General features: G+C 57.1%; 57 protein-coding genes (2 of these 57 running past the window's edge). 32 read left to right on the top strand and 25 right to left on the bottom strand.

From position 1 onward, the window contains the following. Window positions 1-730: the 5' portion of an adenosylhomocysteinase gene (gene ahcY, locus ACR0DX_RS14685; RefSeq protein ID WP_170355738.1), read on the bottom strand. It extends 659 nt beyond the left edge of the window; only the first 730 of its 1,389 coding nucleotides appear in the window; its start codon is at window positions 728-730; its stop codon lies beyond the left edge, outside the window. A gap of 101 nt (window positions 731-831) precedes the next feature. Next, window positions 832-1,152 (bottom strand): hypothetical protein, encoded by a 321-nt coding sequence (locus ACR0DX_RS14680; protein ID WP_170355584.1) that lies wholly within the window; start codon window positions 1,150-1,152, stop codon window positions 832-834. 205 nt (window positions 1,153-1,357) lie between these two features. Between ACR0DX_RS14680 and ACR0DX_RS14675 the strand changes: the two genes are divergently transcribed. Continuing rightward, window positions 1,358-1,951 (top strand): HD domain-containing protein, encoded by a 594-nt coding sequence (locus ACR0DX_RS14675; RefSeq protein WP_170355585.1) that lies wholly within the window; start codon window positions 1,358-1,360, stop codon window positions 1,949-1,951. Here the strand turns inward: ACR0DX_RS14675 and ACR0DX_RS14670 are convergent. From ACR0DX_RS14670 to ACR0DX_RS14660, 3 genes are all read right to left on the bottom strand, one after another. Next, window positions 1,948-2,319, bottom strand: coding sequence for a VOC family protein (locus ACR0DX_RS14670; RefSeq protein WP_170355586.1), 372 nt, complete (start codon window positions 2,317-2,319; stop codon window positions 1,948-1,950). The two genes, ACR0DX_RS14675 and ACR0DX_RS14670, sit on opposite strands and share 4 nt — an antisense overlap. A 165-nt stretch (window positions 2,320-2,484) precedes the next feature. Beyond that, on the bottom strand, window positions 2,485-3,039 hold the full coding sequence (locus ACR0DX_RS14665) for an ActR/PrrA/RegA family redox response regulator transcription factor (RefSeq protein WP_142637470.1): 555 nt from the start codon (window positions 3,037-3,039) through the stop codon (window positions 2,485-2,487). A gap of 76 nt (window positions 3,040-3,115) precedes the next feature. Then, the gene (locus tag ACR0DX_RS14660; protein ID WP_480846538.1) at window positions 3,116-3,736 is read right to left on the bottom strand and encodes an SCO family protein; all 621 of its coding nucleotides are present in this window, start codon (window positions 3,734-3,736) and stop codon (window positions 3,116-3,118) included. A gap of 93 nt (window positions 3,737-3,829) precedes the next feature. On the opposite strand from ACR0DX_RS14660, the gene regB reads away from it, so the two are divergent. The 10 genes from regB (at window position 3,830) to ACR0DX_RS14610 (ending at window position 16,428) form a co-directional block, all read left to right on the top strand. Further along, window positions 3,830-5,227 carry a sensor histidine kinase RegB gene (regB, locus tag ACR0DX_RS14655; RefSeq protein WP_170355588.1) on the top strand — a complete coding sequence of 466 codons (1,398 nt, stop codon included), beginning with the start codon at window positions 3,830-3,832 and terminating at the stop codon, window positions 5,225-5,227. A gap of 64 nt (window positions 5,228-5,291) precedes the next feature. Then, window positions 5,292-6,800, top strand: a complete 1,509-nt coding sequence (locus ACR0DX_RS14650; protein ID WP_170355589.1) for a PAS-domain containing protein — start codon at window positions 5,292-5,294, stop codon at window positions 6,798-6,800. 41 nt (window positions 6,801-6,841) lie between these two features. Then, window positions 6,842-7,315, top strand: coding sequence for a tRNA (adenosine(37)-N6)-threonylcarbamoyltransferase complex ATPase subunit type 1 TsaE (gene tsaE, locus ACR0DX_RS14645; RefSeq protein WP_170355590.1), 474 nt, complete (start codon window positions 6,842-6,844; stop codon window positions 7,313-7,315). Further along, a complete protein-coding gene (locus ACR0DX_RS14640; RefSeq protein ID WP_170355591.1) occupies window positions 7,312-8,316 on the top strand; it encodes a phosphotransferase in 1,005 nt (334 codons plus the stop codon). Before tsaE ends, ACR0DX_RS14640 begins: the two co-directional genes overlap by 4 nt. Further along, the gene (locus ACR0DX_RS14635; protein WP_480846534.1) at window positions 8,313-8,999 is read left to right on the top strand and encodes a nucleotidyltransferase family protein; all 687 of its coding nucleotides are present in this window, start codon (window positions 8,313-8,315) and stop codon (window positions 8,997-8,999) included. Before ACR0DX_RS14640 ends, ACR0DX_RS14635 begins: the two co-directional genes overlap by 4 nt. Continuing rightward, window positions 8,992-11,919, top strand: coding sequence for a double-strand break repair protein AddB (addB, locus tag ACR0DX_RS14630; protein WP_170355593.1), 2,928 nt, complete (start codon window positions 8,992-8,994; stop codon window positions 11,917-11,919). The genes ACR0DX_RS14635 and addB overlap by 8 nt, the downstream gene beginning before the upstream one ends. Then, window positions 11,916-15,275, top strand: coding sequence for a double-strand break repair helicase AddA (gene addA / locus ACR0DX_RS14625; protein WP_480846532.1), 3,360 nt, complete (start codon window positions 11,916-11,918; stop codon window positions 15,273-15,275). The genes addB and addA overlap by 4 nt, the downstream gene beginning before the upstream one ends. 60 nt (window positions 15,276-15,335) lie before the next feature. After that, the gene (trxA, locus tag ACR0DX_RS14620; RefSeq protein ID WP_170355595.1) at window positions 15,336-15,656 is read left to right on the top strand and encodes a thioredoxin; all 321 of its coding nucleotides are present in this window, start codon (window positions 15,336-15,338) and stop codon (window positions 15,654-15,656) included. Between the two features lie 65 nt (window positions 15,657-15,721). Beyond that, window positions 15,722-16,069 (top strand): Lin0512 family protein, encoded by a 348-nt coding sequence (locus ACR0DX_RS14615; protein WP_170355596.1) that lies wholly within the window; start codon window positions 15,722-15,724, stop codon window positions 16,067-16,069. Next, complete coding sequence (locus ACR0DX_RS14610; protein ID WP_170355597.1) at window positions 16,069-16,428, top strand: Lin0512 family protein; 360 nt, start codon at window positions 16,069-16,071, stop codon at window positions 16,426-16,428. The genes ACR0DX_RS14615 and ACR0DX_RS14610 overlap by 1 nt, the downstream gene beginning before the upstream one ends. A 58-nt stretch (window positions 16,429-16,486) precedes the next feature. Here the strand turns inward: ACR0DX_RS14610 and ACR0DX_RS14605 are convergent, their stop codons facing one another. Then, complete coding sequence (locus ACR0DX_RS14605) at window positions 16,487-16,735, bottom strand: DUF1127 domain-containing protein (RefSeq protein ID WP_331251831.1); 249 nt, start codon at window positions 16,733-16,735, stop codon at window positions 16,487-16,489. Between the two features lie 143 nt (window positions 16,736-16,878). Between ACR0DX_RS14605 and hslV the strand changes: the two genes are divergently transcribed. Continuing rightward, window positions 16,879-17,439, top strand: a complete 561-nt coding sequence (gene hslV, locus ACR0DX_RS14600; RefSeq protein WP_170355598.1) for an ATP-dependent protease subunit HslV — start codon at window positions 16,879-16,881, stop codon at window positions 17,437-17,439. Here hslV and ACR0DX_RS14595 read toward each other — a convergent pair. Then, window positions 17,428-18,669, bottom strand: a complete 1,242-nt coding sequence (locus ACR0DX_RS14595; RefSeq protein WP_480846529.1) for an MFS transporter — start codon at window positions 18,667-18,669, stop codon at window positions 17,428-17,430. The genes hslV and ACR0DX_RS14595 overlap by 12 nt on opposite strands. A 163-nt stretch (window positions 18,670-18,832) precedes the next feature. On the opposite strand from ACR0DX_RS14595, the gene hslU reads away from it, so the two are divergent. The 3 genes from hslU (at window position 18,833) to ACR0DX_RS14580 (ending at window position 22,548) form a co-directional block, all read left to right on the top strand. Further along, window positions 18,833-20,140, top strand: coding sequence for an ATP-dependent protease ATPase subunit HslU (hslU, locus tag ACR0DX_RS14590; protein ID WP_170355600.1), 1,308 nt, complete (start codon window positions 18,833-18,835; stop codon window positions 20,138-20,140). Window positions 20,141-20,239: 99 nt separating this feature from the next. Next, a complete protein-coding gene (locus ACR0DX_RS14585) occupies window positions 20,240-21,337 on the top strand; it encodes an alpha/beta hydrolase (protein WP_170355601.1) in 1,098 nt (365 codons plus the stop codon). Beyond that, entirely contained in the window at window positions 21,334-22,548 is a 1,215-nt protein-coding gene (locus ACR0DX_RS14580; RefSeq protein WP_170355602.1) for an MFS transporter, read from the top strand. The genes ACR0DX_RS14585 and ACR0DX_RS14580 overlap by 4 nt, the downstream gene beginning before the upstream one ends. A 2-nt stretch (window positions 22,549-22,550) precedes the next feature. On the opposite strand, the gene ACR0DX_RS14575 is transcribed toward ACR0DX_RS14580, so the two are convergent. From ACR0DX_RS14575 to ACR0DX_RS14565, 3 genes are read right to left on the bottom strand one after another with little or no spacing between them, the layout of a single operon-like run. Further along, the gene (locus ACR0DX_RS14575; protein WP_170355603.1) at window positions 22,551-23,138 is read right to left on the bottom strand and encodes a Smr/MutS family protein; all 588 of its coding nucleotides are present in this window, start codon (window positions 23,136-23,138) and stop codon (window positions 22,551-22,553) included. Continuing rightward, a complete protein-coding gene (mltA, locus tag ACR0DX_RS14570; protein ID WP_170355604.1) occupies window positions 23,138-24,172 on the bottom strand; it encodes a murein transglycosylase A in 1,035 nt (344 codons plus the stop codon). Before mltA ends, ACR0DX_RS14575 begins: the two co-directional genes overlap by 1 nt. Beyond that, on the bottom strand, window positions 24,169-24,828 hold the full coding sequence (locus ACR0DX_RS14565; RefSeq protein WP_170355605.1) for a Tim44/TimA family putative adaptor protein: 660 nt from the start codon (window positions 24,826-24,828) through the stop codon (window positions 24,169-24,171). The genes mltA and ACR0DX_RS14565 overlap by 4 nt, the downstream gene beginning before the upstream one ends. 108 nt (window positions 24,829-24,936) lie before the next feature. Between ACR0DX_RS14565 and ACR0DX_RS14560 the strand changes: the two genes are divergently transcribed. Further along, window positions 24,937-25,425, top strand: a complete 489-nt coding sequence (locus tag ACR0DX_RS14560; RefSeq protein ID WP_170355606.1) for an FxsA family protein — start codon at window positions 24,937-24,939, stop codon at window positions 25,423-25,425. Between the two features lie 64 nt (window positions 25,426-25,489). After that, the gene (gene secB, locus ACR0DX_RS14555; protein WP_170355607.1) at window positions 25,490-25,990 is read left to right on the top strand and encodes a protein-export chaperone SecB; all 501 of its coding nucleotides are present in this window, start codon (window positions 25,490-25,492) and stop codon (window positions 25,988-25,990) included. Between the two features lie 27 nt (window positions 25,991-26,017). On the opposite strand, the gene dnaQ is transcribed toward secB, so the two are convergent. The 4 genes from dnaQ to ACR0DX_RS14535 are packed head-to-tail and all read right to left on the bottom strand — an operon-like array spanning window position 26,018 to window position 28,752. Further along, a complete protein-coding gene (gene dnaQ, locus ACR0DX_RS14550; protein ID WP_170355608.1) occupies window positions 26,018-26,740 on the bottom strand; it encodes a DNA polymerase III subunit epsilon in 723 nt (240 codons plus the stop codon). Next, window positions 26,733-27,326, bottom strand: coding sequence for a dephospho-CoA kinase (gene coaE / locus ACR0DX_RS14545; RefSeq protein WP_170355609.1), 594 nt, complete (start codon window positions 27,324-27,326; stop codon window positions 26,733-26,735). Before coaE ends, dnaQ begins: the two co-directional genes overlap by 8 nt. Beyond that, window positions 27,323-28,156 carry a shikimate dehydrogenase gene (locus ACR0DX_RS14540; protein ID WP_170355610.1) on the bottom strand — a complete coding sequence of 278 codons (834 nt, stop codon included), beginning with the start codon at window positions 28,154-28,156 and terminating at the stop codon, window positions 27,323-27,325. The genes coaE and ACR0DX_RS14540 overlap by 4 nt, the downstream gene beginning before the upstream one ends. Further along, complete coding sequence (locus ACR0DX_RS14535) at window positions 28,153-28,752, bottom strand: Maf family protein (RefSeq protein ID WP_170355611.1); 600 nt, start codon at window positions 28,750-28,752, stop codon at window positions 28,153-28,155. The genes ACR0DX_RS14540 and ACR0DX_RS14535 overlap by 4 nt, the downstream gene beginning before the upstream one ends. 405 nt (window positions 28,753-29,157) lie before the next feature. Between ACR0DX_RS14535 and ACR0DX_RS14530 the strand changes: the two genes are divergently transcribed. The 7 genes from ACR0DX_RS14530 to ACR0DX_RS14500 all read left to right on the top strand — a co-directional run bounded on the left by ACR0DX_RS14530 (window position 29,158) and on the right by ACR0DX_RS14500 (window position 36,522). Beyond that, entirely contained in the window at window positions 29,158-29,607 is a 450-nt protein-coding gene (locus ACR0DX_RS14530; RefSeq protein ID WP_170355612.1) for a CopD family protein, read from the top strand. Window positions 29,608-29,729: 122 nt separating this feature from the next. Then, a complete protein-coding gene (gene rho, locus ACR0DX_RS14525) occupies window positions 29,730-31,001 on the top strand; it encodes a transcription termination factor Rho (RefSeq protein WP_170355613.1) in 1,272 nt (423 codons plus the stop codon). 30 nt (window positions 31,002-31,031) lie between these two features. Continuing rightward, the gene (mnmE, locus tag ACR0DX_RS14520; RefSeq protein ID WP_170355614.1) at window positions 31,032-32,318 is read left to right on the top strand and encodes a tRNA uridine-5-carboxymethylaminomethyl(34) synthesis GTPase MnmE; all 1,287 of its coding nucleotides are present in this window, start codon (window positions 31,032-31,034) and stop codon (window positions 32,316-32,318) included. A 12-nt stretch (window positions 32,319-32,330) separates the two neighbouring features. Next, window positions 32,331-34,199: a tRNA uridine-5-carboxymethylaminomethyl(34) synthesis enzyme MnmG gene (gene mnmG, locus ACR0DX_RS14515; protein ID WP_170355615.1), complete on the top strand. Its 1,869-nt coding sequence runs from the start codon at window positions 32,331-32,333 to the stop codon at window positions 34,197-34,199. Next, window positions 34,196-34,810 carry a 16S rRNA (guanine(527)-N(7))-methyltransferase RsmG gene (gene rsmG / locus ACR0DX_RS14510; protein ID WP_170355616.1) on the top strand — a complete coding sequence of 205 codons (615 nt, stop codon included), beginning with the start codon at window positions 34,196-34,198 and terminating at the stop codon, window positions 34,808-34,810. The genes mnmG and rsmG overlap by 4 nt, the downstream gene beginning before the upstream one ends. Next, on the top strand, window positions 34,803-35,606 hold the full coding sequence (locus ACR0DX_RS14505) for a ParA family protein (protein ID WP_170355617.1): 804 nt from the start codon (window positions 34,803-34,805) through the stop codon (window positions 35,604-35,606). The genes rsmG and ACR0DX_RS14505 overlap by 8 nt, the downstream gene beginning before the upstream one ends. A gap of 19 nt (window positions 35,607-35,625) precedes the next feature. Next, a complete protein-coding gene (locus ACR0DX_RS14500) occupies window positions 35,626-36,522 on the top strand; it encodes a ParB/RepB/Spo0J family partition protein (protein ID WP_170355618.1) in 897 nt (298 codons plus the stop codon). On the opposite strand, the gene ACR0DX_RS14495 is transcribed toward ACR0DX_RS14500, so the two are convergent. From ACR0DX_RS14495 to rph, 4 genes are read right to left on the bottom strand one after another with little or no spacing between them, the layout of a single operon-like run. Then, the gene (locus tag ACR0DX_RS14495) at window positions 36,512-36,865 is read right to left on the bottom strand and encodes a YbaN family protein (protein WP_170355619.1); all 354 of its coding nucleotides are present in this window, start codon (window positions 36,863-36,865) and stop codon (window positions 36,512-36,514) included. The genes ACR0DX_RS14500 and ACR0DX_RS14495 overlap by 11 nt on opposite strands. Window position 36,866: 1 nt before the next feature. Further along, entirely contained in the window at window positions 36,867-38,021 is a 1,155-nt protein-coding gene (gene hemW, locus ACR0DX_RS14490) for a radical SAM family heme chaperone HemW (protein ID WP_480846522.1), read from the bottom strand. Continuing rightward, window positions 38,011-38,625 carry an RdgB/HAM1 family non-canonical purine NTP pyrophosphatase gene (rdgB, locus tag ACR0DX_RS14485; protein ID WP_170355621.1) on the bottom strand — a complete coding sequence of 205 codons (615 nt, stop codon included), beginning with the start codon at window positions 38,623-38,625 and terminating at the stop codon, window positions 38,011-38,013. Before rdgB ends, hemW begins: the two co-directional genes overlap by 11 nt. Continuing rightward, window positions 38,622-39,335 (bottom strand): ribonuclease PH, encoded by a 714-nt coding sequence (gene rph / locus ACR0DX_RS14480; RefSeq protein ID WP_170355622.1) that lies wholly within the window; start codon window positions 39,333-39,335, stop codon window positions 38,622-38,624. Before rph ends, rdgB begins: the two co-directional genes overlap by 4 nt. 112 nt (window positions 39,336-39,447) lie before the next feature. Here rph and hrcA point away from each other — a divergent pair, with 112 nt between their 5' ends. Both hrcA and ACR0DX_RS14470 read left to right on the top strand, forming a co-directional pair. Next, window positions 39,448-40,512 carry a heat-inducible transcriptional repressor HrcA gene (gene hrcA / locus ACR0DX_RS14475; protein WP_170355623.1) on the top strand — a complete coding sequence of 355 codons (1,065 nt, stop codon included), beginning with the start codon at window positions 39,448-39,450 and terminating at the stop codon, window positions 40,510-40,512. 10 nt (window positions 40,513-40,522) lie between these two features. Beyond that, window positions 40,523-41,086 (top strand): nucleotide exchange factor GrpE, encoded by a 564-nt coding sequence (locus ACR0DX_RS14470; RefSeq protein WP_170355624.1) that lies wholly within the window; start codon window positions 40,523-40,525, stop codon window positions 41,084-41,086. A gap of 28 nt (window positions 41,087-41,114) precedes the next feature. Here ACR0DX_RS14470 and mutS read toward each other — a convergent pair whose 3' ends face one another. Further along, complete coding sequence (mutS, locus tag ACR0DX_RS14465) at window positions 41,115-43,730, bottom strand: DNA mismatch repair protein MutS (protein ID WP_170355740.1); 2,616 nt, start codon at window positions 43,728-43,730, stop codon at window positions 41,115-41,117. A 161-nt stretch (window positions 43,731-43,891) separates the two neighbouring features. Here mutS and ACR0DX_RS14460 point away from each other — a divergent pair, with 161 nt between their 5' ends. Continuing rightward, window positions 43,892-46,156, top strand: coding sequence for an NADP-dependent malic enzyme (locus ACR0DX_RS14460; RefSeq protein WP_170355741.1), 2,265 nt, complete (start codon window positions 43,892-43,894; stop codon window positions 46,154-46,156). Continuing rightward, a complete protein-coding gene (locus ACR0DX_RS14455; protein WP_170355625.1) occupies window positions 46,153-47,022 on the top strand; it encodes a ribokinase in 870 nt (289 codons plus the stop codon). The genes ACR0DX_RS14460 and ACR0DX_RS14455 overlap by 4 nt, the downstream gene beginning before the upstream one ends. On the opposite strand, the gene msrA is transcribed toward ACR0DX_RS14455, so the two are convergent. From msrA to ACR0DX_RS14430, 5 genes are all read right to left on the bottom strand, one after another. Further along, window positions 47,019-47,690 carry a peptide-methionine (S)-S-oxide reductase MsrA gene (msrA, locus tag ACR0DX_RS14450; protein WP_170355626.1) on the bottom strand — a complete coding sequence of 224 codons (672 nt, stop codon included), beginning with the start codon at window positions 47,688-47,690 and terminating at the stop codon, window positions 47,019-47,021. The two genes, ACR0DX_RS14455 and msrA, sit on opposite strands and share 4 nt — an antisense overlap. An 88-nt stretch (window positions 47,691-47,778) precedes the next feature. Beyond that, complete coding sequence (locus ACR0DX_RS14445; protein ID WP_170355627.1) at window positions 47,779-48,060, bottom strand: SCP2 sterol-binding domain-containing protein; 282 nt, start codon at window positions 48,058-48,060, stop codon at window positions 47,779-47,781. A 114-nt stretch (window positions 48,061-48,174) separates the two neighbouring features. Next, window positions 48,175-49,218 carry a M48 family metallopeptidase gene (locus ACR0DX_RS14440; protein WP_170527654.1) on the bottom strand — a complete coding sequence of 348 codons (1,044 nt, stop codon included), beginning with the start codon at window positions 49,216-49,218 and terminating at the stop codon, window positions 48,175-48,177. A gap of 3 nt (window positions 49,219-49,221) precedes the next feature. After that, complete coding sequence (locus ACR0DX_RS14435) at window positions 49,222-50,289, bottom strand: YjgN family protein (RefSeq protein ID WP_170355629.1); 1,068 nt, start codon at window positions 50,287-50,289, stop codon at window positions 49,222-49,224. 141 nt (window positions 50,290-50,430) lie between these two features. Further along, window positions 50,431-51,654 carry an argininosuccinate synthase gene (locus ACR0DX_RS14430; RefSeq protein ID WP_170355630.1) on the bottom strand — a complete coding sequence of 408 codons (1,224 nt, stop codon included), beginning with the start codon at window positions 51,652-51,654 and terminating at the stop codon, window positions 50,431-50,433. Between the two features lie 177 nt (window positions 51,655-51,831). On the opposite strand from ACR0DX_RS14430, the gene ACR0DX_RS14425 reads away from it, so the two are divergent. The 3 genes from ACR0DX_RS14425 to ACR0DX_RS14415 all read left to right on the top strand — a co-directional run bounded on the left by ACR0DX_RS14425 (window position 51,832) and on the right by ACR0DX_RS14415 (window position 54,802). Beyond that, window positions 51,832-52,557 (top strand): hypothetical protein, encoded by a 726-nt coding sequence (locus ACR0DX_RS14425; RefSeq protein WP_480846516.1) that lies wholly within the window; start codon window positions 51,832-51,834, stop codon window positions 52,555-52,557. Window positions 52,558-52,615: 58 nt separating this feature from the next. Then, window positions 52,616-53,842: a threonine ammonia-lyase IlvA gene (gene ilvA, locus ACR0DX_RS14420; protein ID WP_170355632.1), complete on the top strand. Its 1,227-nt coding sequence runs from the start codon at window positions 52,616-52,618 to the stop codon at window positions 53,840-53,842. 81 nt (window positions 53,843-53,923) lie between these two features. Further along, entirely contained in the window at window positions 53,924-54,802 is an 879-nt protein-coding gene (locus ACR0DX_RS14415) for a hypothetical protein (RefSeq protein WP_170355633.1), read from the top strand. 2 nt (window positions 54,803-54,804) lie between these two features. Here the strand turns inward: ACR0DX_RS14415 and ACR0DX_RS14410 are convergent, their stop codons facing one another. Next, window positions 54,805-55,131 (bottom strand): Hpt domain-containing protein, encoded by a 327-nt coding sequence (locus ACR0DX_RS14410; RefSeq protein WP_170355634.1) that lies wholly within the window; start codon window positions 55,129-55,131, stop codon window positions 54,805-54,807. 154 nt (window positions 55,132-55,285) lie between these two features. Here ACR0DX_RS14410 and ACR0DX_RS14405 point away from each other — a divergent pair, with 154 nt between their 5' ends. After that, window positions 55,286-56,261, top strand: the 5' portion of a protein-coding gene (locus tag ACR0DX_RS14405; RefSeq protein ID WP_170355635.1) for a SpoIIE family protein phosphatase. The gene runs 296 nt beyond the window's last position; 976 of the gene's 1,272 nt are visible here — the first part of the coding sequence; it begins with the start codon at window positions 55,286-55,288; its stop codon lies off the right edge, out of view.

Here is a 56,261-nt window from a genome sequence, read left to right as displayed (position 1 = left end):
CCAGCATGGTGTCGGTGGCGCGGCGTATACCGTCGACCAGCGATTCCTTGCAGCCATACTTGTTGTCGAATTTCGACTTGGTGACGCTGTCATTCACGTTGATCGCGGGGAAAGGAAGGTGGCCTTCTTTCACCAGCTGATACAGACGGTTCACGCCGGTCGTGGTTTCCTCGGACACACCTTTGATCTGGTCGCGCATCTTGGTGAACCAGCCAGGGCTTGCAGCCATACGCTTGGCGATCTGCTTCTTGATCACCTCTTCCTCTTCCGAGCCCGGAACGGGGATGATGTCTTCACCGGCTTCGGCGCGTGCGCCCAGCAGGATATACAGCGTCGCATCGCCGCCATCGTCCAGAATCATGTTCGGGCCGTCATCGAACATAAAGGACTTGTCCAGGTAATCCCAATGCTCTTCCAGCGTCTGGCCTTTGATGGCGAAGACGGGAATGCCAGCCTCGGCGATTGCCGCTGCCGCGTGGTCCTGGGTCGAGAAGATGTTGCACGACGCCCAGCGCACATCTGCACCAAGCGCCACCAACGTTTCGATTAGAACGGCTGTTTGGATGGTCATGTGCAGCGAGCCAACGATGCGCGCGCCGCTCAGCGGTTTGCTTTCGCCATATTCTGCACGCAGGGACATCAGGCCCGGCATCTCAGTTTCGGCGATATCCAGTTCTTTGCGGCCGAACCCGGCCAGCGAAATGTCTTTGACGATATAGTCCCCGGCCATCAGGTACTCCATTCCGGTAAATACTGTTCCGGGTTGCCCCTAACATCCCTTTATGGGCGTGGCAACGCAGATGGCCGGAAACGGGATTTTTGTCGCTAAAATCAGCTTGGCGTGCCGTCTACCTTGATCTTGGGGATCGCCTCAAAAAAATCGGTGCCAACGGCGACGATACAACTCAGGCCGTTCGCATGGGTCACCAAAACGGTATAGCTTCCCGTTTCCTCAGAGGTCCAAACCTCCATCACCGATTGCCCGCCGCGCGATTTCTGCAATCCGCCAAAGGCTAGCTGTTCCGAATAGCTGTCCTGTAGCTTGGCGATTACGTGATCACGCTGCGCACAAGTGTTCTGCTGTGCAAAAGCCGGAGGCGCAGTCGCGGCCATTCCAAAAGCCAGGGCAACTCCAAATAAACGCTTGAACATAACAAGCTCCTTTCGATTCTGGTTTCAATCGAGAGGGGCACACCGGGAGAAGCATGCGCCCCCCTCGGTACTTGATGTCGGTATCACCGCGCACTTGTTCAAAGCACGAATGCTCAAGAAAAAGTTGGCAGCTGGTGATCTTGACAGCTAAACCATACCATAAAATTGAGGCGCAATCGCGGCTGTACGGACGAGGCATGGCATAATGGCAACACAACCCCGCGCGTGGCAGAGGATGCTGTCGGGCCGTAGGCTGGACCTGCTGGACCCCACCCCTGTGGATATCGAGATCGAAGATATCGCGCATGGACTGGCCTTTGTGGCGCGCTGGAACGGCCAGACGGCAGGGGATTTCGCCTATTCCGTGGCCGAACATTCGCTGCTGGTCGAAGAGCTTTATGGCCGCATCGCCCCCAATGCGCCGGTCAAATGGCGGCTGGCCGCCTTGTTACATGACGCCCCCGAATATGTGATCGGAGACATGATCTCGCCGGTCAAATCCGCCGTCGGTCCCGACTATGGCGCGTTGGATGATCGGTTGGCGGCGGCGATCCACATCCGCTTTGGCCTGCCCGCTGCGGTGCCGAAGACAGTGAAACGTCAGATCAAAAAGGCAGACAAGATCAGCGCCTGGATGGAGGCCACCCAGATCGCGGGCTTTTCCGAGGCCGAGGCGAGCAAGTTTTTTGGTCGCCCCGACAAGTCGGTGATTGAGGGGCTGAACATTGTCCTGCGCCCTCCGGTCGAGGTGCGGCGCGCCTATACTGACCGGCACGCCGCCCTGTTGGCACAGCTTTAGCCGAAGACGTAGAAACAGATCTTGTTGTTGTCCGCGTCACGGACATAAGCCCCGTAGAACACATCCGGCACGCGCTGGCCGGGCTCGCCTTCGTCAGTGGCACCAAGACTGATCGCCTTGTCGTACATCGCCTGCGCGTGCTCTTTCGAATCCGCTGCAAAAGCCACCATAGTGCCGTTTCCCGGCGCACAATCACCACCGTCATAGGGTTCGCACACAGCCAGCATCGGCGCACCGGGCTGGTTGCCGATAAAGGCGATGCGCCCCACATCCAGCGTCACCTTGGCATCGCGATCCGAAAGCAGCTCGGTATAGAATTTCTTTGCGCGCTCCATGTCTGACACGCCGATGGTCACGTAACCGATCATTTGAGAGGTTCCTGTCTTGTTAAGTGTTTTCCCGAGTCGAACACTTGGCCTCAGGTCGCAGAGGTGCAAGTCACGAAGGCGTGACACATGACGACACACGGCAACTTAACTGCCGGCTAGAACACATAGAAAGACTGAATCTCAGCGCCGAGGACTCAAACAAGCTTATCGCGGGCTGCGCTTTGCCAAAATCCGCTGCAACGTCCGACGGTGCATGTTTAGTCGGCGGGCAGTCTCGGACACATTCCGGTCGCACAGCTCATAAACCCGTTGAATATGTTCCCAGCGCACGCGGTCCGCGCTCATGGGGTTTTCCGGGGGCGGTGGTAGTTCGTCGCCCTTGGCCAGCAGCGCGTTGGTGATGTCAGTGGCGTCGGCGGGTTTCGACAGATAATCGGTCGCGCCGATCTTAACGGCGGCCACGGCGGTCGCGATCGCGCCGTATCCGGTCAGAACCACAACCCGGCTATCCGGGCGCTTTTCACGCAGCACTTCGACCACGTCTAAACCATTGCCGTCCTCAAGCCGCAAATCCACGACCGCATAGGCGGGTGGGCGGGCTGTGGATATGGCACGGCCTGCGGCGACCGAACCTGCGGTCTCGACCTCGAAGCCGCGCTTTTCCATGGCTTTGGCCAGACGTCTCAGAAAAGGCTCATCATCATCTACCAGAAGCAGGGATTTGTCCGGGCCGATATCCAGATCAGAGCTGTCTGCCATATTCTATTCTTTCCGCTATTTCACGCCGTTGGCCTAGCTATGAGTAATAGCAGCGCCATTGCAAAGGTCAAACGGATCACAGTTTGTCCAGAAAACACCCGACCTTGTCGGCCATCTGTTCAGCCGAGTCATTGCGGTTGAAGAATTCAAGGAATCCGGTCTCGGGCGTCATCAGGTAGGTAAAGGTGGAATGGTCGACCAGATAGTATTCGTCGCTTTTGTCATGGGCCTTGTAATAGGTCTTGTAAGCTTGGCTGGCGGCTTTGACCTGCTTGGCCGAACCGGTCAGCGCGATGGTTTTACCACCCATGTTAAAGGCATAGTCGGCCACCACTTCGGGCGTGTCCCGGTCTGGGTCGATTGAGATGAACAGAGGCGTCACCGACTGGCCACGCTCGGCCAGTATATCCACAGCCTCAGCATTGCGCGACATGTCGAACGGGCAGACATCAGGACAGAACGTATAGCCGAAATAGACCAGTGTCGGCTCGGTGATAACGTCAGTGTCGGTGACAGTTTGACCCTCTCCGTTGATCAATTCGAATGGGCCGCCGATTGCTGCGGTGCCACCGGCGATTTGGCTGGACCGGCATTGTGCGAACTGATCATCCGATCCGGCGCCTCGGGTCAGCAGCCACGTGGCCCCCAGACCAATGGCAAGAACAACGGTGGCAAGAACGGCATAAAGACGGACCATGACTTCAATCCTAATGATCAGAGGGGTTGTTGATCGTTTCGGCCCGGACACCTATCAAGATGATCAGCCGATGCAACAGGACATAGTGAACCCATGGCCAATTCCAACATCACATTATGGCGTGGACAGGAACGCAGCAGCTGGATCAGGCTGCGCACGCTGATCCTGCTGCGCTGGGTTGCCATCATCGGCCAGATCACAGCCATCACCGTCGCCCAACAGACCTATCACGTCGAGCTGGATGTGATGCTGTGCTATCTGGCCATCGGGGTCTCGATCCTAGGCAACCTGACTGCGATCCTGATCTTCCCAAGAAACAAGCGCTTGTCAGAGTTCGAGAACTTCCTGATGGTTCTGTTCGACCTGTTGCAATTGACCGTTCTGCTGTACCTGACCGGAGGGCTGAACAATCCGTTTGCCTTGCTGCTTGTGGGGCCAGTAACGATCTCGGCCAATGTCATGAGCACCCGGTCGACGTTGATCGTTGGCGTGGTTGCAATTGTTCTGACCACTCTGCTGGCCGAATTCCATGTGCCCTTGCGCACGGATGTCGGAATGGATCTTGAAATCCCGGATATCCTGTTGTTCGGAAACTGGGCCGCGATCGTCATTGCGATCGTCTTTTTGGGTGCCTATTCACATCGTGTCAGTTCCGAAGTTCAATCCATGTCCGAGGCTCTGGCAGCCACGCATATGGCCCTGGCGAGAGAACAGAAGCTGACTGACCTGGGTGGGGTTGTTGCTGCGGCCGCGCATGAACTGGGCACGCCGCTGGCCACAATCAAATTGACCAGCTCGGAGTTGATCGAAGAGCTGGATGACCGGCCCGAACTGAAAGAGGATGCCGCGCTGATCCGGGAACAGGCCAACCGGTGCCGGGACATATTGCGCGACATGGGCAGGGCCGGAAAGGATGATCTGCATCTGCGGCAGGCCCCTCTTTCAACCGTGGTGAACGAGGCTGCAGAACCACACATTCACCGGGGCAAAACCGTCCATTTTACCGAAGGCCCTGCGGATGACGGGGATGTTCAGCAACCCTCAATCCTGCGCAAACCCGAAATCATTCACGGGTTGCGGAACCTGATCCAGAATGCGGTGGATTTTGCCCGCGCGAACGTTTGGGTCGAGGCGGAATGGAGCTCTGATCAGATCATTGTCAGCATCATGGATGACGGGCGCGGATATCCGTCTCAGATGATCGGGCGGATTGGCGACCCATTCATGCGCCGCCGTCGCGCCGAAACCGATCAGCGCGCACGCCCGGAATACGAAGGCATGGGGTTGGGCTTGTTCATCGCCAAAACCCTGCTGGAGCGCAGCGGAGCGGAACTGGAATTTGCCAACGGTTCAGACCCCTATCAGACCTTATCCGAAAACCCCGAACGTCGGGGGGCTATCGTAAAGGTCACTTGGCCGAGAAATCTGGTTGATGCGCAACAAGGAGACACCCCGGTCCCGTCTGGCGCGAACCAACGGATTCAGGTCTGAGTTAAGACCCCGTTAACCATTGGTAACCATAGTCCGGTTTCGTAATTTCTGTTGCGGGGCGTTCATGGTCGACTGGTTCATTCTGGCTGTCATCAGCTTGGTCTCTGCCGGCCTTGCGGTGCAATGGCTGCTCCCGCGCCGTCGGCACAGGGGTGACAATTTCGGCCTATCCTCGCCCACGTCCTTGTTTGACGCGGTGTTTTTGTTCGACGATCAACGTCTGATCAGCCACTCGGATATCGCGCTAGAAGGGTTCGAAGAAGTCCGGTCCTGGCACGACCTGCGCCGTTTACTGCAGCCAGACTTTCCCACATTTCCCGAAACTCCGGACTGCATCCGCCAGGAGGGTAATCTGATCATCCCCGCCATAGACTGCACGGTCGAGCGTGACGTCATGTGCGAATGGATCGACGGCATAGTCAGGGTTCAGTTACGTGAAAACAGCATCTGCCCTGCCACCATCCACCGTGAGGCGAACGATCCAATCCGCCTGGCAATGGAACGCGCGCCGTATCCCGTCTGGTTACTGGGTGAACACGACACAGTTCGTTGGTGCAACGCAGCCTATATTTCGTTGGTGCGCAAGGTGCGGGGTCAGGATACGGATCTGACCGCGCCGTTGTTTCCCGGATCCGAAGAAGATGCCCGACTGGGTGGAAAGACGCGGGTTTCAATTTCGTCGGACGGCAGCGAAATCAAGCTTTGGTTCGATCTGACACGCGTCCACCATCCAGAGGGGCACTTGTGTTACGCCGTCGACATCAACGCGATTGTCGACGCCGAAACCGCCCAGCGTAAATTCGTTCAGACGATGACCAAGACCTTTGCCCAACTGTCCATTGGGTTGGCGATTTTCGACCGCAACCGACAATTGGCCCTGTTCAACCCGGCCCTAATTGACCTGACCACCCTGCCCCCGGACTTCCTCAGCTGCCGGCCAAGCCTGTCCAGTTTCTTCGACCGGCTAAGGGATCAACACATGATGCCCGAACCCAAGAACTACCGAAGCTGGCGCAGTCAGATGAATGACCTGCTTGAGGCTGCCGAGGACGGGAATTATCAGGAAACGTGGTCGCTGCCCTCAGGGTCGGTTTATTCGGTTAGCGGTCGCCCCCATCCCGACGGTGCCGTCGCCTTTTTGTTCGAAGACATCACGGCCGAGATCACCCTGACCCGGCGGTTCCGTTCAGAAATGGACCTGATGCAATCGGTTCTGGACAAACTGGCGGATGCGGTCGCCGTTTTTGGCGATGACGGAACCCTGGCCTTTACCAATTATGCCTATCAAAATCTGTGGGGCGACAACGGAGACTCGGGGTTTGACGCCGATTCAGTTCTGGATGTCACCTGCAAATGGCAGGAACTTTGTACTGCATCCCCTGTTTTCGGTGAGATTCGAGAGTTTGTAGGGATGCGCGACAAACGGGCAGAATGGTCGGCAGAGTTGCGTATGCGCAATGGTGCTTCGCTTGAATGCACAATCTGCCCGATGCAAAACGGAGCGACAATTATCCGGTTTGCAACAGAAGATAAAACAGTTCTTCAACCTAAGTTACACCAGATCAGCGCCTGAACCGGGTTGCAGGCAAACCGGTGCGACGTCATTGTGGCGCCATGACGACCGCGCCCTTTGCAATCACCTTCAACTCGCCTTGTGAGACGGCAAATTTTGCCGCTCGGTTGGGCCGGATTCTACGCCCGGGCGATACTCTCTTGCTCGAAGGCGAAATTGGCAGCGGAAAAACCCACTTCTCCCGCAGTCTTATTCAATCGGTGATGAGCATCCCCGAAGACGTTCCTTCGCCAACATTTACGTTGGTTCAGGTTTATGACACCGAAATCGGAGAAATCTGGCACTGTGATCTTTACCGCCTTGGCGCAGTGGATGAGGTCGATGAGCTTGGCCTGACCGAGGCATTTGAAACAGCGATTTGCCTTGTGGAATGGCCTGACAAACTCGGGTCGATGCAACCTGAAAATGCCTTGACGCTTTCGTTTGAAACAGACCCTAACACTGTGGAAAAACGCCTTATAACCCTTTCGTGGGTAAATACCGAATGGGCCAGCAGACTGGAGGCCGCGCAATGACAAACCGAGCTGTGCTGGCCGAAGCGCTGATCGCTCAAACCCCGTGGGCCAATGCGCAGCGTGCGCTTTTGGCCGGGGACGCCTCGAACCGCCGTTATGAGCGTCTGACCGATCCGGATACCGGCAAGACAGCGGTTTTGATGGACTCGCCACCGGGTCAGGCTGAACCCGTCGAAGCGTTTGTCCGAATGGCAAACCATTTGCGATCCATCGGCCTTAGCGCGCCCGAAATTTATGCCGAAGATACCGAATATGGCTTTTTGTTGCTTGAGGATTTGGGCGACGATCTATTTGCGCGTGTGCTGCGGCGATCTCCGACGTTGGAACGTGAATTCTACGAGGCAGCCACAGACGTTTTGATCACGCTGCACAAGGCACCGACGCTTTCATTGCCATCCTATGGCCCATCCTTGATGACGGAACTGGCCGCACTGTCGTTCACCAAATACGCCCAGTCGATTCAAGGATCGCATGACGAGGACGCACGGGATCGGTTCGAACACCGGTTTGCAGATATCCTGCACCGGGAAACTGCGGGAACAAAAGTTGTTGTCCAAAGGGATTATCACGCTGAAAACCTGATTTGGTTACCTGAACGCGACGGCGTTGCCCGCGTTGGGTTGCTGGACTTTCAGACAGCCATGCTGGGCCATCCCGCTTATGATCTGGTCTCGCTTCTGCAAGATGTGCGCCGGGATGTAGCACCTGGAACCGAAATGCGGATGGTTAACAGGTATATTCAGACAACCGGAGTGAACGACCACGATTTCCGCACCGCATATGCCGTTCTGGGAACGCAACGAAACCTGCGTATTCTCGGTGTATTTGCCCGATTGGCGACGGAATATGGAAAACCGCAATATGTCGACCTGATCCCCGCGACATGGACGCATTTGATGCGCGATCTGGAACATCCCGCGTTGGTCACTGTGTCCGATCTGTTGCGTGATGGGCTACCTTCACCGACACCGGAAAACCTTGCAAAGCTCAGACAATCATGACCGACACGCTTGATGCCATCATGCTGTTTGCTGCCGGGTTCGGAACTCGTATGGGTGCGCTGACCAAGAATCGGCCGAAACCTCTGGTGGAATGCGCAGGCCGCCCACTGATTGACCACGCGCTTGATTTGGTCAACGACCTTGATCCAATTCGTAAGGTCGCCAACCTGCATTACCTTCCAGATCAGCTTGAGGCTCATCTTGCCCCCAAGGGTGTTTTGCTGTCCCATGAACAACCCGAAATCCTTGAAACAGGGGGTGGATTGCGCGCAGCATTGCCTTTGTTAGGGTCTAGTACTGTTTTCACCCTGAATTCAGATGCGATCTGGTCGGGGCCAAATCCACTTGGGATGCTGCGGAATGCTTGGGATCCCGAAAAGATGGATGCGCTATTGATGTGCATACCAACAGACCAAGCCGTTGGACATGCGGGTCAGGGTGATTTCACTGCAGATCGTAACGGCCGCATCACGCGCGGCCCGGGGTTGGTTTATGGTGGCGCGCAGATCATGAAAACCGATGGATTGGCCGATATCCCGGACAAGGCGTTTTCGTTGAATGTTTTGTGGGACCGAATGCATCAGAACGGTCGGTTATTTGGCCTGACATATCCCGGGCGCTGGTGCGATGTGGGCCGTCCCGAAGGGATCGCTCTGGCTGAAAGGATGTTGGCGGATGTTTGACCCCAGCGGTCTGCCCCGTGTATTTGCCGTTCCCCCCGGCACGGATTTTCCGGCCGCTTTGGTGAAAGGGTTACGCGACCGCAGCAAGGACTATCCGCCCGAGGAATTGGCCAAGGTGCAGCTGGTGGTAAACACAAGGCGAATGGCTCGACGTGTGCGCGAGTTGTTCGACCAAGGGCCAGCATGCCTTCTGCCGCGTTTGTCCTTGGTCACAGACTTGGGCGAAAGCGTTGACCTGGCTAGCGTTCCGCCAGCTATTCCGGCACTACGCAGGCGGTTGGAGTTGACACAGCTGGTCTCAAAACTACTGGACCAACAACCTGATCTGGCGGCGCGATCTTCGCTGTTCGATTTGTCCGACAGTCTGTCCGCATTGATCGACGAAATGCAGGGCGAGGGCGTGTCGCCCGAGGCAATCGGGCAGCTGGATGTCAGCGACTTGTCTGGCCATTGGGCACGCGCGCAGGCCTTTATTGGGATCGCAGATCAATTCATCGACGCAGCGCCCGATGCGCTGGACGCGCAGGCCCGGCAGCGCATCGTCGTCGAAAACCTTATTGCGCGGTGGCGGGACGCACCTCCACAACATCCGGTCATTCTGGCGGGATCGACCGGATCACGCGGCACCACACTGATGCTGATGGAGGCGGTGGCGCGCCTTCCACAGGGTGCTTTGATCCTGCCGGGGTACGACTTCGATCAGCCTGATCACGTCTGGCGGGGATTGGACGATGCCCTGACCTCGGAAGATCACCCGCAATACCGATTTCACAAATTGATAACTCAGCTTGATCTGAGGCCCGATCAAGTCACGCCGTGGACACCTGATACATCTCCGTCACCCGCGCGTAACCGTTTGGTTTCCCTAGCATTACGCCCAGCACCCATCACGGATGCCTGGATGTCCGAAGGGCCTAAGCTGACGGATTTGGACGGCGCGACGAAAGACCTGACCCTGGTCGAGGCACAATCGCCGCGGGACGAGGCGCTGGCCATTGCCCTCCGCTTGCGGCAAGCGGCCGAGACAGGTCAGACCGCTGCTCTGATCACCCCGGACCGGATGCTGACGCGGCAAGTCAGTGCTGCTTTGGATCGATGGAACATTATGCCAGATGACAGCGCAGGTCTGCCGCTGCAGCTTTCACCACCGGGGCGATTCCTGCGCCATGTGGCCGGATTGTTTGCGCGACGGCTGGATGGCGAGGCCCTGCTGACACTGCTAAAACATCCCATTTGCCACGATGGTGGCGATCGCGGTACGCATCTGCTGCACACGCGCGATCTGGAGCTTGACCTGCGGCGGCATGGGCCTCCGTTCCCGGACAGCCGCAGCCTGACCGCGTTTGCGATCCGCAAAGAGGTGCCGGACGATTGGGTGCGTTGGGTGTCGCATCACTTCTGCGACCAACGGGTGACTACAGACCTGCCACTATCGGACTGGGTCATCCGGTTGCGCGATCTGGCCGAAGCGATTTCAGCCGGAAATACCGGGGGTCCCGGTACGCTTTGGGACAAGAACGCAGGGCAAAAGGCTTTGTCGGTTCTGACCGCACTTACGGAAGAAGCTGGTCATGGTGGTCCGATGACGGCGCATGACTTTGCGGATTTGCTGGGTGCATTGCTGTCAGGTGAAGAGGTCCGGGACCGCGACGCACCGCATCCCCATATCATGATCTGGGGAACACTCGAGGCACGAGTACAGGGTGCAGATCTACTTATCCTTGGTGGCTTGAACGAAGGCAGTTGGCCCGAGGCCCCAAGCCCTGATCCCTGGCTGAACCGCCAGATGCGCGCCAAGGCAGGATTGTTGTTGCCCGAACGGCGGATTGGTCTATCGGCGCATGATTTCCAACAGGCCATCGGCGCGCCCGAAGTCTGGCTGACCCGGGCCAGCCGATCCGATGATGCCGAAACCGTGCCGTCGCGCTGGTTGAACCGTTTGACGAACCTGTTGCAGGGCCTGCCGGAACAGGGCGGTCGAGCCGTCCTTTCGGCCATGCGCGGGCGCGGGCAGAAATGGCTGAGCTGGTCGGAACAACTTGAAATCGCGCCCGAAATTCCGGCGGCATCGCGCCCGTCTCCTCGCCCTCCGGTCACGTCGCGCCCGCGTCGTCTGAGCGTGACCGAGATCAAGCGCCTGATACGGGACCCTTATGCGATTTATGCCAAACATGTGCTGCGGCTGCGGCCTCTGGACCCGTTGGTGCAGGCCCCCGATGCGTTATTGCGTGGCATCGTGATCCACGAGATTCTGGAACATTTCGTCAAGGACAGCGTACTGGACACCGCACTGCTGACCCGCGAAACATTTCTGAAACGCGCAGAAACCCTTCTGGATCAACATGTTGCGTGGCCCACCGCCCGCAAATTGTGGCTGGCACGGCTGGAGCGGATCGCCGATGATTTCTTACGCGCCGAAACCGCCCGGCGCAGCGATGGCGGGCCGGTGGCGTTTGAGGCCGCGATGAAACTGGTGCTAGAGCCGCTGAATTTTACCATCGCAGGACGCGCCGACCGGATCGACCTGAACAGCCGGGGCGCGCTGCGGCTGGTGGATTACAAAACCGGTGCGCCTCCGACCGAAAGCCAGCAGTCCAAATTTGACAAGCAACTGCTGATCGAAGCCGCCATGGCCGAGCAGGGCGGGATCGAGGGTTTTGACCCTCTGCCCGTGGCTGAGGCGGTGTTTATCGGCATGGGCGGCAGCTACAAAGAAGTGCCCGCACCGTTGGCGAAAGAACCGACGGACAAGGTGTTGGCCGAGCTAAAAGAGCTGATTTCGGCTTATTTAGAGCCTAACCAAGGCTTTTCCTCGCGTCGGATGCTGCACAAGGACACCGACTCTGGCGATTACGACCATCTGGCCCGGTTCGGCGAATGGGACCGCACCGCAGACACCAAGCCCGAGGATCTGACATGAGCGCCCGCAACGACGCGACCGAACGGCAGGTGCAGGCAGCGCGGCCCGATGCCTCGACCTGGCTAGCGGCAAATGCGGGCTCGGGCAAAACGCGGGTTCTGACCGACAGGGTGGCGCGGTTACTGCTGGACGGGGTGCAGCCGCAGCACATCTTGTGCCTGACCTACACCAAAGCCGCCGCCAGTGAGATGCAGAACCGTCTGTTCAAACGGCTGGGCGAATGGGCGATGCTGGGTGACAAGGCGCTGCTGGCGCAACTGACCGATCTGGGCGTACCCGGCCGGATTGATCCCGACCGACTGGCGCAGGCGCGCACCCTGTTTGCCCGCGCGATTGAAACGCCGGGCGGGTTGAAAATCCAGACGATCCACTCTTTCTGCGCCTCGCTTCTACGGCGATTCCCGCTGGAGGCTGGAGTCAGCCCGCAATTTTCCGAGATGGAAGACCGCGCCGCAGCCCTGCTGCGCGAAGAAATCGTCGAGGATTTTGCCGAAGGCCCTCATGCCGCTCTGATCGAGGATGTGGCCCGTTTCGTTACCGATACCGGGTTCGACAATCTGACCGCCGCGATCACCCACAAGCGCAACCTGTTTGCGCAGCCCTTGGGCTTGGCTGATCTGTTGGACCGGTTCGACCTGCCCGATGGGTTCGACGAAGACGCCCTGATCGCGCGTGTATTTCTGGGCGGTGAGGTCGACCTGATCCGCGCGATCCTGCCCGCGTTGACAGAAAGCGGCGGGAACAACGCCAAGGCGGCCGCAAAACTGTCGGCGTTCACCGATCCCCGGATCAGCAGTCTGCCCATCTTGGAAAGCGTGTTTCTGACCGGAAAGGCCGCCAAAGAACCCTTTACCGCCAAGATCAACACGTTCCCGACCAAAGCCCTGCGCGAAGGCGCATTGGCGGGTCAGATGCCACAGCTAGAGGCGCTGATGCTACGCATTGAGGCTGCGCGGGAACAGCGGCTGGCGCTGGTGGCGGCGCGCAAGACCCATGTGCTGCACCGGTTCGCCTCCGCGTTCCTGCCAGAATATGAGCGCCGCAAACAGCTGCGCGGCTGGCTGGATTTCGACGACCTGATCTTGCGCGCACGGCAGGTGTTGAACGACCCGGCGGTGGCCGAATGGGTGCTGTACCGGCTGGACGGTGGCATCGACCACATTCTGGTGGACGAGGCACAGGACACCAGCCCCGACCAATGGGACGTGGTCGAGAAGCTGGCGAAGGAATTCACCAGCGGGGAGGGGGCAAGATCCGGGGTTGAGCGCACGATCTTTGTGGTCGGCGACAAGAAACAGTCGATCTATTCCTTCCAGGGCGCAGACCCCGCAGCCTTTGACCAGATGCAGCAGGAATTCGGGCGGCGGTTGATCAATTCAGGCTCTAAACTTGAGAGTTTGGAGCTGGAATATTCCTTCCGCTCGTCCAGCGCTATCCTGTCTTTGGTGAATATCCTGTTCGAAGGCCACGCCGAGGCCGGGTTTCAGGATAAGGCCCTGCACCGCGCGTTCAAGACCAGCCTGCCGGGGCGAGTCGATCTGTGGCCTGTGGTTGAAAAGGTCGAGGATGAAGAAGACGGCGACTGGACCGATCCCGTCGATCGCCCCGGCGCGCGGCATCACACGGTCATTCTGGCGGAAAAGGTGGCGCACTCGATCAAAGAGATGATCGACCGGGGTGAAACGATCCCCGAGGATGGCGACACACCCGGCGCGTTCGTGCGGCGTAAGGTGCAGCCGGGCGATTTCCTGATCCTTGTGCAGCGCCGGTCCGATCTGTTTGCCGAGATCATCCGCGCCTGCAAGTCCCTGCACCTGCCCATCGCAGGCGCGGACCGGCTGAAAGTCGGTGCCGAACTGGCCGTTAAAGACTTGGCCGCGCTGCTCAGCTTTCTGGCCACGCCCGAAGACAGCCTGTCGCTGGCCACTGTGCTGAAATCACCGTTATTCGGGTGGACCGAGCAGCAGCTATTCGATCTGGCACACCGGCGACAGGAACAGTTTCTATGGGCCGCCCTGCGCCACCGGGCCGAGGATTTCCCCGAAACGCTCGAGATTCTGAATGACCTGCGCGGCCAGATCGACTTTCTGCGCCCCTATGACCTGATCGAACGCATCCTGACGCGCCATGACGGGCGGCGCAAATTGCTGGGTCGTCTTGGGGCCGAGGCCGAAGACGGGATCAACGCGCTGCTGTCGCAGGCGCTGGCTTATGAGCGCACGGATATTCCCAGCCTGACCGGCTTTCTGGTCTGGATGCAAACCGACGATCTGGAAATCAAACGGCAGATGAGCGGTGTCGGCAACATGATCCGGGTAATGACAGTGCATGGCTCTAAGGGGCTGGAGGCTCCGATCGTGATCCTGCCCGATACCGGAAAACGTCAAGCCCCCCGCGATGCCGAGATCATGGTGGGCGAGGGGGTGCCTTTGTGGAAAGTGCCCGCGGATGCCTCGCCCGCGTTGATTGCTCAAGCCCGGTCTGAGGCCCGCGCGCGGGAAGAGAATGAGCGCCTGAGATTGCTCTATGTGGCTCTGACACGGGCGGAAAAGTGGCTGATCGTCGGGGCCGCGGGCGACGTCGGCAAGGATGGCACCAGCTGGTATCAGATGGTCGCGGCGGCAATGGCGCGGGCAGGGGCCACGCAACTGCCGCGCTCGGAAACTCTGCGCCTGTCGCATGGGAATTGGGACGCGCTGTCGCTTGTCGAACAGGAACAGGCCGAAACCACGCAGACTGATCTGCCCGCAATGTTTGAATCCCCCGCCGCGCCGCCTTTGCCGCAGTCCGAGACGCTCAGCCCTTCTAATCTGGGTGGAGCCAAGGCGCTGCCCGGTGATGCGGGGCAGGATGAAGAGGCCGCCAAACTCAGGGGCACTCGCCTGCATCTGTTGCTGGAACACCTGCCCGGCGCACCACATCAGGACTGGCCGCAGCTTTGCGCCAGAATACTTCCCGTTATGCAAGACATCGAACGCAACGATCTGCTGGCAGAGGCAAAGGCCGTTCTGACCTCGGGCCACTTGCGGCCTGTCTTTGCGGAAAACACGCTAGCCGAAGTTCCCGTTAGCGCAGATCTGGGCGGTCAACGAATGCATGGGGTGATTGACCGGCTGATCGTAACCGAAACTGAGGTACAGGTGATTGATTTTAAATCAAACGCCACCGTTCCAGAGGCCCCGGCTGCGTGCCCCGAGGGTCTTTTGCGGCAGATGGGAGCTTATGCGCAAGCGATGGCCCAAATCTATCCCGACCGAAAAGTGAAAACCGCCATCCTTTGGACCCGCACCGCGCAGTTGATGTGGTTGCCACACGAACTTGTGACCCAAGCACTGACCCGCGCCCAGATACCTTGACCTCGGGATACCCCGTGCCTAGGTTCTGAACCCAAGCATTCCCCATTCAGGAGACAGAATATGTCGACCGTAGCCGTAACCGACGATACCTTTGACGCCGAAGTCAAGAATTCCGACATCCCTGTTGTTGTCGATTTCTGGGCAGAATGGTGTGGCCCCTGTAAGCAAATCGGCCCCGCTCTGGAAGAGCTGGCGACCGAGTATGGCGGCAAGGTGAAAATTGCCAAGGTAGACGTGGACAGTAACCCGAACGCCGCTGCAGCGATGGGTGTACGCGGTATTCCCGCGCTGTTCATCTTCAAGGACGGTCAGGTTGTTTCGAACCGCGCAGGCGCGGCACCCAAAGCCGCGCTGCAAAGCTGGATCGAAGAGTCCATCTGATCCATTGGATAAACCGAAATAAAAGGCGTCCCACTAGGGGCGCCTTTTTTATGACCGAGGATCAAATGGCTAAAACACGTGTTCTTGTTGAATTTGGCATGGGAACGTCCTTGCGCCGCCAAGACTATACCGAGGCAGCGCTGCGCGCGATCAAGGATGCCTTGTGGCACAACTCGGTGAATATGGCAGAGCTGTTCGGCTTTCCGAAAGAGGCCATGATCATTGATGCCGAAATCGGCGTTGCCCAACCGGATAAGGTAGATGTCGAGGCGTTAAAGGCCGTTTTTCCCTATGGGCGACCTTCGATCCAGGTCACGCAGGGCGGATTGGGTATAGAAAAACCCGATGCGCAAGGTCACACCGTGATCGCCAATGCCGCAATCATAGTCTCGTTTGATATGGAGGCCGTTTGATGAGCGAGAAGCGAATTATCCTTGAGATGGGCACTGGAAATGACCTGTACGGGCAGGATTACACAAAGGCCGCAAGACGCGCAGTGCAGGATGCGCTGCACCATTCCTCGATCACGCTTTTTTCCAAGCTTGGTGTAGAACACACAGCGATGCGGGTTCAGGTGACGATCGGGGTACAACAGCCTTCAGCTGTGGACTGCAATCAGGTGGCTGCTGATTTGCCGCGCGGTCGGGCGCAGGTTCGTGCGGTTCAAGGTGGGCTTGATGTCGTTGACCCAGACGGGGGGCGTCATGTTGTGGCCACCGCTGCGATCGAGGCATTTCTGCCTGACATGGACGGCCAATACAAACTGTCCTGAAAAAGAAAAAGCCGCTCGACTTCGAGCGGCTTGTCTAAGCGGGTATCCTGATTGCGGATCAGAATTTTTCGATATCCGCACGGCACAGACCGACATCGTCCAGCTGGGTGTCGGAGAGTTCCCACAACAGCTTGCGTGTCTTGCGGGATTCATTCCACGCCAGTGCCTTTTCATAGGTTCCGAAGAACGCGTCCACTACATGCAGGATGGTAGCTGCTCCGAGCGGCGCATGGATATTTGCGGTGGTTGCCATTTGCGCATTCCTTGTAACTGAAACAGCCGACCCTTCGTCGGTTGTGAGGCTCATGTAGGATCAAAGCCCGAGTCTCACAATTGCTAGTCCGGTAACCCCGAATTGCACTCAATGCATATCTTTTGAGCAGTTTGTGAACTGTTGCGCTGAACGCACGCCCGGCCCATATAGGATGCCAGTTGAAAACGGAGGCCCCTATGGCAGACAGCGATTTTCCCGGTTGGCACGGCACGACAATTATTGGCGTCAAGAAAGGCGGCCAAGTGGTGATTGCCGGGGATGGGCAGGTCAGTCTGGGCCAGACCGTGATCAAGGGTACCGCCCGCAAGGTACGCCGCCTGTCGCCCGGCGGATTCGAGGTTGTGGCCGGTTTCGCTGGATCAACAGCCGATGCATTCACTCTGCTGGAACGTCTGGAAGCCAAGCTTGAGGCAACGCCGGGCCAACTGGCCCGCGCCTCGGTCGAGCTGGCGAAAGACTGGCGCACCGACAAATACCTTCAAAAGCTTGAGGCGATGCTCATCGTCACCGACGGCAAAGACCTTTTGGTGATCACCGGGGCAGGGGACGTGCTAGAGCCTGAACACAACGTCGCCGCCATCGGGTCGGGTGGCAATTTCGCATTGGCCGCCGCCCGCGCGATGATGGACAGTGACAAAAACGCCGAAACCGTGGCGCGCGAGGCAATGGCTATTGCCGCCGATATCTGCGTCTACACCAACGGCAATCTGACGGTCGAGGAAATCTCAGGCCAATAGCGCCTTGACCTCTTTCCCTTTCCAGCGGCGGTGCATGCCGATCAGGCCCAGTATCGCCGCGACGATGACGATGTAGTAGGGCACGCGAATGTCGATGCTCATCAATCCGCCGCCAATCAGAGACATGATCCCTCCAGCCAGGCAGAAGACGGCTGTCGTCACGCCCATGACCCAGCCCTGATCGGTTTCGCTGACACTTGCTGAAAACAAACCCAGTAAAGTCGGATAAGACACCCCGAAGAAGAAATAGAAAAAGAACACCGGCACGTAACTGAGAACACCGCTGGGGCTAAAGGCGAAACCAAAGCCACAAATCACCATTGTGATCAGCGAGACATAAATGATCTGATGCTTGCTGAACCTTTGTTGTGCTGGTTTCACCAGAAAGGTGCTGGAAAAGGCCAGGGCAAAGCCGATGACGACCATGGCCATGCTCCCTCCGATGACGCCATAGCCAAAACGACTGGTCAGATAATTGTCGACGAACACATAGAAGGTGACGTTGGCGATCATGAAGAAGGAATAGACTGGCAGGATCTTCAGGACCATCGGATGCCCGCGCACCGCAATCAGGCTGTCGGTGATATCGCGGGGGCGAAACACGAAAGCAGTCCGCTCGGTCCTTGTGTCTTTGAAAAAGGTCATCACCATAAAGATGGCGATCAGCACCAGAACAAACGCGCCGTAGAACGGCATCTTGAGCGTGGCATAGCTGCCCAGCAAAGTGGCGTCGGACAGAGCGGCGCCGATGATGGGCCCTCCGACCAAGCCAAAGCTGACGCCGGTAACGATGTACCCCATGTTACGATCCCGGTCGGCGGCATCCGTGCTGCCATCAATCATCGCCGCCTGCGCGATTGGTTGGTTTCCGGCTGTGAACCCAGTAATTGACCGCCCAATGATCAACAGCAGCAGGCTGTTGAGGTAAAGTGAGGCGATCGTCAGCGCATAGCCCACAAGCGCCCCACCCAGACAAACCAATAGCGCGTTCTTGCGTCCGATCGAGTCCGAGACCTTGGACACATAAACCACCCCAAGAAACCACGACAGAAAGAAGCACCCGATCACCAGACCGTAGTAGAAATGCCGCCGTCCCATCGGTGTACTTTCGGGCAGAAAACTGGACGACGTCTCCATGATCAGCGAGTTGATGATCGGAAAGACCAGACCCTGACCCAGCAGGTCCACAAACACCACAAACAGCAGGGTGATCTTGGCAATTTTCGTCATTTTCAAGCTCCTGACCTTCAGGCCACCGTAACAGAATGGGCGCGTTTCACCTATGGAAAGCAATTGCAAACACGATAGGGCGTTGCTAACCAACGCTGCCGCTGTTGTTTTCACCTGTGCGGTGACTACGTAAGCCAAACCGCTGATCGAAAGGACTGCACCCGTGACCGACCTGACCCCGCGCGAGATTGTCTCGGAACTGGACCGTTTCATTATCGGTCAGAAGGATGCCAAACGCGCGGTCGCTGTGGCGCTGCGCAACCGCTGGCGGCGCAAACAACTGGCCGATGACATCCGGGACGAGGTTTATCCCAAGAACATCCTGATGATCGGACCCACCGGCGTCGGCAAGACCGAGATCAGCCGCCGTCTGGCGAAGCTGGCTCGCGCCCCCTTTATCAAGGTTGAGGCCACAAAGTTCACCGAAGTGGGTTACGTCGGCCGCGACGTCGAACAGATCATCCGCGATCTGGCCGATGCAGCGATCATCCAGACCCGCGAGTATATGCGCGAGGATGTGAAAGCGCGCGCCTATCAAGCCGCCGAAGACCGGGTGATCGAAGCCATCGCTGGGGAAGACGCCCGCGAAGGTACGCGCGAGATGTTCCGCAAAAAACTAAAGGCCGGAGAGCTGGATGACACGGTGATCGAGCTGGAGCTGGCCGACAGTTCAAACCCGATGCCGATGTTTGACCTGCCCGGTCAGCCCGGCAGCCAGATGGGGATGATGAATCTGGGCGATATATTCGGCAAGGCGTTCGGCGGGCGCACCGTCAAAAAACGCATGACCGTGGCCGAAAGCTATGACGCGCTGATCGGGGAAGAGGCCGACAAGCTGCTGGATGACGAAACCGTCAACCGTGTGGCCTTGGAGTCAGTCGAACAGAACGGCATCGTCTTTCTGGATGAGATCGATAAGGTTTGCGCCCGCTCGGATGCGCGCGGTGGCGATGTCAGCCGCGAGGGGGTGCAGCGCGACCTGCTGCCGCTGATCGAAGGCACCACCGTGTCCACCAAACATGGTCCGGTGAAAACCGACCACATCCTGTTCATTGCGTCTGGCGCGTTCCATATCGCCAAACCTTCGGATCTGTTGCCGGAACTGCAGGGGCGTCTGCCGATCCGCGTAGAACTGCGCGCCCTGACCGAAGAGGATTTTGTCCGCATCCTGACCGAGACCGACAATGCCCTGACCCGCCAGTACACCGCGCTGATGGGCACCGAAGAGGTGACTGTCAGTTTCACCGATGACGGCATCGCGGCGCTCGCCAAGATCGCGGCGGATGTGAACCAAAGCATCGAAAACATCGGCGCGCGACGGCTTTATACGGTGATGGAGCGCGTGTTCGAGGAACTCTCGTTCACAGCACCCGATCAGGCCGGAGTGGAAATCACCGTGAATGCGCAATTTGTCGACGACAATCTGGGCGAATTGACCAAATCCACCGATCTCAGCCGTTACGTTCTGTAACGCACCCGGCTGATTTTTGCCGCCTGTGCCAACCTGCCTCGCTGGACGTGGGGCGGGAATGCGTTAGCCTAGGGCCAAACCTCTAAAGGGCCGTTCCCCGTGCTGCGTTACCTTCTGATTATTCTGACCGCGACGTCTCTGACCGCCTGCGTTGATCGCACCGTGTCCAAAACTGTGCCATCTGCGCTGAGCGTCGGCACGGCCGAGACCATTTTTGCCACCACCACCCGCGCGCGTGAAGTGGATGGATCATATGGGTTCAAACGCGGTGAGACACTGCAATTTCTGGAAATGACGGTCTCTATCCCGCCCAACCACACGCCGGGAACGCTGGATTTTTCTTACGCCAATCCAAACCCTGAAAAACAGTTTGTCATGGCCGGGGTCGAGGAATTGCAGGGGCCCAAAGACATGAAATCACGCCTCAAAGGCGCAGATGAGGTGTCGATATTTATTCATGGGTACAACACCACTCAGGCAGAAACCGCCTTTCGTGCCGCTCAGCTTAGTCACGATCTGAACATCCCCGGCGCGACAATGGTCTATTCCTGGCCCAGTCAGGCCACGGGATATGGCTATGCCTATGATCTGGACAGTATGCTGTTTGCCCGCGACGGGCTGGAAAAAACCGTCCGCCACCTGAAATCCATGGGTGTCAAACGCGTGGTTCTGGTGGCGCATTCCATGGGCACCGCCCTGACGATGGAGATGATGCGACAGGCCGAGCTGCGCGAACCCGGATGGTCCAAGCGCAACATCGAGGGGGTTGTTCTGATCGCGCCTGATCTGGATGTGGATCTGTTCCGGTCCCAGATGGACGTCATCAAGACCCCGCCTGACCCCTTCATCGTCATCGTTTCACAAAAGGACAAGCTGCTGAGCGTCTCGGCGCGGCTGCGCGGCACCACCAAGGGCGAACGGCTGGGCAATATCAGCTCGACCGACGCGCTGGCCGAGTACAAGATCAGCATTTTGGACACGACGGCCTTTAATGATGACGCAGAATCCTCGCATTTCGTGGCTGCAACCTCGCCTGCATTGCTTGCGATCATCGGGTCGGCCCGCCGGGTCAGCAATACATTTGGCACCGAACAGCGGGGCATCGACGTGATTGCCCCAGCAAGCGTCCGCAACCCGACCGGCGCGACCGAGATCGTTCTGACCGAAACAGGACAAGCGCAGGTCAGCTCTCCGTGACGCAGTTTCAGGCTGCCCGGTTTCTACGTGACAACGGGGCGTGGTTGGGTGCGGGAGTGGTGCTGACATTCCTGTCCAGTTTCGGTCAGACCTTTTTCATTTCGGTTTTTTCGGGCGAGATTCGTAACGCCTATGGGCTGAGCCATGGGGCGTGGGGTGGGTTGTATTCGCTGGGCACCACAGTTTCCGCTGTCGTCATGATCTGGGCCGGAGGTTTGACGGATATCTTCCGTGTGCGTGTGCTGGGGCCTGCAGTTCTGGCCGGTTTGGCGCTGGCGGCGTTGGCCATGGCACTCAATAGCCTGTTGTTCCTGTTGCCGGTCATAATTTTTTTTCTGCGCTTGTTTGGTCAAGGCATGAGCGTCCATCTGGCCATGGTCGCAATGGCGCGCTGGTTCACCGCGACGCGGGGCAAGGCGCTGTCAATCGCTTCCGTCGGGTTCGCAGTGGGCGAAGCATTGCTGCCAGTGATCTTTGTGGCCGCGATGGTGTTTTTAGACTGGCGATTGCTTTGGTTGATGTCCGCCGGAGTAGTGGTTTTGGGAATCCCGGTCCTACTGTTTCTGCTGCGGAAAGAACGAACCCCGCAAAGCCTTGCCACCGCATATTCCTCTGTCGGTATGCAAGGGCGCCACTGGACCCGGAGGCAAGCACTCCTGAACCCGCTTTTCTGGTTCATGACCCCTGCAATACTGGGACCATCCGCCTTCATCACTGCGTTCTTCTTTCATCAAGTGCACCTGGCTGAAATCAAAGACTGGCAACATATTGAACTGGTGGCCCTGTTTCCGGTCTATACCGGGGTTTCGCTGCTTTCGATGTTTGCAGCGGGTTGGGCTTTGGACAAATGGGGCACTGCGCGGATTATGCCGTTTTACCAATTACCTATGGCAATTGGTTTCATGATCGTCTCGGCCACAGATACACTGGGAGGAGCGGCACTGGCATTGATCTTTCTGGCCCTGACCGTCGGGGCAAACAGTACCCTGCCAAGCGCTTTTTGGGCCGAGTTTTATGGAACCCGCCATATTGGTGCGATCAAGGCGATGGCCACGGCGGTCATGGTATTGGGTTCAGCAATCGGTCCCGGTTTGACAGGAGTTCTGATTGACCAAGGTATGGCACTGGACAATCAGTTCTTATGGATCGGTGTTTTCTTTATTGCCGTTAGCGCGTTGGTCTGGATCGGAATTACACGCGCTGTTCGCTAGTTTTAGCGCGTGCGTCGCAGATAGACGTAATACGCGCCATCACCGCCATGACTGATATGCGCAGGAGTAACCTGCAAAACTGCCTGCGCCAGCGGCGGGATCGACAGCCAATGCGGCACTTGATTGCGTAGAACGCCGCGCCGGGTGGGAATGGGACCGGGTTCATCCCGATCCTTGCCTTTACCGGTCACCACCAGAACCAGCCGTTTGCCCTGTGCCTGCGCGGTCAGCACAAATCGGACAAGGGCAGGATGGGCCGTGTCCATGCGCATTCCATGAAGGTCCAGCTTGCCCTCTGGCTTGATCTTGCCCCGCTTCATGCGACCAAATGCCTTGGCGTCCATCTGCACCGGGCTAGCCCGCAGCCGATCCGTGACAGAGGGCTGCAGCGAATTTCGCGATGGCTTGGCTGGCGCTGTTTGGCCAAGCTCGAACGGGTCGACCCGCGCTTTGGGCTTTTTGGTCGGTTTGGGCTTGGGCAGTTGGGTCGGATGCACGGATTGTGGCAGTTCGGGATGCATCCGTTCAGCCTGTTTGGCAACTTTGCGCCATAGCTCAATCTCGTCCTCGGTCAGTTTGCGCCGGGTCATCAGAACGCATCCGGCAACAGCGCATAGGCGCGCTGGATTGGCAGCAGAACGACCATGCGCCCCGAATCCTTAAGACGACCAGCAGCGCGGCCGGCCTCGTCCCCGGTTCCAAAGAAGATATCTGCCCGTTGCGCGCCTTTGATCGCAGCCCCGGTATCCTGTGCAATCATCAAGCGGCGCAAAGGATCTTTGCCGTCCTTTTCAACCCAGACCGGCGCGCCCAGCGGCGTATAGGCGGGATCAGCGGCAATACTGCGCATGGTTGTGACAGACCGGTTCATTGCGCCCAATGGCCCAAACTCGGGTGCAACGCGCGTAACCTCTCGGAAAAACACGTAAGAGGGGTTGTGAAACAGCAGTTCAGCACCGGCCTCGGGGTTTTTGCGGACCCAGGATTTTATCATCTGCGCACTGACCTGATGTGCAGCCAATGCACCTTGTCGGATCAGCTCTTTCCCGATCGACCGATACGGATGGCCGTTCGCCCCGCCATAACCCACGCGCAATCCACCACCATCGGGCAGGCGAATACGGCCCGAGCCTTGAATCTGTAAAAAAAACAGCTCGACCGGGTCGTCGACCCACGCGATCTCAAGCCCGCGGCCGTTCATAGCCTCGCCTGTCAGAATATCGCGGCGGCTCAACCAAGGTCCGTCGGCCCGTGCCTCGGGGGGCATTTTGTAGATCGGGTATTTGTACCGTTCGGTCCGCGTGCGAGAGCCATCCAGCTCGGGTTCAAAATACCCCGTGAACAGGGCATCATCGCCGTCCTCGACCAGAACAGGGCGAAAGAACAGTTCAAAAAAGGAACGTGCAGCATCCGCCTGGTAGGTGCGGGCGACAGCACACAGGGCGCGCCAGTCCGGATCTTCCAGATCACCACAGGTGTTCAAGAAAACTGAAAGGGCCGCACCGTGGTCATCGGCGGTCCAGCCATCAAGATCGTCAAATGACAGAATGGAACGCGTCGCCTCGGCGCTGGCAGAGGTTGCCATCACAGCCCCCAGCAAAAGCGACCGAAGCGCAGCAATCATGCGTCCGTGGCAACAAGCAGCCAGTTAGGATCGTCCGAGCCCATCACGCGGGCAAAGGTCCAGCTGTCCTTTTGGCGTTTGACGGTGTTGGGGTTGCCTTCGATGATATCCCCACCGCGATCCCGCACGACCGAGGTCAATTCACCCACAAAGCGCATGGTGATTTCGGCTTCGTTGGTGTCCTTGTCGAACTTCACATCAGCTAGGGCGGTTTCCCGCACACCGATAAACTCGGCCTCGATGGTCAGACCCTGATCTTCGCGAGAGGCGACCACCGAAACAAATGTGTCAAACACTTCTTCGGACAAGAAGGGCTGGATTTCATCCAGATTGCCCTTTTCGAACCCCATGACGATCATCTCATAAGCACCGCGGGCGCCTTGGACGAATTCGCTGACAGAAAAGCCGGGCTCAATCCGTTTCATCGCGGCCAGGGATTGGGCCTGCTCGCTGTCTTCGGCGACGTGGTCGGTAATGTCGTGATCCGGGCCACCTTCGATCACCTCGAAGTCTCGGCGCGATTTATGCGCTTCTGGCTGCTGTTGAACGGGGGGCTTCTCAAAACCCTCACGCGTCCCCAGCACGCTTTTGAGGCGTAGGATCAGGAAAACGGCAATTCCGGCCAGGACCAGCAACTGGATCATCGGTTCGTTCATTTCATCCTCTTTATCAGACCGCAGCTTTGTATACGCGGCCTCATGCCACTATGTAGGTGACAGTTCGGGACAAGTCTACTGCCCGACCTGTAGTAAAGGATAACGCTTATGTATCTGTTTCTGGCATTTTTGCTGGTTCCGATCATCGAAATCGCCCTGTTCATTCAGGTCGGAGGTCTGATCGGCCTGTGGCCCACGCTTGCAATTGTCGTTGTGACCGCTGTTATGGGTACTGCTTTGGTCAGGACACAAGGTCGCATGGCGCTGGCAAATCTGCAGCGTTCCTTTGCTGACCTTGACGATCCGACCGAGCCATTAGCCCACGGAGCGATGATCCTGCTGTCCGGTGTGTTGTTGCTGACGCCAGGCTTTTTCACCGACGCGGTCGGATTTGCCCTTCTTATTCCGGGGGTTCGCGTCGCTGTATTTCGATATCTGAAATCAAAAGTGCAGATAACTCAATTCCAGATGGGTACGAGCACGCAGTTTCGCGGTGGCCCCAACCCATCGGGTGATGACGTGATTGATGGGGAATACACCGAAGTTCAACCCCGTCGTGACCCATCAAAACCATCGAAATGGGTGGATGGCCCGTGACCTGCATTGAGGTGCCGCGCCCAACTTGCTAAGCAATGGCGGATTTTAGTTTCGGAGTAGACCCATGGCCGAAGAAGACGCCAAAGAAAACACCGCAGCCGCACCGGCTGCACCTCAGATTCAAATGCGCGTTCTGGGACAATTCATTCGTGATCTGTCTTTTGAAAACGTGATGGCCCAAAAGGGTGTGTCGGGCGACGTGCAGCCCGAGATTTCTGTTCAGGTCAATCTTGACGCTAAAAAGCGTCAGGTCGAGCATCAGTATGAGGTCTCGGTCAAGCTGAACCTCAAGTCCAAAGCCAAGGGGATGGAAGACGTCCTGTTCCTGTGCGAGATCGACTATTGTGGTCTGTTCCATGTGGAAGGCGTGGCCGAGGATCAGCTGCACCCCTTCCTGATGATCGAATGTCCCCGGATGCTGTTCCCGTTCCTGCGCCGTATTGTCAGCGACGTAACACGCGACGGTGGATATCCGCCGGTCAATCTGGACAATATCGACTTTGTAGCTTTGTACCGGAATGAGCTGATGCGCCGTCAGGCCGAGGCGCAGAAAGCAGAAGCCTAAACGATCTGACCCGCGCCGGGGACACCTTCAGGCGCGGGTCCACAGGGCGTTTTCGCCCAGTTTTTCAACAAAACCTTCATGCGCCGCGCGCTCTTCTTCCGTGATCCTTGAAGCCAACGGCGTCGGACGGGCTGTGGGCCGCCATTCCTCACCCCCGGCTGCTGTTGCCGCCGCCGAAGTCGACAGACCAAAATCCGGCTGTCGTCCGCCGATCAGTTCAAGATACACCTCGGCCAGGATCTCTGAATCCAAAAGCGCGCCGTGCAGCGTTCGGTTCGAATTGTCGATATTGAACCGCCGGCACAGCGCGTCCAAAGTCGCAGGCGAGCCGGGGAATTTCTTGCGCGCTATGGCCAGCGTATCCAGTGCCTGTGCCATAGGCAGGGTCGGCAAACCCATCCATTTGAGTTCGGCATTCAGGAACTTCATGTCGAACGAGGCGTTGTGGATCACCAACCGCGAATCCTGCACGAAATCCAGAAACCCCTGACCGACCTTTGCGAAAACCGGCTTATCTTTCAGCGTGACCTCGCCCTTTTCCGGCGGGCGTGGGTTATCCAGCAGGTCGGGGCCGATACCATGCACGCCAAAGGCCTCTTCGGGCATCCCGCGCTCGGGGTTGATATAGACATGATAGGTCTCGCCCGTGGCCATGTGGTTCCAAAGCTCAACCGCGCCGATCTCGACGATTCGATCGCCACTTTCGGGGTCAAAGCCCGTGGTTTCGGTATCCAGTACAATTTCACGCATCTTCCAGCCCCGCCCGTATCTGCCTGACCACATCCTGCACCTGCGCACGGGCGTGGTCCAGACTGTCCGTCTCGATCACATAGTCCGACCGAGCGCATTTTTCGTCATTGGGCATCTGTTTGGCTCGAATCTGTTCGAACTGCGCCTCGGTCATCGTACCGCGCGCCATCACGCGACGCTTTTGTTCATCGGCTGGGATCGACACACAGGCGACGGCATCCATCGCAGCGTCTCCACCGGTTTCAAACAACAAGGGAATGTCGAAAACCAGAATATCCGCCTTGGCGTTCGCCGGAAACGACGCACGGTCTGCGGCGACCAGAGGGTGCACGATGCCTTCGATCTGTTTCAGCGCAGCCGGGTCATTTCCGATGATTTGTTTCAACGCCTCCCGGCTGACGGCGCCGTCAACGATTGCGGCTGGGAAAGCTGCCTGCATTGGGTCAACGGCAGCTCCACCCCTTGAATAGAGTCTATGTACGGCCGCATCCGCATCCCACAGCGCGCAGCCTTCATCGACAAACATCTGCGCCGTCGTGCTTTTGCCCATTCCGATCGAGCCCGTCAGGCCCAGCGCGAAACTCATGACAAAACAGCCGCGCGCAGGTCCAAATTGACCTCGGGGCGGACGCCGAACCAACTTTCGAAACCCGGAACCGCCTGATGCAGCAACATACCTAGGCCATCGACAGTGGTACAGCCGACCTCTTCGGCGGTTTTTAATAAATGCGTTTTCAGCGGTGCGTAGACCAGATCCGTCACAACCGCACCGGGCTGCAACCCGTCCAGCGGCACACGCAGTTCGGGCTGCCCTTGCATCCCCAAAGAACTGGTGTTGACCACCAATTCCGCATCCTCGATCACATTTCCAGCCTGAACCCAATCGACAACCTTGATGCTGGGTCCAAATTCATCGCGCAATATCTCGGCCCGTTCACGGGTACGGTTGGTCAGCAAAATCTCGGGCACCTGTGCGTCAACCAAAGCCTGAAGCACCGCCCGCGCGGCACCGCCAGCCCCGAACACAACCGCAGGTCCGCCCGACGGGGACCAATCCGGCGCACCGCTGCGCAGGTTCTCAAGAAACCCGTAGCCATCGGTATTGTCTGCGTGAATTCGGCCATCTTTCTTGAACACCAGCGTATTTGCCGCGCCAATCTTGCGTGCCCGGTCCGAAACCTCGTCGGCCAGTCGCAGCGCAGCCTCTTTATGTGGAACAGTGACATTTGTCCCCACGAACCCAGCCTTGGGCAATGCGCGCAAAACATCCTGCAAATCTTCCGGGGCCACATCCATCGGCACGTAGTGACCCGGCAGCCCATATGTCTTTAGCCAATGTCCATGCAACTGAGGCGACTTCGAATGCGCGACCGGATGACCAATCACCCCAGCCAAAGGAATTTTTGTCTTGCTCATTGATCAATCACCCCTTTGACAGCCAGGTAGTTCAGCAGCTCTAATAGAGGCATACCCAAAACGTTAAAATAATCTCCGTCAATGGTGGCGAACAAGCGCGCGCCCTCTTCTTCAAGCTTATAGGCCCCGACCGCATGGCGGATACTCTCCCAGTTGCGGTCGATATAGTCGCGCAGATACGCATCCGAGCTCATCCGCATCCGCAGGCGAACCTGACCCACATGCCGCCAGATCGGCTCGCCGTCTTGATAGATCACGGCAGCAGATAACAACATGTGCCGCTTGCCCCGCATCGCCTTAAGCTGCGCAAAAGCATCCTCGGCCGTTTTGGGTTTGGACAACAGCTGACCGTCGAAATCCAACACCTGATCACAGCCCAGCACCATCGCGCCGGGGCTCTTGTCACTGACCTTGCGGGCCTTCATCTCGGCCAGCGCATCGGCAATGTCGCGCGGGCTGGCACCCTCGGCCAGCAAGGCGCGTTTCATCGTCTCTTCGTCTACGCGTGCGACTTGGACGGTGAATGGCACGCCTGCGTTCTGCAAAAGCTGCGCGCGAATGGATGACCCCGAGGCCAGAATGATGGGGACAGACATGTGGAAAACCCCGTGTACAAATCGTTGAGCGTTCTAGGATGGTTTGTATGGTTTTCAGGTTGACACGCAAGCCCGGTGTTTTCGACTGAAACTTCCCCGAGTCGCCCAAATCCTGTTCATCCGGGACAAGGATAAGTCTGTCGAATGGTATAACCAGAATTTCCTTAATTACCCAAAGAGTTATCCCCAGAAGTACACATTCAACTATTATTTAAAACACTGTTTTTTATAAATAATTTTTTTTCTTCAACAGAATCGTTGTGTTCAAGCTGGATTCTATCCACCTGGGGAAAACACTTGTGTAAAAAAGTAATCCACGGAAATTGTTCACCCTACAAAACCATCTTCCTTTTTCTTTTCTTATTTTTTTATTAGGGAGGGTTTTGAGCAACCCTCGGAGCCAGCATGACCGACCTCCTTTTCGCAATCTACCCGTGGGTGAAGTCTGTCCATATAATGGCTGTGATCTCTTGGATGGCAGGCTTGTTCTATCTGCCCCGTTTGTTCGTCTATCACGTAGAAAAGGCGCAAGCAGTAGACGGAGCGCAGGAGATCTTCTTTGAAATGGAAGAGAAGCTGCTGCGCGTGATCATGCGTCCGGCGATGATCGTGGCGTGGGTCTGCGGGCTGATCATGGTCCTCACACCCGGCATTGTTGGCTGGGACTGGGCCTGGCCCTGGGCCAAGGGGGCTGCGGTGATCGGGATGACCTGGTTCCATCATTGGCTGATGGCGCGACGCAAGGACTTCATAGAGGGGCGAAATAAGCTCACTGGGCGGCAGTACCGCATGATGAACGAGGTTCCGACCGTTTTGATGGTGATCATCGTTCTGGCGGTCGTTCTGAAGTTCTGAGCGAGCATTTGACTCGGACCACCGGGATGCGTATGTAACGCACAACACGCCCGTCCGGGCGGCGTATCTTCCGTACTGAAATTCCACTTCGTGCCGCACAGTCAGCGGTGAAGGTTTGCATCATGCCCAATGAATCCCTGAATCTGGCCGATCTGAAAGCCAAAAGCCCCAAAGACCTCCTGGCTATGGCCGAAGAGTTGGAGATCGAAAACGCCTCGACTATGCGTAAGGGCGAGATGATGTTCCAGATCCTGCGCGAACGCGCGGACGAGGGCTGGACCGTGGGTGGCGACGGCGTTCTGGAAGTGCTGCAAGACGGGTTCGGTTTCCTGCGCTCGCCCGAGGCAAACTATCTGCCGGGTCCGGATGACATCTATGTGTCGCCTGACATGATCCGTCAGCACTCGCTGCGTACCGGTGATACCGTCGAAGGTGAAATCAAAGCGCCTGACGACAATGAACGCTATTTCGCGCTGATCAAAGTGACCAAGATCAACTTTGAAGAGCCCGAAAAGGCCAAGCACAAAATCCTGTTCGACAACCTGACGCCTCTGTACCCAGATGAGCGCCTGAAGATGGAGATCGAGGACCCCACCATCAAGGACAAATCGGCCCGTGTGATCGACCTCGTGTCGCCCATTGGGAAAGGCCAGCGGTCGCTGATCGTGGCGCCTCCGCGGACGGGTAAGACAGTGATCCTGCAGAACATCGCGCACTCGATCGAACAGAACCACCCCGAGTGCTATCTGATCGTCCTGCTGATCGACGAACGCCCCGAAGAGGTGACGGACATGCAGCGTTCGGTGAAGGGGGAGGTTGTATCCTCGACCTTTGATGAACCTGCAACGCGCCACGTGGCCGTTTCGGAAATGGTGATCGAAAAGGCTAAGCGTCTGGTTGAGCATAAACGAGATGTTGTGATTCTTTTGGACTCGATCACAAGACTTGGTAGGGCGTTTAACACTGTGGTCCCATCTTCGGGTAAGGTTCTGACCGGTGGTGTGGATGCGAATGCTCTGCAACGACCCAAGCGGTTCTTTGGTGCGGCCCGGAACATCGAAGAGGGCGGTTCGCTGACCATCATCGCCACAGCGCTGATCGACACCGGTAGCCGGATGGACGAGGTGATCTTTGAAGAATTCAAAGGCACCGGTAACTCGGAAATCGTGCTGGATCGCAAGATCGCCGACAAGCGCGTGTTCCCAGCCATCGACATCCTCAAATCCGGCACCCGGAAAGAGGACCTGCTGGTCGACAAGGGCGATCTGGCCAAGACATTTGTTCTACGCCGTATCCTCAACCCGATGGGCACGACCGACGCGATCGAATTCCTGCTATCCAAGTTGAAACAGACGAAGACAAATGGCGAATTCTTCGATTCAATGAATACCTGACACAGGTCTTAACCAACGCGAGGCCTTCGAATGGATACGATATTCGCCTTGGCCAGCGCGCAAGGCAAAGCCGGGGTGGCGGTGATCCGCCTCTCGGGGCCCATGGCGCATTCTGCAGCGGCAGATTTGACGGGTGGGGATTTACAGCCGCGCGGGATGAAGTTGCGGACCTTGCGGGCACCAGATGGGTCACGTCTGGATGATGGGCTGGTTTTGACATTTCAGGCACCAGCCAGTTTCACCGGCGAGGACGTGGCAGAGCTACAAATACATGGCAGTACAGCCGCGGTGAATGCCGTTATGCGTTGCCTGTCGGATACGAACGGTCTGCGTCTGGCAGAACCCGGAGAATTCACCCGCCGCGCGCTTGAAAATGGTAAGATGGATCTGACCCAGGTCGAGGGGTTGGCCGATCTCATAGATGCGGAAACAGAAGCGCAGCGTAAGCAGGCGCAGGTAATACTTGCAGGTGGACTAGGAACGCTTGCGGAAAGATGGCGTCGCGATTTGATCAGAGCGGCCTCATTGTTGGAGGCCGTGATCGATTTTGCCGACGAAGAGGTTCCAACAGACGTAACTCCTGAGGTCCGCTCTTTGATCTCGGGTGTTGTAACGGACCTGCAGCATCAAGCCGAAGGTGTCCGGATTGCGGAACGCATCAGATCTGGTTTTGAAGTGGCTATAGTAGGTCTTCCTAACGCAGGTAAGTCGACTTTGCTTAACGCATTGGCAGGGCGTGAAGCGGCAATCACTTCCGAATACGCCGGAACTACCCGAGACGTCATTGAAGTAAGGATGGACTTGGATGGGCTTCCGGTTACCTTGCTGGATACAGCGGGCCTTCGCGAGACTGAGGATCACGTTGAAAATCTGGGAATCGAGCTTGCCAGGAAACGGGCGGAAACGGCTGATCTTAGAGTTTTCCTTGCCGAAGATCCTGAATCATTGGGTATCTCTATGCAAAAGGGGGATATCCATGTGTTGCCGAAATCTGATCTTCGCAGTGTATCAGATGGTGGAGTATCGGGGATAACAGGTCAGGGCGTGGATAGACTAGTATCCGATATATCGGGGGTCCTTGGTCAACGAACCACTAGTTCTGGTATTGCAACACGGGAACGGCATCGTGCTGCGCTGGTGAATGCTCAGACCTCCTTGATCGCTGCGATGTCGTTTCTTGAATCAGGCCCCGACATGTATGATATCGTGGCTGAGGAGTTGCGCAGTTCAATTCGGGCGCTCGAGGCGTTGGTTGGCAGAATAGGCGTGGAAGATTTGTTGGACGAGATCTTTTCTAGTTTTTGCCTGGGTAAGTAAGGAGTGTTTCACGTGAAACATTCAGATTTCGATGTTGTAGTTATTGGTGCAGGCCATGCTGGAACCGAGGCTGGTCATGCTGCGGCACGGATGGGTGCCAATACTGCACTGGTGACACTTTCTGCGTCAGATATTGGCGTCATGTCCTGCAACCCAGCTATTGGAGGACTGGGCAAAGGGCATCTTGTTCGAGAAATTGACGCGTTGGATGGCGTCATGGGCCGGGTCGCCGATGCGGCAGGAATTCAGTTTCGTTTACTGAATCGCCGAAAAGGTCCAGCGGTGCAAGGGCCCAGAACACAAGCAGACCGAGCTCTGTACCGATCTGCAATGCAGAAAGAAACACAAGCACAACCAAACCTTACCGTAGTTATTGGTGAGGTCGTGGACTTTCTGATGTCTGGCAACAAGGTTGTCGGCATAAAGCTCTCGGATGAGTCTGAAGTACGCGCGGCTGCAGTGATCTTGACCTCAGGTACGTTCCTTCGGGGAATCATTCACATAGGTGATGTTTCCAGACCCGGTGGTCGAATGGGTGACAGACCATCGGTTAAACTGGCTGAGAGACTGGATAGCTTCGAACTTCCATTAGGTCGGCTTAAGACTGGAACTCCACCGCGGCTTGATGGCCGCACCATTGATTGGTCTGATCTGGAGCGTCAGGACGGTGATGACGTTCCGACGTTATTCTCATTTTTATCCAAGACCGTCCAAGCGCCTCAGATTTCCTGCGGTATAACACATACCAACTCACGAACGCATGAGATTATCGAGCAAAACCTGTCGCGATCAGCGATGTATGGTGGCCACATTGATGGGATTGGTCCTCGGTATTGTCCATCTATAGAAGACAAGATTGTTAGGTTTGCAGACAAGGACTCTCATCAAATTTTCCTTGAGCCCGAAGGTGTGAATGACCACACAATCTATCCCAACGGAATCTCCACCTCTTTGCCCGAAGATGTTCAATTGGAATACGTTCAGTCGATTAAGGGCCTGGAAAACGCTGAGATTCTTCAACCTGGGTACGCAATTGAATATGACTACGTCGATCCGCGTGTACTGACGTCATCATTGGCACTTCCAGAGGTGCCTGGACTTTTCCTTGCCGGGCAAATCAATGGAACAACAGGTTACGAGGAAGCCGCGGCCCAAGGATTGGTTGCAGGTTTAAATGCTGCTTTGTCGGCATTTGATAAAGGACCCGTCCATTTCACACGTTCAGACAGTTATATCGGCGTTATGATAGATGACCTGACAACTCGTGGCGTTGCTGAACCGTATCGAATGTTTACTTCTCGGGCCGAATTCCGCTTGTCTTTGCGTGCTGACAATGCCGATCAACGTTTAACGCCGATTGGTTTGGACTTAGGCTGTGTGAAATCTGTTCGCAGAACCTCATTTAATGAAAAGATGGAGAAGCTTAGCTCTGCAAAGGCTAAGTTGATTGAACGCAGTTTTACGCCAAAGGAAATCCGATCTGCTGGTATCAATGTAAACCAAGACGGTAACCGCAGGGATGGTATGGCCGTTCTAGCATTCCCAGATGTTTCGTTCGAAGATTTACTTCCCTTAATTCCTGCATTGGAGGCCGTCGACCAAGACATACGCCTTCAGGTAGAGCGCGACGCCTTGTATGCGAATTATATCGAACGTCAGAAAAAAGATGTTGAGGCGATGAAGCGGGATGAGTCTTACGAAATTCCGCAGGATTTTGACTTTTTTGCTTTGGAAGGGCTGTCTTCTGAGATGAAGCAGAAACTGTCCATTGCCAGACCTGAAAATATCGCTCAGGCCGGACGCGTAGAAGGCGTAACACCCGCAGCTTTGACTTTGGTCTTAGCGAAACTTCGGCGGGACCAAAAGGTGCGAAAAGCATGATCGGGGCGATTTTCGAAGGTCTGGATGTTTCACGTGAAACATTGGAACGGCTGACGACATACGTTGACTTGGTAAATCGCTGGAATCCCAAAATAAATCTTGTCTCTCGCAACAGTCTTAATGAAATTTGGGTTCGGCACATCAAGGACTCGGTTCAGGTTTATCGGTGTGCAGATACATTCGACAACTGGGCTGACTTGGGTAGCGGAGGAGGTTTTCCAGGTATGGTCTGCGCTTTGATGGCGGTAGAAGAGAACCCAAATGCAGAGTTTACTTTTGTCGAAAGCGATCAAAGGAAATCGGCGTTTCTAAGGAATGTTGCGCGCGAATGTGGTGCCAATTGTAAGATCATATCTAAGCGAATTGAAACAGTTGGCCCATTGAATGCGCAAGTCTTGTCAGCCCGTGCACTAGCGGATCTGAAGACGCTTTTATCCTATTGTGACAGGCATTTAAGCGAGTCCGGTGTGGCGTTGTTGCCGAAAGGCGCAAACTGGAAAAAAGAATTGGACGACGCTCGGGAAGAATGGAATTTCCAAGCCGACCCGATTACAAGTTTAACAGAACCCCAAGCCGTTATCCTTAAGATCAAAGGAGTTTCACGTGGTTGACCTGTCTCGCCCCACCGGCCCCAGAATTATTGCGGTTGCCAATCAAAAAGGTGGGGTAGGGAAGACAACAACTGCGATCAACCTCGCAGCGGGACTAGCCGAAGCTGGGTGTAATGTCCTGGTTGTCGATCTGGATCCCCAAGGCAACGCCTCAACCGGGCTTGGTGTTGAAGACCGGGATTGGACAACTTACGACCTTATTCTGGACGACGCTCCGCTAGAGGCAGTTATCCAAGAGACAGAAATTGGCGGACTCTACGTCATTCCGGCCACAGTGGATCTGAGTTCGGCGGATATTGAGCTTATTTCAAATGAGAAGCGCAGCTATCTGTTGCACGACGCGTTGCGACAAACGGCGATCGACAAGTTTGAATTTGATTTTGTGCTGATCGACTGTCCACCGTCACTGAACTTGCTGACTGTGAATGCTATGGTGGCCTCGCATTCTGTCCTTGTTCCTTTGCAAAGCGAGTTCTTCGCCTTGGAAGGTTTATCACAACTGATGTTGACGATCCGAGAGGTACGACAAACGGCGAATCCGGACCTCAGAATCGAAGGTGTTGTGTTGACCATGTATGACAACCGCAACAACTTGTCCCGGCAGGTCGAAAAGGACGCGCGTGACAATCTGGGTGAGATGGTATTTAAAACCAAGATACCTAGAAATGTTCGGGTGAGTGAGGCTCCGTCTTATGCGTTGCCTGTATTGCAATATGACTCCGGCTCTTTAGGGGCGATGGCATACCGTCATTTGGCACGGGAAGTCATTCATAAAAACAAAAAAGCCGCTGCATAAGCGGTAAAAGGAGGGTCACGTGGCCGCAAAGAAAGCAAAACCCCGAGGTTTGGGCCGCGGATTGTCCGCTTTGATGGCTGATGTGACGCAAGAACCCGAAGGTCGCTCTGTATCCGAACCGCGTCGTCCGGACATGACGGTACCAATCGAAAAACTGCACGCGAATCCTAATCAGCCACGCAGAACATTCTCGCGCGAGCAACTGGATGAACTTGCGGCTTCAGTCAAAGAAAAGGGCATCATTCAGCCGCTGATCGTACGCGAGATCTCTGAAGGGGACTATGAAATCGTCGCGGGCGAACGGCGATGGCGCGCTGCTCAGATGGCGCAATTGCACAATATACCGGTGATCGTCCGGGATTTCGACGACACTGAGGTTCTGGAAGTCGCTATTATCGAAAACATCCAGCGCGCCGACTTGAACGCAGTAGAAGAGGCGGCGGGCTACAAACAGCTTATGGATCGCTTTGGTCATACGCAGGAGAAACTCGCCGAAGCACTGGGTAAAAGCCGCAGTCACATAGCGAATCTTTTGAGACTTTTGTCTTTGCCAATGGACGTTCAGCATTTCGTCGTTGAGGGAAAGCTTTCTGGCGGACATGCGCGGGCTTTGGTGACGGCTGAAAACCCGACCGATCTGGCCAAAACCGTCATTCGAGATGGTCTTTCGGTGCGTGCGACTGAGGCTTTGGTGAAAAAGCAGCACCAACCCGAGGCTGAAAAATCTGCACCTCGATCACGGAATTTGGATGCGGGCAAAGACGCCGATACGCGCGCGCTTGAAAAAGACCTGTCTGCAATTCTCGCAATGAAGGTTGTCATCAATCATAAAGCCGGAACCGAGACGGGACAGGTTGTTTTGACATATGAGAATCTGGATCAACTGGACGATCTGTGCGCCAAACTTAGCCGTTAGGCCGGGTCCAGATAAAAGTTAGCACACCGCCAAGAATGATGGCTTGAATTGCCAATACGTAGATGGGCACTGCGATCAGAACAGAAATTCCAAAGACGGCGGCGATCGACACGGTGGCCGCTCTTTTTGCGGCGGGTCGAATGGCGCCAGAGCTCTGCCAATCCTGGATTAATGGTCCAAACGTACGATGCGTGATTAGCCAGTGGTGCAGTCGTGAAGACGAGCGCGCGAAGAAGAACGCCGCCAACAGTAGGAACGGCACCGTGGGCAGAAGGGGCAGCACAATGCCGATCACGGCAAGCGCGACGCTAATCAAACCCAAAGCTGCCCAGAGATACTGCATGTTACCCCAACAATTCTCGAATGACGGCGTTTAGAACTGCGCGTCCATCTTTGGTTGCGCGAAGCCGGTTATCATGCAGTTCGATCATCCCAAGTTCGCAGAGATGTTGCAGTTTTTCTTGTGGCAGAGGTTGCTTGGACAGAGCACCAAATCGATCAATATCTAGTCCTTCGTCAATCCTAATCCCCATCATAAGGTATTCACTTGCCTGATCTTGCAGAGTTAAGGCAGCTCGCTCCTTCTCACCTGATCCCGCAGATGCTGCTTTCAGCCATGCATTCGGCGATAGGTATGTTTCGGTGGCCCATTTTGTTCCGTTTGCGGTTACTCGTCCGTGTGCTCCGGGGCCGATGCCGACATAATCGCCATAACGCCAGTAAATCAGATTGTGTTGCGACTCTGACCCCGATCGGGCGTGGTTCGAAACCTCATAGGCGGGCAGGCCGTGGGCCTCACAAATCTCTTGCGTGGCGAGGTACATGTCAGCGGCGTGGTCATCCTCGGGCAGGCCGCGCAGTTTGCCCACCGCGTAACGGTCGCCAAAGGCGGTGCCTTCCTCGATCGTCAGTTGGTACAGTGACAGATGATCAACGGCCATCGACAGGGCTTCGGTTAGTTCCGCGCGCCAATCGTCCAACGTTTGATGCTGGCGGGCATAGATCAGGTCGAAACTGACGCGGTCAAAGCAATTCCGGGCGATATCAAAGGCGGCGCGTGCTTCGGCCACTGTGTGGATACGGCCCAGACGACGCAGATCTTCATCGTTCAGCGCTTGTACCCCCATCGAGATCCGGTTCACGCCGGCATCACGATAGGCAGCGAAGCGCCCAGCCTCGACCGAGCCGGGATTGGCCTCAAGCGTGATTTCCATGTCATTGGCGGGCCGCCAAAGGGCGCGGGCCTCATCAATCACAGCGGCGACGGTGTCGGGGTCCATCAGGGACGGGGTACCGCCGCCGAAGAAGATCGTGTTCAACACGCGATCAGGCGTTTCGATGGCCGAGCGGCGCAGTTCAGCTAAATATGCCTCAAGCCATTGTTTTTGATCAATATTACGGGAAACATGGCTGTTGAAATCGCAATATGGGCATTTGGCCTCGCAAAAGGGCCAATGCACATACAGGCCAAAGCCCCCGTTGCGCCAATCATCCGCCAAAGCAGCCCTTCACGAACATCTCCACCGCACGGCCGCGATGGCCGATCTTGTTCTTTTCCCAGCGATCCATTTCGGCAAAGGTAATGTCATAGCCGTCGGGGACAAACATCGGGTCATATCCGAACCCGCCTTCGCCGCGAATAGGCCAGACCAGATGTCCGGGGGCGATGCCCTCGAATACTTCGTCATGACCGTCGGGCCAGGCCAGCACCAGCGTGCTGCGGAACTGCGCAGTACGCGGGTGGGGGACGTTTTTGGCTTCCAATTCATTGTGAGCGCGGGTCATTGCCATCAGGAAATCGCGGCCATTCCCGGTTTCCGCCCAATCGGCGGTGTAGACGCCCGGTGCGCCATCCAGCGCGTCGATGGTGATCCCGGAATCGTCCGACAGGGCAGGCAGTCCGGTTGCCTTGGCGGCGGCATGGGCCTTGATCCGGGCATTGCCGACAAAGGTATCCTCGGTCTCTTCCGGTTCGGGCAGGTTCATCTCATCCGCGCCAATGACGGTCACGCCAAAGGGCTTGAGCAGATGCGCCATCTCCTCAAGCTTGCCTTTGTTGTGCGTGGCAAACAGCAGCCTGTCGCTGTCGAACTTGCGGGTCATGCGGTGGCGGCCTTTTGGGCGGCAGCCAGTTCGCCGACGCCTTTCTCGGCCAGATCCATCAGATGATCCATCTGCGCGCGGCTAAAGACCGAGCCTTCGGCGCTCATCTGTACTTCGATCAGTTTGCCCGAGCCGGTCATGATAAAGTTGCCGTCAACGCCGGCCTCGCTGTCCTCGGGGTAGTCCAGATCCAGAACCGGCTGACCGGCATAGATGCCACAAGACACGGCGGCGACCGGATCGACCAGAGGATCGGAAATCACGTCACCCGCTTTCATCAGCTTGTTCACGGCCAGACGAAGGGCGACCCAGCCGCCGGTGATCGAGGCGCAGCGGGTGCCACCATCGGCCTGAATGACATCGCAGTCGACAGTGATCTGACGTTCACCCAAGGCAACCCGGTCGACACCGGCGCGCAGGGCGCGGCCAATCAGGCGTTGGATTTCCACGGTGCGGCCCCCTTGCTTGCCCGAGGCCGCCTCGCGCCGCATCCGGGTGTTGGTCGCGCGGGGCAGCATCCCGTATTCCGCCGTTACCCAACCCAGGCCCGAGCCTTTGATGAAAGGCGGCACGCGATCCTCGATTGTGGCGGTACACAGCACATGGGTGTCGCCCATCTTGATCAGGCAAGACCCTTCGGCATGTTTGGTGAAACCTGTCTCGATGGAAACAGCGCGCATTTCGTCTAGATTACGTCCTGAGGGTCGCATGGAATTTCCTTTGTTTGCTGGCTTTGGGATACCGCCCCGTGGCGTTACGATGCAACCCCGATTGACCTTTCATTTGCCTGCGATTTAATGACGATCCAGCAGGGGGCCGCCGATGAGCGAAGCAAGTAAAATTCTGAATGAGATGAACGATCGCTCGCGCGAGGTGTTTCGGTTGATCGTCGAAAGCTATTTGGAAAGTGGCGAGCCGGTGGGCAGCCGCACCCTGACCCGTACCCTGTCGGAGAAAGTCAGCGCCGCGACGGTGCGCAATGTGATGCAGGATCTGGAATTTCTGGGCCTGTTGGACAGCCCTCATGTGTCTGCGGGGCGGATTCCAACGCAGCAGGGGCTGCGAATGTTTGTCGATGGGCTGCTTGAGGTCGGCGATCTGGGTGCTGATGACCGGCAGAAGCTGGACGAGACATTAGGCTCTAACGCATGTGATGTAGGCGGAATGCTGGACCGGGTGGGATCGGCCCTGTCACACGTGACACAAGGCGCATCACTGGTGCTGACGCCCAAGCATGAGGCCGAGATCAAGCATATCGAGTTCGTCTCGCTGGGCCATGACCGGGCTTTGGTGGTGCTGGTTTTTTCGGACGGGCACGTGGAAAACCGCCTGTTCACCCCGCCTCCGGGGCAGACGCCCAGTTCCATGCGTGAGGCGGCGAATTTCCTCAATGCGCTGATCGAGGGGCGCACGATCAGCGAAGTACGCAAGCAAATGTTGTCTCAGATCGACGCGCGTAAACAGGAAATTGATGTGCTGGCGCGCGACATGGTCGAAAGTGGAATCGCGGCCTGGGACGGGGACGGGGGCGACTCAGCCCGTTTGATTGTGCGCGGGCGGGCGAATCTGCTGCATGATCCGGCGCAGGAAGAGGAATTGGATCGCATTCGCACCCTGTTTGACGATCTGGAGCGTAAGCGTGACATCGCCGAATTTCTTGAATTGACTGAAGATGGCGAGGGTGTGCGCATTTTTATCGGCTCTGAGAACAAACTTTTCTCACTTTCGGGTTCCTCTTTGGTGGTGTCTCCATATATGAACGCTGATCGAAAGGTAATCGGTGCGGTCGGGGTTATTGGACCCACACGTCTGAACTATGGACGGATCGTTCCGATCGTGGATTATACGGCGCAACTGGTCGGCAAGCTGATTTCCGACCGGAGCTAGAGGGTAAGAGATGGCAGAGCCCAAGAACGAAGATTTTCTGGACGATATCGCAGCCGCCGAGGCCGAAGAGCTGGCGGAAGAAATCGCAGAGTTCAGTGACGAGGCATTGGAACTGGACGAACTGCGCGCCGAGCGTGACGAGTACAAAGACCGGTTCATGCGCGCGCTGGCCGATGCCGAAAACGCGCGCAAGCGAGGCGACAAGGCGCGTCGCGATGCGGAACAATATGGTGGGTCCAAACTGGCCCGTGACATGCTGCCGGTTTACGACAACATGAAACGCGCGCTTGAGGCCGCGACCGATGAGCAGAAAGAGGTTGCTGCCGGTCTGATCGAAGGTGTTGAGCTGACCATGCGTGCGCTGACGAACGTGTTCCAGAAACACGGGATCGAGGTGATCACCCCCGAGGTTGGTGATCGATTTGATCCGAATGTGCATGAGGCGATGTTCGAAGCTCCGGTGCCGGGAACGCGCGCGGGCGACATCATTCAGGTCTCAGCCGAAGGGTTCATGCTGCATGACCGCCTGCTGCGCCCGGCGCAGGTTGGGGTGTCGTCGACACCTGCGAGCTAAGCGATCACACAGACTTGGAAAGGGGCGGTCAGGATTTGGCCGCCTCTTTCAGTTTGTAGATAAGGTCCAGCGCCTCGCGCGGGGTCAACTCGTCCGGCAGGATGTCGTCCAGCATATCCGTGACGGGCGATGCTTTGGGCGCGGGCGGGGGAGGTGGCGGCGCGGCTGAGAACAGAGGCAGGTCGTCGATCAACGCCTTTTGCTTGCCGCCTTCGCGTTCGGTTTTCTCCAACTGGTCCAGAACAACGCGGGCACGGTCGACCACGGATGCGGGCAGCCCGGCCAGTTGCGCGACCTGCACGCCGTAGGATCGGTCGGCGGCGCCCTTGTGGACCTCGTGCAGGAAGATGACCTCGCCTTCCCATTCCTTGACGGCGACAGTGGCGTTGTCGACGCCTTCCAGCTTGCCGGCCAGCGCGGTCAGTTCGTGGTAATGGGTGGCAAACAGCGCACGGCATTGGTTGGCGGCATGCAGATGTTCCAGCGTGGCCCAGGCGATGGAGAGGCCGTCATAGGTGGCGGTGCCGCGCCCGATTTCATCCAGAATAACCAGCGCGCGGTCATCGGCCTGATTGAGGATGGCGGCGGTTTCGACCATCTCGACCATGAAGGTTGAACGCCCACGGGCTAGATCGTCGGAGGCTCCGACCCGGCTGAATAGCTGGCTGACCACGCCGACATGGGCCTGTTCGGCCGGGACATAGCTGCCCATTTGCGCCAGTAGGGCGATCAGGGCGTTCTGGCGCAGGAAGGTCGATTTACCGGCCATGTTGGGACCGGTCAGCAGCCAGATCGCGGCCCCCTGATCTGCGGTCAGATTGCAGTCATTGGCGATGAACGCATCGCCCGATTGCTGGCGCAGCGCGTGTTCCACGACCGGATGGCGACCGCCTTGCACGTTGAACGCGCGCGAGCTGTCGACCTGTGGACGGCACCAGTTTTCACCCCGCGCCAGATCGGCCAGCGCGGTGGTCAGGTCCAGCTCGGCCAGCCCGCGGGCCGCTTGGTTGAGGCGGGCAGCAAGGGCCAAGATATCGCCAGAAAGCCTTTGATAGAGCCGCTTTTCGATCTCAAGCGCCAGATTTCCGGCGTTCAGAATGCGGGTTTCGATCTCGGACAGTTCCACCGTGGTGAACCGCACCTGATTGGCGGTGGTTTGGCGATGGATATAGGTTTCACTGAAAGGCGGGTTCAGCATTTTCTCGGCGTGCGTAGCCGTGGTTTCGATGAAATAGCCCAGCACGTTGTTGTGCTTGATTTTCAGCGACGTGATGCCGGTGTGCTCTGCGTATTTCTGCTGGAAACCGGCGATGACGGATCGGCCTTCGTCGCGCAGGGTGCGGGCCTCGTCGAGTTCGGGGTCGAAGCCGGGGGCGATGAAGCCTCCGTCGCGGGCCAGAAGGGGCGGTTCGGTGACCAAAGCCTGATCCAGCAGGCTCAGTAGATCGTCGAACCCCACGAGGTTCTGCAACGCGGTCGAGAGCAGAACAGGCAGATCCTGCGCCTCGCAGATTTCAGCAATCGCGGCCGCCTGCGTCAGGCCGTTGCGGATTGCGGCCAGATCGCGCGGCCCGCCACGGTCCAGCGACAGGCGCGACAGGGCGCGGTCCAGATCGGGGGTTTTGCGCAGTGCCTCGCGCAGGTCCGAGGCGATCAGGTTGTCCTCGGCAGCGAAACTCACCGCATCAAGCCGGGCATGGATTATGTCCAGATTACGAGACGGACTGGACAGGCGCTGTTCCAGCAGACGTGCGCCGCCCGGCGTCACGGTGCGGTCAACCACCGACAGCAGTGACCCGGCGCGCCCGCCTGAGAGCGACCGGGTCAGTTCCAGATTGCGGCGCGTGGCGGCGTCGATCTGGACCACGCGGTCCTCGGATTCCTTCAGCGGCGTTTGCAGCAGGGGCAGTTTGCCCTTTTGCGTGATCTCCAGATAGTCGATCAGCGCGCCCATGGCGGACACTTCGGCCCGGCCAAAAGACCCGAACGCATCCAAAGCGCCCACGTGAAACAACCCGCAGATACGCTTTTCTGCCGCCGTGCTGTCGAAACTAGCGCGCCCGATGGGGGTCAATGAAATCCCAAGATCGCGCACCGTCTCGTTCAACGCCTGTTCCATGCCGTCGCCCACGATTAACTCGGACGGGGCCAGCCGCGCCAGTTCGGGGCTGAGCCGCACGGATGTCAAAGGCATCACGTGAAACGCCCCGGTGGAAATGTCAGCCCATGCCAACGCGGCCTCATCCCGAACCTCGGCATATGCAGCCAGAAAGTTGTGGCGGCGGGCTTCCAACAGTGCGTCTTCGGTCAGTGTGCCGGGGGTGACCAGACGCACAACATCGCGCCGAACCACCGATTTAGAGCCTCTTTTTTTCGCCTCAGCCGGGCTTTCCATCTGCTCGCAGACGGCCACGCGAAAGCCTTTGCGGATCAGCGTCAGCAGATAGCCCTCGGCCGAATGCACCGGCACGCCGCACATAGGGATGTCCTCACCATTATGCTTGCCGCGTTTGGTTAGGGCGATGTCCAGCGCCTCGGCGGCATTGACGGCGTCCTGAAAGAACATCTCGTAGAAATCGCCCATGCGGTAAAACAGCAGGGCGTCTGAATGGGCCTCTTTGATCTCAAGATATTGCGCCATCATCGGCGTGACTGTGGACAAAAGCGGCCCCCTTTTGGCGTCTTCCGGGCGCGACCTTACAAATCCCCCAACCGTGACGAAAGGTGAAAACGTATTGTCGTTGAGGCGCAGCCCCGCCTGCGCTATGACGCATAAGCCCCGAAGTCATGGAAACGACCGATAAGATGCCCAAAACGAAGATCACAAAAGAAGAGGCGCTGGCCTTTCACCTGGACCCCACCCCCGGCAAGTGGGAGGTGCAAGCCACCGTTCCCATGACCACGCAGCGCGATTTGTCGCTGGCCTATAGCCCCGGCGTCGCTGTTCCATGTGAAGCGATCGCCGAAGCGCCCGAGACTGCGTACGACTATACTAACAAGGGCAATCTGGTGGCTGTGATCTCGAACGGGACGGCGGTTCTGGGTCTTGGCAATCTGGGCGCTCTGGGGTCGAAACCGGTGATGGAGGGCAAATCCGTCCTGTTCAAACGGTTCGCTGACGTGAATTCGATCGATATTGAGCTGGACACCGAAGACCCAGATGAATTCTGTCGCGCTGTGCGCCTGATGGGGCCTACTTTCGGCGGCATCAACCTTGAGGACATCAAGGCGCCCGAGTGTTTCATCATCGAACAGCGCTTGAAGGAAGAGATGGATATCCCCGTCTTCCACGACGATCAGCACGGCACGGCAGTGATCTGCGCGGCGGGCCTGCTGAATGCACTGCATATTTCAGGCAAGAAGATCGAAGATGTTAAGATCGTGCTGAACGGTGCGGGCGCGGCAGGCATCGCTTGTATCGAACTGCTCAAATCCATGGGTGCGCGGCACGAAAACTGCATCGTCTGCGACACCAAGGGCGTGATCTATCAGGGCCGGACCGAGGGGATGAACCAATGGAAATCGGCCCACGCGATCACCACTGACCTGCGCACGCTGGAAGAGGCGATGAACGGTGCCGACGTGTTCCTGGGCGTGTCGGTCAAAGGGGCGGTTACTCAGGATATGGTCGCCAGCATGGCCGATAATCCGGTCATCTTTGCTATGGCGAACCCTGACCCTGAGATCACGCCAGAAGAGGCGCACGAGGTCCGCGTGGATGCGATCGTCGCCACGGGCCGCAGCGATTATCCCAACCAGGTGAACAACGTTCTGGGCTTTCCCTACCTGTTTCGCGGCGCACTGGATATCCACGCCCGCGCCATCAATGATGAGATGAAGATTGCCTGTGCCCACGCGCTGGCCAATCTTGCGCGCGAGGATGTGCCGGATGAGGTCGCCATGGCCTATGGCAAGTCGCTGACCTTCGGGCGTGACTATATCATCCCTACGCCGTTCGATCCGCGCCTGATCCACCGCATTCCTCCGGCGGTTGCAAAGGCCGGGATGGATACCGGGGCCGCGCGGCGTCCGATCATCGACATGGACGCTTACGAGCTCAGCCTGAAATCCCGCATGGATCCGACGGCCAGCATTCTGCGCGGTTTGAACGCACGGGCGCGTCAGGCGCAAAGCCGGATGATCTTTGCCGAGGGCGACGATCCGCGCGTGTTGCGCGCTGCGGTGACTTATCAGCGGTCAGGCTTTGGCAAGGCGCTGGTTGTGGGTCGCCAGGATGACGTCAAGCAAAAGCTGGAAGAGGCTGGGTTGGGCGATGCTGTGCGCGAGCTTGAGGTGGTGAATGCCGCCAATACCATGCACCTCGATACCTATACCGATTTTCTGTATAAACGCCTGCAGCGTAAAGGTTTCGACAACAAAGATGTCTACCGTCTGGCGGCGCGTGACCGCCACGTGTTTTCCTCGCTGATGCTGGCCCACGGCCATGCGGATGGTCTGGTGACTGGCGCCACGCGTAAATCAGCGCATGTACTGGACCGTATCAACCATGTGTTCGACGCTGACGCTGCCCATGGCGCGGCGGGGGTAACAGCGCTTTTGTATAAAGGGCGGATTGTGCTGATCGGCGATACTTTGGTGCATGAGTGGCCGGATGAGAATGATCTGGCCAATATCGCCGAACGCTCGGCCGCTGTGGCGCGTCATATGGGGCTTGAACCACGCGTGGCCTTCGTAAGCTTCTCGACCTTCGGGTATCCGGTATCGGAACGTGCTGAAAAGATGCATCGCGCCCCGGCCGTTCTTGACCAGCGCGGCGTGGATTTCGAGTATGAGGGCGAGATGACCGTCGATGTGGCGTTGAACGTGGATCAGCAAGCGGCTTATCCGTTCCAGCGTCTGACGGGTCCGGCCAATATCCTGATTGTGCCTGCGCGGCACTCGGCCTCGATCTCGACCAAGCTGATGCAAGAGATGGGCGGCGCGACCGTGATTGGCCCGATCCTGTCGGGTGTCGATAAGCCGATCCAGATCTGCTCGACCGTCTCGACCGCGAATGACATCCTGAACATGGCCATTCTGGCCTCTTGCGACATTTCGGGTAAACCATGACGATCTGGAACCTCGGTTCGATCAATGCGGATATGATCTATGACGTGCCGCATCTGCCCGGGCCGGGGGAAACGCTCTCGGCCAGCCGTCTGGACCGGTTTCTGGGAGGCAAGGGTGCGAATACGTCTGTGGCCTCGGCCCGGGCTGGTGCACGGATTGCGCATATCGGCGCCGTTGGTTTTGATGGGCGCTGGGCGCGGGATCGACTGAACGAGTATGGTGTTGATACGCGCTACATAGCTCAGGTCGATGTGCCAACGGGCCACGCAATCATTGCTGTGGATGCGCAGGGTGAGAACAATATCATCCTGTTTCAGGGCTCGAACCATGCGATTTCACAGGATCAACTGGGGCAAGCGCTGTCATCCGCGTCGCAAGGCGATCTGTTGGTGATGCAGAACGAAACCAATCTGCAGGTTGAGGCGGCGAAGATGGGCCGTGAAATGGGTCTGACGGTCTGTTATGCTGCTGCTCCGTTTCAGGCAGAGTCCGTTCAGGCCGTGCTGCCATATCTGGATTTCCTGATCCTCAACGCGGTCGAGGCCGAGCAGTTGCACGAGGCCACCGGTCAACCTGTTACGGACCTCCAAATTGAGCATGTGATTGTCACACTGGGGGCCGAAGGCGCGCGGTATTATCATCGCGGAGAAGCCTTGGACTTCCCGGCCCATAAGGTGCAGGCCGTGGATACGACCGGAGCAGGCGACACCTTTACCGGCTATGTTCTGGCGGGGATAGATCGCGGAATGCCGATGGCGCAGGCGATTTCACAAGCAAATCGTGCCGCGGCCCTGATGGTCACGCGGCACGGTACGGCAGATGTGATCCCCGACCTCAAAGAAGTCAGGGAAGCGCGGTTCGACTAAGACCCGGCAAAAGGTGCGTCGCCACCCCAAAGCTGTTTGACGCGGGCGTCTCGGCCACAGGCGTTGCGATAAGCCTTATAGGCATTCTTCTGGCGCTTGGGTCCGAAGCGGGTGAAGACCAGCTTGTCGCCTTTGTAGTAATCCTGATGGTATTCCTCCGCCGGATAGAATGCGCTTTCTTGCAGGATGGGGGTTACAACAGTCTGTCCCAAAGCGCGCTGGGCGTCGGCCTTTGCAGCCTCAGCCACGGCCTTTTCGCCGGCGCCGGAGACGAAAATCGCCGTGCGATAGCTGTTTCCACGATCACAGAACTGACCGCCAGCATCCGTGGGGTCGACCGATCGGAAGAACATGTTCAGCAGGGTTTCACGGGAAACGCGAGCCGGGTCGAACGTAATCTGGACGGCCTCGTAGTGGCCGGTGCCGCCCTTGGACACCTGATCATATGTTGGGTTGGCAGCTTTGCCGCCGGTAAAGCCCGAAACCGCTTCGATCACACCGGGGACGGATTCGAAATCGGATTCGACGCACCAGAAACACCCTCCGGCAACGGTCAGGGTCTCGGTTGCTGCTGCGGGCGCGGGGGCGGCACGCAGCAAGGCCGCGATCGTAATCAAAGCAAAAAGAAGCGTCGGTTTGACGTAGTCGAGATAAGCGATGCGTGTCATGGCAGGTCTCCTTCTGATAGAAACTTGCCTTCTCTTTTTGATCCGTGCAATCGCCTGACATCGTTTGTCACGCGCTGGTGAGACGAGTTTATCCCAGCAATTGTCCCAGCTTCATCGCGACGCCCATGTTTCCCGAAATCTTAAGCTTACCCAGGGCAACACCCGTCATCGGGTTCAATTTGCCCGTGAGCAGTTTGGTCAGGTTGCTTTGCGAGATTTTGATGGTGCAGTCCGTATCCTGATCCTGTGTCGTGGCCTGATTGTCGGCCAGAACAATCACGCCATCGGAACCGCAATCGAATTTGAGAGAGCCCTCAAAGCTCTTGCCTGCGAGGTTCTTTTGAATTCCGTCCGCGATCTCTTGCAACATGATATCCTCTTTCCCTGTTCGCGAGACCGTAAAGAGCCAATGGGTTTATCCGCAAGCTTGACCAAAGGACAACTTACGTAACGGTGAAGAAGGCTCTGACCCTAGGCACAACGGCTAGTGGCGGTGGTTCAACTCTCTGAAGTTTTCCTGCCGTTCCTGGAACCCCGGATGGGTGCTGAACCAATCGGTACCGTGATCTCCGAACTCGGTCTCGAGAATATCGAAAAACTCGGACAACCCATTTGGGTCAAAGCCTGAACGGGCGGCCAGATCGACTCCGTATCGGTCAGCAGACAATTCATGCTGGCGCGAGTAGGACAGGGACAGGATCAGATTGCCCTCTAGCAGAACCTCTTCAAGGATGGGGCCAGTATCTCCGGCCATCATTCCGATCAGGACAAATGTCCCAAGCGACCGATACAGCTGGGTCAAACCGTGCTGTTCAGCGACATGCCCGATTTCATGACCCAGCACACCTGCCATCGCGTCCACCGAGATCAGCTTTACCAGCTCATCGGTCACGACGATGGTTCCGTTGGGCAAGGCAAACGCGTTTGGGCCAATTCCTGGCAGGCGCCTGAATTGCAGAGTGTAGGCAAAGTCTTGCGCCTCGGGTCCCATGTTGGTCAAAAGACGGTCGAAACTGTTCTGAACCTGTTCCTGTTGGTCCGGACTCAGGGCGCTGGGTTTCGCCAGCACTTTGTCTATTGCTTGCAAGGTGCTGGCATCAATGGCCGATACAAGCGGCGGTGGCGTCATCCAGACGGCCAGTGCGACCAGCACGGTCAGGCCATATTTCCATACACCCCAGGCGGCAAACAGACAGGCGATCGAGACCAGAATAAGCCGAGGGTGAAAGCGTTCGGTATGGTGCAGCCAGGATCCACTGCTATCGGAAATCAAGTGTTCCAGCGCGGCATGTCTGGTGGTCAGAAAAAGGGTGCCATCTGGAAAATTCACCCTGCGTTCGGTCGACCCGACGCGGGGCTCGATATCCAGCTCATTCGGGGCACAGCGTGTTTGTATCTGCCCGTCTCCGTCGATCAACCAGACGGTATTGGATCCAACAGCCAGACGCGCATGGATTTCGCGTGAGCTGAGTGGTGGATAGGCGCGCCCTTCAACGGGCGCGCTGATATTGTCGGGCAGATCTTGCAACGGTCAGACCGCGATACCGATGTCAAAGCCTTCGATGTCACCATAGGCATCGCCAATGGCACTGACATTGGCCGTGACACCTCCGACGAATTCGTCCAGCGAACCCGAGGGGAAAAAGGTGGTGTGATCGGCCAGATACCGCGCCCGGCGAACATGCGCCCATGGCAACATCAGACCAAGGGTCACAGCAATGACGATCGCATTTGAAACAGAAATCCACAGCAAGCGCAGCGCGTTCACATCCGAATGGAACCTGTGACCGTCGCCCAGAATGGCGTAGTTGTAAACCGTATTGCGAACCATGGCGCGATAGATGATCGAGGCCGGGACAAAGACCGCGAAAAGAAGCAACAAGATCAGGATAACGTCGATCGCGGCGGCGACGTCCTCGGGGTTTTCGTTGATCGAGGCCAGAGCTTCTACGAAATTCATGTTTACACCAACCACTGCAATCGCAACGACGATGGTTCCCAAACCCCAAGCCATCGCCGCCAGTGCGGCCTTGTAAAACGGCCCGATCGGGCTGTCGAAGGACATTGCAGTTGCACCATATTTGTGACCGTTCACGTGAAACCTCTGGACGGATCGCGTGACAAATGGCCATGTCGTATAGAGCGTCAGCGCGGCGATGATCGGGTACAGGAAGTAATTGGCCGCCGCCGATCCCCATGTGCCTTGAAAGTCGAACCGAACATTCGACCAACTGGAGACACGCGCCTGAAACCGCAGTGAGCGGACAAGCAGATATGGGAGCACGAAGATCAGCCCCAATATCAACACAAGGTTCACAATCGGGATTGCGCCGAGAACGGAGTAAATCACGATACCCGCAACGACGATAATCCGTCCGAACAGAATCTGAAGGCCGGTTGCGTGATAGTCAAAACTGCGTCCCGCCACATAGGTGTTTTGATAAAAGTATTTCTTGGTCCGAACCTTTGCCCACGCGCTGTAAATTCCGAACGTGATTAGCGACAACAGCAAGTTGACGATCCAGATCCCGAAATACTCGCTGGCCGAGCCTCGGAACTCGAATTCGTTTGGGGTGCCTTGTGGGTGATTTGCCTGCATTTCAGCCTCAAAAGAATGGATAGAAAAAAGGGCCAATCCCACAAGAGAACCGACCCGCTTTGTCTGAACATTCAAAAAGGCGATTGTACGGCAGAGTTGCGACCGCGAAGCCCTATTCAACCTTTTGGTGCAGCGTTGCCGCTATTTCAGGCGCTTGTCGCGTGCGGCCAGCAGTTTCAATCGCAGCGCGTTCAGCTGGATAAAGCCCGCCGCGTCTGTCTGATCATAGGCACCGGCATCTTCCTCAAACGTCACATGCGCTTCGGAATACAGCGAGTGATCCGACCAGCGGCCAACGGTCGAGGCCAGACCCTTGTACAGTTTCACGCGGACGGTGCCGGTGACATGTTCTTGCGATTTGTCGATGGCCGCTTGCAGCATCTCACGCTCGGGCGAGTACCAGAAGCCATTATAGATCAGCTCGGCATATTGCGGCATCAGCTGGTCCTTCAGGTGCATCGCGCCGCGGTCCATGGTGATGGATTCAATGCCACGGTGGGCCTCCAGCAGGATGGTGCCGCCGGGAGTTTCATAGATACCGCGCGACTTCATACCAACGAAGCGGCCTTCGACCAGGTCCAGACGGCCAATGCCGTGCTTGCCGCCATATTCGTTCAGCTTGGTCAGGATGGTTGCGGGGCTCATCGCCTCGCCATTGATGCTGACCGCGTCGCCTTTTTCAAAGCCGATTTCGATGAATTCCGGCTCGTTTGGGGCGTCCTCGGGGTGGACGGTGCGCTGGTACACATAGTCCGGCGCCATGTCGGCGGGGTCTTCCAGAACCTTGCCCTCGGACGAGGTGTGCAGCAGGTTCGCATCGACCGAGAACGGAGCCTCGCCGCGTTTGTCCTTGGCGATCGGAATTTGATGCGCTTCGGCCCATTCGATCAGACGGGTACGGCTGGTCAGATCCCATTCGCGCCAGGGCGCAATGACCTTGATATCGGGGTTCAGCGCATAGGCGGCCAGTTCGAACCGCACCTGATCGTTGCCTTTGCCGGTCGCGCCATGCGCCACGGCATCGGCCCCGGTCGCTGCCGCAATCTCAACCAGGCGCTTCGAGATCAGAGGCCGCGCAATCGACGTGCCCAGTAGATACAGCCCTTCGTATTGCGCATTGGCGCGGAACATGGGGAAGACGAAGTCGCGAACGAACTCTTCACGGATGTCTTCGATATAGATGTTCTCGGGCTTGATCCCCAGCAGCTCGGCCTTTTGGCGGGCGGGTTCCAGTTCCTCTCCCTGACCCAGATCGGCGGTGAAGGTAACGACCTCACAGCCATACTCGGTCTGCAACCATTTCAGAATGATCGAGGTATCAAGGCCACCGGAATAGGCCAGAACAACTTTCTTGGGCGCGGACATCTGACTTCCCTTTATGCGTAGAACGACTGGCCCCTAGCGGGTTTTGAAAGCGGGGGCAAGTTATCTGCGTTGACGGGCTGCCTGATTTCGGGTGAAACATTCGCATATAAAACACAAAATGGTTGAAAGGGCAGTTTTCGGATGTTGGGTTGGAAGATTTTTGTGCACTCGGTGCGGATGGTTTTTGGAAATTTTAAGCAAGCGCTTCAGATCACGCTGGGTCCGTCATTGATTGCAACGGCGCTGACGATTGCCCTGTTTTTTCTAATCGACATCCCGTGGGACCAGTTGGACGCCAGTACCGGGGCGTTTCCTTCGACCGCAGCCAATGGTTCGTTTGCGATTTTGGTGGTCTGTGTTGCAATCATCTTTGTGCTGACGATGTTCTGGATCGCCGTGTCCTGGCACCGTTTTATCCTGCTGACCGAATATCCCAGCGGGATATTCCCGGCATTCCGGTTCGATAGAATCCTCGCCTACCTTGGGCGCATTCTATTGCTTGGACTTCTGATGGGGGTCGCGTTTCTGCCGATGAGTGTCCTTCTGTTGGCAACCGGCGGTGGCGCGTTTTCAGCCGCTGTAATGGTCGTATATGCCATCTTTCTGATAGTCGCTTTCTACCGCCTGTCCGTTATCCTGCCAGCCGCAGCGCTTGGTGAGCCGTTAAGCCTTTCGAACGCATGGGGTAGTACCTCAAGTGCAGGCGGAGCGATTATTGTGCTTTTGGTCGTGAACGCCCTGTTCCAATTTTTGGTACAGATGGTCTTTACGCTGCTGGCCATTATTCCGATCTTGGGGATTCTGCTAACGCTGCTATTCTCAATGCTGGTATTGCCGCTGATCAACGTCAGTATTCTTACAACCATGTATGGCGTCTTCATCGAAAAACGCGAACTCGATTGACGCCCGTACACATATGTATTCCTTGCTCTTTTAGTCAGGATCGGCCACTGAACGGGTCATGAGTGATTTCATGACCCGCGCCCGCGCCGCCGAACAGGCGATGCGCTCTGTTTTCCCGGCAACGCCGCTACAGCGCAATGCCCATCTGTCTGACCGATATGGCGCGGATATCTGGCTGAAACGCGAAGACCTCAGCCCGGTGCGCTCGTATAAAATTCGCGGAGCGTTCAACGCCATGCGCAAACAGCAGGGACAAGATCTGTTCGTCTGCGCCAGCGCGGGCAATCACGCACAGGGCGTGGCGTTCATGTGTAAACACTTGAACGTGCGCGGCGTGATCTTCATGCCAGTGACGACGCCGCAGCAAAAAATCCAGAAAACCCGCATTTTCGGCGGCGACAATATCGAAATCCACCTGACCGGCGACTATTTCGACGACACTCTGGCCGCAGCGCAGGCCTGGTGCGCCGATCAGGGTGGCCATTTCTTGTCGCCGTTCGACGATGAGGATGTGATCGAAGGTCAGGCTTCACTGGCCGTTGAGATCGAGGAGCAGTTGGGCCATCTGCCTGATCATATGATCCTGCCGGTTGGCGGGGGTGGTATGTCCTCGGGCGTGGCGACGTGGTTCGGGGATCGCACTCATTGCCTGTTTGTTGAACCTAAAGGCGGGGCCTGCCTGCATGCGGCGATGGCGGCGGGGCATCCGGTGGCGCTGGATCATGTGGACAATTTCGTCGATGGGGCGGCGGTGGGCAAGATCGGCGCGAAACCCTTTGCGCTGCTCAAGGATCGTCACCTGTCCGACGTGCATGTCCTGTCCGAGGACCGCATCTGCACCACCATGATCGAGATGTTGAATGTCGAGGGCATCGTGCTGGAACCCGCCGGTGCGCTGGCGATCGAGGCGCTGGGCGATATCCAAAGTTTTATCCGCGGCAAGACTGTGGTCTGTGTGACATCCGGTGGGAATTTCGATTTCGAACGCCTGCCCGAGGTTAAGGAACGGGCGCAGCGCTATTCGGGTGTGAAAAAGTATTTCATCCTGCGCTTGCCGCAGCGCCCCGGCGCGTTGAAGGAATTTCTGAGTATCCTTGGCCCCGAGGATGACATCGCCCGGTTTGAATACATGAAAAAATCGGCGCGCAATTTCGGTTCGGTCCTGATCGGGATCGAAACCCGCAAGCCCGAGAATTTCGCCCGCTTGTTTGCGCATTTGGACGAAGCCGGATTCACCTATACCGACATCACCGAAGACGAAACGCTTGCACAGTTCGTGATCTGACGGCGCATTTGTCGACCGACTTGTTTGCACTTGGAAATTCGCCTAGGCACGAGCGAGCGAACAAGACTGGAAAGTGCACAGATGAAGCCGCTTGCAGCAGTGACCATGGTATGGCGCGACTATTGGTATCTTGAGAAATGGGTCGCCTACTACTCGGCCCAGCTTGGGCCCGAGAACGTCTATATTCTGTCGCACGGAGCTGATCCTGAAATCGATCGGATCGGCGAGGGCTGCAATGTGATTGCGATTTTGCGCGATGGTTTGCACCAAACGTTTGAATATGCCCGCTGGCGAATGCTGTCGGATTTTTCAGCCATGCTGACTCAGTTCTACAGCCGAGTGATTGTTTCGGATTGTGATGAAGTGCTGCTGACCGCCGATGGATCGGGTTTGCTAGACTATGAATTCGCATTTGATGAAAACACCGCTGGCGCTGTCGGATTCAATTTGGTCACTTTGCAGGACGATGATGAAGATTTGTTGTTCAAAGGCGAAAAGTTCAGCCTTTTCGAGGTTCCCTATTCGAAACCGTGTATCGTCCAGCGCCGGGCCGTTTTTGGAACGGGCGGGCATGGTGTGACAAATGACACGTTCCGTCTTCTGCCGGGTCTGCTCAACCTGCACTTTCACTATGGAAACCTGCAAGAGTTGCATCGACGCCAAGAGGAAAGATCGCCGCTTGTGGACCAATCCATGGCGGACGGCGTCAAGATCGCCAGCACACCAGGGCAATCGGTTGGTATCGTGGGCTGGCGTCGGCGCTCACGCCGTTTCCGTCGTCTGGTAAAAGAGCTTGCACGCACACAGGAATTGCCGATGGAAGAATGTGTCGAACTGAGCCGAAAAGAGGCCACCCGAACGCTAAAGACAATGGCCGACGGATATTTCACCCACGACCGGGCGCTTGAGGTAACTTTGCGGAAGTTCCGTTTTCCCGAGGGCTTTCCGATCAATCTGTAAGGCTACGAGATCTTCCCCAGATCGGACTTGAATTCCGCAGCTGATGCCTCAAACACCTGAACGATACTATCGAGGTCTACAGACTTGCTGTTCCCCTGTGCGGAATGCCTTTCACCGTCTTGGCACAGCTTTGCCAATGATTGGAATCCCAGGCTGAGTGCGCTGCCTTTCAGAAAATGCAGGTTTTGGTCAAAACTTACCCGATGGGTGTCGGTGCGAAGGCGGCCAATTACCTCTTGTACTTCATCAAGAAAAATATTCACCACTTCGTCAAACTCGCTTGCGCCGACCTCATCCCTAAGCTGTTTGACTCTGGCCCAGTCGATCATGCCGCAAGCTCCGCAATAACTGTTGTCTGCTTGCTTAGCCCGCCCGAGGTAAACGTTGGGTTAAGCGGGTTCAGTATTGCCTTTCACCGGTTGTTAAACCGCTGCGCTATAGGTTGAGCAGAATTAGGTAGTCGACCCATCGCAGAGGACTCACGTGGCAGAGGTCAGTCGCAAAGACATCAGGTCAGAGCTGGATTTTGGAGCGATCCAAAAGGTGCTTGTCGTTGATGACAGCCGCCTGCAACGACGCATTCTTGTGGCGTCTCTGAAGAAATGGGGGTTCGAAGTCTTCGAGGCCGACAATGGTGAAGTGGCCATCGAGATCTGCGCAAACACACCGCCTGATCTGGTGCTCAGCGACTGGGTCATGCCGGGGATGAGTGGGTTGGAATTTTGTCGGGCCTTCCGCGCGTTGGACTGCGACCAGTACAGCTATTTCATTCTGCTGACATCAAAAAGCGAAAAGCAGGAAGTGGCGCGGGGTCTGGATGCGGGGGCCGACGACTTCCTGATCAAACCGCTTGAGGCGGATGAACTGCGCGCGCGCATTTCGGCGGGCGCCCGAATTCTGGATATGCAGCGTGAATTGTCCGAGAAAAACCGTATGATCGAAACCGCGCTGGAAGAGTTGCGCGTGGCGCATGACGCCATCGACAAGGATCTGATGCAGGCGCGCAAGATTCAGGAATCTCTGGTGCCGGAACTAACCAGAGAATTCGGCAAGTCGCGGGTCAGTTTGTTGTTGAAACCTTGCGGGCATATCGGCGGCGACCTGGTCGGTATGTTTTCGCCCGGCGTGAACCGGCTGGGATTTTACAGCATTGATGTCTCGGGCCACGGTATAACCTCGGCCATGATGACGGCGCGGTTGGGGGGGTATCTGTCCAGCAACCACTTTGATCAGAACGTTGCGATGGAAAAGCGATTTGACAAATTCTATGCGCTGCTGCCGCCGGAACAGGTGGCCGAGATGTTGAATTCTCGACTAATGGCGGATGCGGGTGTCGAAGAATATTTCACGATGGTTTACGCGATTGTCGATTTGCGCAACGGGCATCTTAAGATGGTTCAGGCCGGTCATCCCCATCCGCTAATGCTGCGGGCCGACGGAACCACCGAGTTTCTGGGCG

This window comes from Ruegeria sp. D3, from assembly GCF_056534465.1.
The sequence above is the reverse complement of the archived record's forward strand: the minus strand, read 5'-3'. Positions and strand labels throughout refer to the sequence as shown.

Excerpts from the sequence above, each read along its gene's own strand:
- ACR0DX_RS14680 (WP_170355584.1), bottom strand. The coding sequence starts at position 1,152 with ATGTTCAAGCGTTTATTTGGAGTTGCCCTGGCTTTTGGAATGGCCGCG.
- ACR0DX_RS14675 (WP_170355585.1), top strand. The coding sequence starts at position 1,358 with ATGGCAACACAACCCCGCGCGTGGCAGAGGATGCTGTCGGGCCGTAGG.
- ACR0DX_RS14670 (WP_170355586.1), bottom strand. The coding sequence starts at position 2,319 with ATGATCGGTTACGTGACCATCGGCGTGTCAGACATGGAGCGCGCAAAG.
- ACR0DX_RS14665 (WP_142637470.1), bottom strand. The coding sequence starts at position 3,039 with ATGGCAGACAGCTCTGATCTGGATATCGGCCCGGACAAATCCCTGCTT.
- ACR0DX_RS14660 (WP_480846538.1), bottom strand. The coding sequence starts at position 3,736 with ATGGTCCGTCTTTATGCCGTTCTTGCCACCGTTGTTCTTGCCATTGGT.
- regB (WP_170355588.1), top strand. The coding sequence starts at position 3,830 with ATGGCCAATTCCAACATCACATTATGGCGTGGACAGGAACGCAGCAGC.
- ACR0DX_RS14650 (WP_170355589.1), top strand. The coding sequence starts at position 5,292 with ATGGTCGACTGGTTCATTCTGGCTGTCATCAGCTTGGTCTCTGCCGGC.
- tsaE (WP_170355590.1), top strand. The coding sequence starts at position 6,842 with ATGACGACCGCGCCCTTTGCAATCACCTTCAACTCGCCTTGTGAGACG.
- ACR0DX_RS14640 (WP_170355591.1), top strand. The coding sequence starts at position 7,312 with ATGACAAACCGAGCTGTGCTGGCCGAAGCGCTGATCGCTCAAACCCCG.
- ACR0DX_RS14635 (WP_480846534.1), top strand. The coding sequence starts at position 8,313 with ATGACCGACACGCTTGATGCCATCATGCTGTTTGCTGCCGGGTTCGGA.
- addB (WP_170355593.1), top strand. The coding sequence starts at position 8,992 with ATGTTTGACCCCAGCGGTCTGCCCCGTGTATTTGCCGTTCCCCCCGGC.
- addA (WP_480846532.1), top strand. The coding sequence starts at position 11,916 with ATGAGCGCCCGCAACGACGCGACCGAACGGCAGGTGCAGGCAGCGCGG.
- trxA (WP_170355595.1), top strand. The coding sequence starts at position 15,336 with ATGTCGACCGTAGCCGTAACCGACGATACCTTTGACGCCGAAGTCAAG.
- ACR0DX_RS14615 (WP_170355596.1), top strand. The coding sequence starts at position 15,722 with ATGGCTAAAACACGTGTTCTTGTTGAATTTGGCATGGGAACGTCCTTG.
- ACR0DX_RS14610 (WP_170355597.1), top strand. The coding sequence starts at position 16,069 with ATGAGCGAGAAGCGAATTATCCTTGAGATGGGCACTGGAAATGACCTG.
- ACR0DX_RS14605 (WP_331251831.1), bottom strand. The coding sequence starts at position 16,735 with ATGAGCCTCACAACCGACGAAGGGTCGGCTGTTTCAGTTACAAGGAAT.
- hslV (WP_170355598.1), top strand. The coding sequence starts at position 16,879 with ATGGCAGACAGCGATTTTCCCGGTTGGCACGGCACGACAATTATTGGC.
- ACR0DX_RS14595 (WP_480846529.1), bottom strand. The coding sequence starts at position 18,669 with ATGACGAAAATTGCCAAGATCACCCTGCTGTTTGTGGTGTTTGTGGAC.
- ACR0DX_RS14575 (WP_170355603.1), bottom strand. The coding sequence starts at position 23,138 with ATGACCCGGCGCAAACTGACCGAGGACGAGATTGAGCTATGGCGCAAA.
- mltA (WP_170355604.1), bottom strand. The coding sequence starts at position 24,172 with ATGATTGCTGCGCTTCGGTCGCTTTTGCTGGGGGCTGTGATGGCAACC.
- ACR0DX_RS14565 (WP_170355605.1), bottom strand. The coding sequence starts at position 24,828 with ATGAACGAACCGATGATCCAGTTGCTGGTCCTGGCCGGAATTGCCGTT.
- ACR0DX_RS14560 (WP_170355606.1), top strand. The coding sequence starts at position 24,937 with ATGTATCTGTTTCTGGCATTTTTGCTGGTTCCGATCATCGAAATCGCC.
- secB (WP_170355607.1), top strand. The coding sequence starts at position 25,490 with ATGGCCGAAGAAGACGCCAAAGAAAACACCGCAGCCGCACCGGCTGCA.
- dnaQ (WP_170355608.1), bottom strand. The coding sequence starts at position 26,740 with ATGCGTGAAATTGTACTGGATACCGAAACCACGGGCTTTGACCCCGAA.
- coaE (WP_170355609.1), bottom strand. The coding sequence starts at position 27,326 with ATGAGTTTCGCGCTGGGCCTGACGGGCTCGATCGGAATGGGCAAAAGC.
- ACR0DX_RS14540 (WP_170355610.1), bottom strand. The coding sequence starts at position 28,156 with ATGAGCAAGACAAAAATTCCTTTGGCTGGGGTGATTGGTCATCCGGTC.
- ACR0DX_RS14535 (WP_170355611.1), bottom strand. The coding sequence starts at position 28,752 with ATGTCTGTCCCCATCATTCTGGCCTCGGGGTCATCCATTCGCGCGCAG.
- ACR0DX_RS14530 (WP_170355612.1), top strand. The coding sequence starts at position 29,158 with ATGACCGACCTCCTTTTCGCAATCTACCCGTGGGTGAAGTCTGTCCAT.
- rho (WP_170355613.1), top strand. The coding sequence starts at position 29,730 with ATGCCCAATGAATCCCTGAATCTGGCCGATCTGAAAGCCAAAAGCCCC.
- mnmE (WP_170355614.1), top strand. The coding sequence starts at position 31,032 with ATGGATACGATATTCGCCTTGGCCAGCGCGCAAGGCAAAGCCGGGGTG.
- rsmG (WP_170355616.1), top strand. The coding sequence starts at position 34,196 with ATGATCGGGGCGATTTTCGAAGGTCTGGATGTTTCACGTGAAACATTG.
- ACR0DX_RS14495 (WP_170355619.1), bottom strand. The coding sequence starts at position 36,865 with ATGCAGTATCTCTGGGCAGCTTTGGGTTTGATTAGCGTCGCGCTTGCC.
- rdgB (WP_170355621.1), bottom strand. The coding sequence starts at position 38,625 with ATGACCCGCAAGTTCGACAGCGACAGGCTGCTGTTTGCCACGCACAAC.
- rph (WP_170355622.1), bottom strand. The coding sequence starts at position 39,335 with ATGCGACCCTCAGGACGTAATCTAGACGAAATGCGCGCTGTTTCCATC.
- hrcA (WP_170355623.1), top strand. The coding sequence starts at position 39,448 with ATGAGCGAAGCAAGTAAAATTCTGAATGAGATGAACGATCGCTCGCGC.
- ACR0DX_RS14470 (WP_170355624.1), top strand. The coding sequence starts at position 40,523 with ATGGCAGAGCCCAAGAACGAAGATTTTCTGGACGATATCGCAGCCGCC.
- mutS (WP_170355740.1), bottom strand. The coding sequence starts at position 43,730 with ATGATGGCGCAATATCTTGAGATCAAAGAGGCCCATTCAGACGCCCTG.
- ACR0DX_RS14460 (WP_170355741.1), top strand. The coding sequence starts at position 43,892 with ATGCCCAAAACGAAGATCACAAAAGAAGAGGCGCTGGCCTTTCACCTG.
- ACR0DX_RS14455 (WP_170355625.1), top strand. The coding sequence starts at position 46,153 with ATGACGATCTGGAACCTCGGTTCGATCAATGCGGATATGATCTATGAC.
- msrA (WP_170355626.1), bottom strand. The coding sequence starts at position 47,690 with ATGACACGCATCGCTTATCTCGACTACGTCAAACCGACGCTTCTTTTT.
- ACR0DX_RS14445 (WP_170355627.1), bottom strand. The coding sequence starts at position 48,060 with ATGTTGCAAGAGATCGCGGACGGAATTCAAAAGAACCTCGCAGGCAAG.
- ACR0DX_RS14435 (WP_170355629.1), bottom strand. The coding sequence starts at position 50,289 with ATGCAGGCAAATCACCCACAAGGCACCCCAAACGAATTCGAGTTCCGA.
- ACR0DX_RS14430 (WP_170355630.1), bottom strand. The coding sequence starts at position 51,654 with ATGTCCGCGCCCAAGAAAGTTGTTCTGGCCTATTCCGGTGGCCTTGAT.
- ACR0DX_RS14425 (WP_480846516.1), top strand. The coding sequence starts at position 51,832 with ATGGTTTTTGGAAATTTTAAGCAAGCGCTTCAGATCACGCTGGGTCCG.
- ilvA (WP_170355632.1), top strand. The coding sequence starts at position 52,616 with ATGAGTGATTTCATGACCCGCGCCCGCGCCGCCGAACAGGCGATGCGC.
- ACR0DX_RS14415 (WP_170355633.1), top strand. The coding sequence starts at position 53,924 with ATGAAGCCGCTTGCAGCAGTGACCATGGTATGGCGCGACTATTGGTAT.
- ACR0DX_RS14410 (WP_170355634.1), bottom strand. The coding sequence starts at position 55,131 with ATGATCGACTGGGCCAGAGTCAAACAGCTTAGGGATGAGGTCGGCGCA.